Raw genomic sequence first — 49063 nt, forward strand, 5'->3', positions numbered from 1 at the left:
TGGCGGAGACGAAGGGATTCGAACCCTCGAGACCCTTTAGAGGTCTGCGCCCTTAGCAGGGGCGTGCCTTCGACCACTCGGCCACGTCTCCGCCTGCCCGTTTATCGGGGCGGCGGGATGGGGGCAAGGGGAAAGGTGGCAGATCAGGGGAACAATGGTTCCAAGCGCAAACCGACCTTGCACAGTGGGTCATGTCTCTCTCCGCCATGCGGGTGGCCTCAGCAAGGACTGGCTGCCAGCGGGCGCCACAGGTTGGTCGCCGCGGGAAAGGCCAAGCGCGCCCCTCGGCCCGCGACAGACCCGACCGGTTCAGGAATCAGGGCATGCGACGCTTTCAGGGGTTGCCTCAGGCCGCCTCGTCGGTCGCCTCAAGCCGTTCGATCAGCTTCAGGATCGGCGCCGGGTCGAAGATCACCGGGGCGGTCTGGTTCGGATCGGGCATCGAGAGAATGATCTCGTCAAGGGCCATGGCCTCAGCCACCGCGAGCTTCGCCAAGCCCAGGTCCGCACTGCGTGCGAGCAGGTCCAACTCGCCCCGCGCCACCATCAACTGCGCCCAGGCGGTTTGGTAGGCTTTCGCGTCGGTCTTGCCCGAGGCGTCGATCAGGCCCGCGGACCCTTTCGCAAGCTCAACCACCGCCAGCGTCGCATCCTCGCCCGAGGGATTGAGCATGCTGCGTGCCTTCAGCAGAGCCTTCTCCGCCTCAAGATAGTTCTTCCGGACGACATCCTTGCCGCCCCCGGCCTTCAGGGCCTGCAACGCGGGACCCAGGTCCGGCACGCCCGCCGCCAGCAACCCCTCGGCGATGCCCGGAAAGATTTCCGTCAGCGGATGGCTGAAATGCGCCTCTGCCGACGGTTCGCCCAGCACCAGCATTCCCAATTGCAGGTCGGCCCTTATGCGCCCCAGCCCGACCAGAAGCCGCACGGTTTCGGGATTCGATGCAAGTGCCTCGACCTCGATCAGTACCGGCATCGCGCGAGTCCCCAGCCGGAAAGTCTGTCCCGACGCTCCGGCGGTCCATCCGAGCGTGGCCGCCAATGCCCATATCCCGAACCGGGCGAAACCGGAAACCCCTGCGTGACCCAGCATCATCTCGATCCTCTGTCGTCGGCCAGCCCGTCCAGGTTGGCGAATTGCGGACATCCCTTGCGATCCCATCGGCAGGGAGTCATTCTTCGTGCCGCCCTCCTCACCACAGAATATGGCGGCATTTGGGTCAGTATTGGGCATAGGTGGTACAAATTCATCTTCCAGTTGAAGATGCCGCAAGGGTCTGGATCGATGGCGTCACCGGCTTGCAGAGCCTTACCGCCGGACCGGCGGTCGAGCTTGGCACAGTGCGGGAATCAATGTCGCGCACCATGGACGGGTTGCAACGCCGTCGCCTGGTCGAGTTGTCCTGGCTGGCTCTCTGGCTGGATGGTCTGGGCAGCGGCGCTCGTTGGTGTCATCATGCCGGGCGCTGCCATACTGGGCTTCTGTCCGCCCTGCCACCTTGCAGGGATCAACACCCGCAATATCTGAGGAACCCATGGAAACAACTTTCACTCCCTGGTCCTCACTTGGCGGAGGCGTGCTGATCGGCCTCGCCGCCGTTCTTCTGATGGCCCTGCACGGTCGGATCCTGGGCGCCACCGGCATCTTGGGAGGGCTTCTGCGCTTCGACGATCCGGTGGACTGGCGACTGCGCGCGGCGCTGGTCGTCGGCATGGCCGCCGGGCCGCTGGTCTACCTGCTGGCAACCGGGCAGATGCCCATCATCGACCTTCCGATTTCCAACCTGGCGGTGGCCGTCGGCGGGCTGATCGTCGGGGTCGGCGTCAGCTATGGCGGCGGCTGCACCTCGGGCCACGGGGTCTGCGGCAATGCCCGTTTCTCGCGCCGGTCGATGGTGGCGACCCTGTGCTTCATGGCCACCGCCTTTGCCACCGTCTTCCTTCTGCGGCATGTGGTGGGGGGCTGAGATGCGTCTTGTCACCGCCCTTCTCGTCGGCCTGATCTTCGGCCTCGGCATCTCGGTCTCGGGCATGGCCAACCCGGCCAAGGTGCTGAATTTCTTCGATCTTGCTGGCACCTGGGACCCGAGCCTCGCCTTCGTGATGGCGGGTGCGCTTGCCGTCGCGATCCCCGGATACCGTCTGGTGCTGGCCCGCCCCGCCCCGGCGTTCGAGGACCGCTTCCAGTTGCCCGACACCCGCGTCATCGACCGCCGCCTGATCCTCGGCTCGGCCACCTTCGGTATCGGCTGGGGCATCGCCGGTTTCTGCCCCGGAGGGGCGCTTCCGGCCATCGGCACGGGCGATCCCGCGGTCTTCCTGTTCCTCGCCGCCCTGATCGGCGGCCTCCTCGGCGCGCGGGTGCTGCAAGCCCGCGCACCCGCTCGCAAGCCCGCCTGATCCCGGAGGTTCCCATGACCCCAACCGTCGACCTGTCCGTCAAGCCCGAAGTCACCGGCTTTTTCGATCCCGCGACCAATACCATCAGCTATGTGGTGAAGGACCCGGCCTCACCTGCCTGCGCCATCGTCGATTCCGTGATGGACATCGACTATGCTGCAGGGCGGATCACCTATACCCACGCCGACGAGATCATCGCCTTCGTCCGCGCCCACGGCCTGCAACTGGACTGGCTGATCGAGACCCATGTCCACGCCGACCACCTTTCTGCGGCTCCCTATATCCAGCGGCAGCTCGGCGGCAGGATCGGCATCGGCCGCAACATCACCATGGTGCAGGACACCTTCGGCAAGATCTTCAACGAAGGCACCGAGTTCCAGCGCGACGGGTCGCAGTTCGACCGGCTGTTCGACGACGGGGACACCTACCAGGTGGGCGACATGACCTGCATCGCGCTGCACACTCCCGGCCACACCCCCGCCTGCATGACGCATGTGATGGGGGACGCGGCCTTCGTCGGCGACACGCTCTTCATGCCCGACGGCGGCTCGGCCCGCGCCGATTTTCCCGGCGGCGATGCCGGGCAGCTTTACGACAGCATCCAGAAGGTCCTGTCCCTGCCCGACGCGACGCGGCTTTTCATGTGCCACGACTATGGCCCGAACGGGCGCGACATCCGCTGGGAGACCACGGTGGGCGAGGAGAAGGCCCACAACATCCACATCGCGGGCAAGTCGCGCGACGAGTTCGTTGCGCTTCGCACGGCGCGGGACGCGACGCTGGCGATGCCCAAGCTGATCATCCCTTCGTTGCAGGTGAACATGCGCGGCGGCGACCTGCCCCCGGCAGACGAAAGCGGCAAGCGTTTCCTCAAGGTGCCGATCAACGGGATCTAGAAAAGAAAAGACCTGGCCGCCGGTTCCGGCGACCAGGCCCCTTAACGAGTTTTGGCGGCCGAGCTTACTGGCTGACCAAGGTGGTGCCGGTGGTCGCATCGTCGTCGTTGCCGCAGGCAATCGCGCAGAGAACGACCAGGCCGACGACGACCGGAACGATCCAGCCCGAGCGCGGCGATTCAGCCACGACTTCCGGCTGGCCTTCTTCCTCGATGACAACCGGGCCGCCAGCAAAGGCAGCGGTCGAGCCGAGCGCCAGCGACAGGGTGAGCAGAGTGGGGACGACTTTGGTCATGATGACATTCCTTACACATGCATGGACGGGCGGTATCCGCCTTGTCGTCACCCTGTGCCCGACTGCGGCACAAGTTCAAGCCAGCTCACGGCGTTAGCGCAAAGGAAAATGCTGCTTGTGCCACAGCTGCATCAAGTTCCGGCTCCCCCTCCCACTCCCCCGGCAGCCATGGGCGCAGAAGACCAATCGATTCTCTCGCAAGATTTGGTCAAAAAGAAAACGGCAGCGCGCTTTGCGCTGCCGTTCCTTTCCAGGCCCGGCCGGGAAAACCGATGTCAGCTGCCGGTGAGCGTGGTGCCGGTGGTCGCATCGTCGTCGTTGCCGCAGGCGATCGCGCAGAGAACGACCAGGCCGACGACGACCGGAACGATCCAGCCCGAGCGCGGCGATTCAGCCACGACTTCCGGCTGGCCTTCTTCCTCGACGACAACCGGGCCACCAGCAAAGGCAGCGGTCGAGCCGAGCGCCAGCGACAGCGTGAGCAGGGTGGGGACGACTTTGGTCATTATGACATTCCTTACACATGCATGAACGGGCGGTATCCGCCTTGCCGACACCCTGTATCCGGCTGCGAGGCAAGTTCAACCCAGTTCACGCGGCCAGGGCGAAGGGAAATGCGCCTTGTGCCACAGCTGCATCAAATTCCGGCTCCCGCCACATCGATTCTCGCGCAACGATTGGCCAAAATCAAAACGGCAGCGCAAGGCGCGCTGCCGTTTCCTTCAAGGCTGAGCCAGGAAGACTGATCAGGGGACGGTGGTGCCGGTGGTGCCGGTGGTCGCATCGTCGTCATTGCCGCAAGCGATCGCGCAAAGCACGACCAGGCCGACGACGACCGGAACGATCCAGCCCGAGCGCGGCGATTCAGCCACGACTTCCGGCTGGCTTTCTTCCTCGATGACAATCGGGCCGCCAGCAAAGGCAGCGGTCGAGCCGAGCGCCAGCGACAGGGTGAGCAGAGTGGGGACGACTTTGGTCATGATGACATTCCTTACAGATGCATGAACGGGCGGTATCCGCCTTGCCGACACCCTGTGCCCGGCTGCGGAACAAGTTCAAGCCAGCTCACGGTGTTAGCGCAAAGGAAAATGCTGCTTGTGCCAAAGGTGCATCAAATTCCCGCTCCCCCTCCCACTCCGCCGACAGCCATGGGCGCAGAAGACCAATCGATTCTCTCGCAAGATTTGGTCAAAATCAAAACGACAGCGCAGGGCGCGCTGCCGTTTCCTTCAAGGCTGAGCCAGGAAGACTGATCAGGAGACGGCGAAGCCGGTGGTCCCGGTGGTCGCATCGTCGTCGTTGCCGCAGGCGATCGCGCAAAGCACGACCAGGCCAACGACGACCGGCACGATCCAGCCCGAGCGCGGCGATTCAGCGACGACTTCCGGCTGACCTTCCTCCTCGATGACAACCGGGCCACCAGCAAAGGCAGCGGTCGAGCCGAGCGCCAGCGACAGCGTGAGCAGAGTGGGGACAACTTTGGTCATTATGACATTCCTTACACATGCATTTCCGGACGGTATCCGCCTTGCCGACACCCTGTATCCGGTTGCGGGGAACAAGTTCAACCCAGTTCACGCGGCCAGAGCAAGGGGAAAGCGCCTTGTGCCAAACATGCATCAAATGTCGCAATCTTCCGGCAGCCATGGGGTGCGGACGACCAGGCGCCGCTCCCGCCGCGATTGGCAAAATGAAAGCGGCAGCGCAAGATGCGCTGCCGCTTCCTTCAAGGCCAAGCCAGGAAGACCGATATCAGCCGGGGGTGGTGGTCCCGGTGGTGCCGGTGGTCGCATCGTCGTCGTTGCCGCAGGCGATCGCGCACAGCACGACCAGGCCGACGACGACCGGAACGATCCAGCCCGAACGGGGCGCAGCGGCCTCGACAACCGGCTCTTCTTCCACGACAACCGGGCCACCCGCGAACGCGGCAGAAGCGGTCAGCGCAAGCGCCAGCATCGGCGAAATGATTTCTTTCATGGCAGTTCCTCTCTCTATTCCGGATCATCCGGGCACATGCCACTCGACGCTAGGGGCAGGGCCCAACTGACACAACGGATTCGTTACCCGGGAAGCCGAATCCTCAACAGGTTTGGCTTATTTGCAACATCTTGAAGGCGCCGAAATAGCAACTCAGACGCCCGGCAGCGGGGTGGATCGCACTGAAACATGACCCGGTACGCCGGACATGCGCCAGATGGACTCGCGTTTTTGCGAGATGGCCGCCGCCGCCCTCCTGGTCACCGTTCGGACTTTGCCCGTCAGCTTTCGATCAGACGAAAGCATCCAGGCCTGCCAGGGTTCACTTCGGATCGGGATCCGGCGTGGTCGGCGCCGGATCGTCGTCGCCACCGCCACAGGCCACGAGGCAAACCAGAACCAGCGCCCCGAGGATTGGCAGGATGCCGATCTTGCTGCCGGGCTCCGCCGCAATGAGCGCGTCGTTGCCTTCCTCCTCGATGATCACCGGACCGCCGGCATGTGCCACCGATGCCGACAGGACAGTCGCGGCAACCATTGCCGACTTCACGAAATCCCTCATTTCCGTCTCCCCAACAGACCGGACAGGCGGCCCGATTGCCGCAATCCGTCAAAATTGCTTAGCTAGCGAATGACACCTCGGCAATCGCCGCGGTCGGATAGAAAGATTTTCTCCACAAGAAAGAAACCGAACGAAATCGCCTACAGGTTGTGCTTCAGAACATCCCCGGCACAACCTGGTCGGGCGGACGATGGCCATCGGCGAAGGTCTTGATGTTGATGATCACCTTCTCGCCCATCTCGACCCGCCCCTCGACGGTCGCCGAACCCATATGCGGCAACAGCACCACGTTCGGCAGTTCCAGAAGCCGCGGGTTGATGTCGGTGCCATGCTCGTAGACGTCGAGCCCCGCCCCCGCCAGCTCTTCCGCGCGCAGGGCGCGGGTCAGCGCGTTCTGGTCGATCACCTCGCCGCGCGAGGTGTTCACCACCACCGCAGAGGGTTTCATCAGCTTCAGCCGCCGCGCATTCAAGAGATGGAAGGTCGACGGCGTATGCGGGCAGTTGACCGAGACGATGTCCATCCGCGCCAGCATCTGATCCAGGCTTTCCCAGTATGTCGCCTCCAGCTCGCTCTCGACTTCCGGGCGCAGGCGCTTGCGGTTGTGGTAGTGGACCTGAAGCCCGAAAGCCCGCGCCCGCCTGGCCACCGCCGAGCCGATCCGCCCCATCCCCAGGATGCCCAGCCGCCGACCGCCCAGCCGCCCGCCCAGGTTTGCCATCGGCGACCAGCCGGTCCAGCTTCCGGACTGCATCATCTGCAACCCCTGCGGAATCCGCCGCGTGACCGCCAGAATCAGCGCCATCACCATGTCGGCGGTATCCTCGGTCACGACGCCGGGCGTGTTCGAGACCAGGATGCCGCGCTGCCGCGCCGTCGCGACGTCGATATGGTCGAACCCCGAGCCGTAGTTGGCGATCAGCTTCAGCTTCTCGCCCGCCTGCGCCAACACCCCGGCATCAATCACATCGGTGATCGTCGGCACCAGCACATCCGCCCGCCGGATCGCTTCGGCAAGCTCCTCGCGGGTCATCGCCACGTCCGGGTCGCGCAGTTCGACGTTGAACAACTCCTTCATCCGCGTTTCCACAGGCTCGGGAAGGCGTCGCGTCACGATCACGGTCAGTTGGCTGGCAGGCATGCGTGATCTCCCCGAGACTTCCAAATCCGGCGTCCTTGGGGCAAGGTGCCGCCAAGCGGGGCGATGCACAAGACCCGGTGAGCGGTAACGGTGGGCGGTGTCGCGAAAAGCGATCTCCGGTGAGGCAGCGGCATGAAGCGGTTGACGGTGGTTCTGGCGGTTCTGGGCGCGCTTTGCGGCGCGATGGCGCTTGCGCAGGAAGCCGATGCGCCGGTCAAGACCGACAAGCCGCCCGAAAAGCAATGTCAGCCCGACATAGGTTGCGTGACCAACCTGCCCCTCCCCCGCTTCGTCTCGCTGAAAGGCTCGGAAGGGAACGCCCGCCGTGGTCCCGGCCTGACGCACCGGATCGACTGGGTCTTCACCCGCGCCGGGATGCCGCTGAAGATCACCGCCGAATACGAGAACTGGCGCCGGGTCGAGGACTCCGAAGGCGCGGGCGGCTGGGTCCACTATTCGCTCCTCTCCGGTGTCCGCACCCTCCTCGTCACGCTCGACATGGCCGAATTGCGCGACGGACCGTCCGATACCGCCGTTGTGTTGGCCCAGGCCGAGATGGGCGTCGTCGGCCGTATCCTGGAATGCATTCCGGACTGGTGCCGCGTCTCGCTCGACGGCACACGCGGCTGGATCCGGACCAGCGCGGTCTGGGGCGTGAAGGAGGGTGAGATTGTCGAATGATTCCTTACCGCCCGGCATCCGGCTGACCCTCTCAGCCGGTATCGCCTCCGTCCTCGTCGCCGGCATCCTGGTCGCGCTGAAACTCTGGGCATTGGCCGAGACCGGAGCGCTTTCCATCGCCGCCTCGCTGGCCGATTCGGCGCTCGACCTGATGATGTCTCTCGGGGCCGCCGCCGCCATCGTCTACGCCGCCCGCCCGGCGGATGAGGACCATGCCTTCGGCCACACTTCGGCCGAGGACCTTGCCGCGCTTGCGCAATCCGCCTTCATCCTGGCCTCCTCGTGCGTGATCGGCTGGTCCGCCATTCGCCGACTGATGGCCGAGACGCCGCCTCAACTGGCCTCCGAGGGACGCGGTCTGGTGATCATGGTCGTCTCGATCCTGCTGACTCTGGGGCTGGTCTGGTGGCAAGGTCGCGTCGCACGACGCACCGGCAGCAAGGTCGTGGCCGCCGATCGGCTGCACTATCTGGGCGATCTCCTCCCCAGTCTTGGCGCGATTGCCGCGCTCTGGATTTCCAGCCGCTACCGGATTGGTTCCATCGACGCCGTGGTCGCGCTTGCGGCGGCCGCCGTGATGATGATCGGCGCGCTCCGTATCGGCAAGAATGCCTGGGACGCGCTGATGGACCGCGCGGCCGACCCGGCTATCATCGAGGGAATCGGCCGGATCGCCGAAGCTTGGCCCGGCGTGCGTGGCTATCACGACCTGAAGACCCGCACCGCCGGCAGCCGCGTTTTCGTGAACCTGCACATCGAGCTCGACGGCGACCAGAGCCTGCGTCAGGCGCATGACATCGGCGCGGCGCTCCGCCGTGCGATCCTTGCCGCCTATCCGCAGACAGACGTGATCATCCACAAGGACGTCCACGGCAGCTCTTAGGCCTTATCCTGTTGACCGGACCGGCCTTTGCGACGATTATACGAGCGTGTAACAGATCGCGTGCCATGCAACCAGCCCGCCGCCTCTACCGTCGCGAAAGCGAAGAGACCCGTCGTTCGGCTCTGATCGCCGCGACGCAGGACCTCGTGGCCGAAGGTGGCCCCGAGGCTGCGACCGTCCGCGCCATCGCCGAACGCGCGGGCGTCACGCCGGGCCTGATCCGGCACTACTTCCAGTCCAAGGACGAACTTTCCCGCGCTGCCTACCGCGCACTGATGGATGGGATGACGGCAAAGGGGGCCGACGCCATCGAAGCCGTCGGTGCCAAGCCCGAGGAGCGCCTCGCCGCCTTCATCGCCGCCTCGTTGCGCCCGCCGGTGCTGGACGCGGGCGCCGTTGTGCTGTGGGCAGGCTACATGCACAAGGTCCGCAGCGACCCCGACCTGATGGCCGTGCACGAAGCCAGCTACCTTGCCTATCGCGACACCCTGCAAAAGCTGATCGAGACCCTGCCCCGCACCCTCCTCCCGGGCCAGACCCGGGCCGAAGCCATCGCCTGCAACGCGCTGATCGACGGGCTCTGGGTCGAGGGATCTCTGCTGCCCGCCACCTTCGCGCCGGGCGAGGTGATCACCATCGGCCTCGCCTCGGTCGGGGCCATCCTGGGCGTCGACCTCCTTGCCCATACCGCCATGCTGCCCGAATTCGGAAAGACCCTGCCATGAGATACGCCTCCGTCACCGACCGCCTCTCCGGGCTTGCCGGGGCGAAATGGGCACTGCATGCCCGCGCCCGTGCCATGAAGGCGGCGGGCGAGGACATCATCGAGCTGACCATCGGTGAACCCGATGTGCCCACCCCCTCCCGCTTCATCGAGGCCGCCGCCCGCTCGATGAGCGCGGGCCGCACCGGCTATTCCAACGGTCGGGGCGAACCCGGCGTCGTCGCTGCACTCGCCGCCCGCTACACTGCCCGACGCGGGCGCGCGATCGCCCCCGACCAGATCATGTGCCTGCCCGGCACCCAGACCGTGCTCTACGCCGTGCTCCGCGCGCTGGTCGAAGCCGGGGACGAGGTGCTGATCGGCGACCCGATGTATGCCACCTACGAGGGGCTGATCGCCCAGACGGGCGCGACCGCCGTCCCGGTGCCGCTGAAACCCGAGCACGGTTTCCGCATGCAGGCAGCCGACGTGGCGGCCCGGATCACCCCGCGCTCCCGCGTCCTCTTCCTCAACTCGCCGCACAACCCCACCGGCGCCGTCCTGCGCCCAGCGGACATCCGCGCCCTGGGAGATCTCGCCCGCGCGCATGATCTCTGGATTCTCGCCGACGAAGTCTACGAAGACCTGGTCTTCCCGAACGTTCCCTTCGCCTCACCGCTCGACGTCCCGGAACTCGCCGGTCGCACCATCGTCGCCTCCTCGATTTCCAAGTCCCATGCCGCCCCCGGGTTCCGCTCCGGCTGGTGTGTGGGGCCCGCGGAATTCTGCGCGCGTCTCTTGCCACTTTCAGAAACCATGCTTTTCGGCAGCCAACCCTTCATCGCCGACCTGACAGAACTTGCAGTTTCCGAACCTTCGCCTGTCGCCGATAGCATGGCCGACCGCTTCGCGCGGCGCGCCGGGATCATCGCCCGCGCTCTGGACGGCGTCGGCGGTTTGCGCGTCCACCGGCCCGAGGCGGGGATGTTCGCCCTGGTCGACGTCCGCGCCACCGGCCTCTCGGGCGAGGATTTTGCCGCCTCGCTTCTCGATCGACAGAAGGTCGCCGTCATGCCCGGCGAAAGTTTCGGCGCCGGGCTCTCCGGCTGGCTCCGGCTGTCGCTCACCCAACCTGACGACCGCACGGTCGAGGCCGCCAACCGCATCGCCGTCCATGCGGCCAGCATCCTGGGGAACGCAGCATGACCACCGTCGGCATTCGTCTGGTCGAGGGCCTGATCGCCCGTGGGATCGACACCGTCTTCGGCATCCCCGGCGTCCACACGATCGAGCTGTACCGCGGCCTCGCCGCCGCAGGGGAACGCATCCGCCACGTCACCCCCCGCCACGAACAGGGCGCGGGCTTCATGGCCGACGGCTACGCCCGCGTCTCGGGCAAGCCCGCCGCCGCCTTCGTGATCACTGGCCCGGGCCTTACCAACACGCTTACCGCGATGGCCCAGGCCAAGGCCGACAGCGTCCCCATGCTGGTCATCTCCGGCCTTGGCCGCAGCGACACGCTCGGCAAGGGCCTCGGTCGCCTTCACGAGCTTCCCGACCAGGGTGCGATGGTCGCCACCCTCTGCCATACCGAGACGGTGACCGACCCGAAGAAGCTGGGCGATGTGCTTGATCGCGCCTTCGCCGCGATGACCTCGGGCCGGCCCGGCCCCGCGCATATCCAGATCTCCACCAACATGATGGCCCAGCCCTGCCCCGAACTGCCGCCCCCCGTGGTCGCCGGCAGCACCGTGCCGCTGCCGCTCGGCCGCATCCGCAGCATCGCCGCCGCCCTGAACGCCGCCGAACGGGTGGTGATCCTGGCCGGGGGCGGCATCCGCGGGTCGGAGATCCATTTACAGAAACTGGCGGAATCGCTCGACGCGCCGGTCATCCAGACGGTGAACGCGCGCGGCGCGATGTTCCGGCACCGACTGTCGGTTCCCGCCTCGCCCAGCCTGACCCCGGTCCGCCAGTTTATCGCCGACGCCGACCAGATCCTCGCCATCGGCACCGAGTTGGGGCCGACCGACTATGACATGTATGCCAATGGCCGGGTACCGAACCTGTCGGACATGATCCGCATCGACATCTGCGCCGACCAGCTGGCCCGCCATCCCGCGAAGATGCCGGTCAAGGCCGAGGCCGGGGCCATGATGGCCGCGCTTCTGCCCATGACCATCCGCGCCAACCGCGAGGGTCCGGAACGCGCCGAGGCCCTGCGCCAGGCCGCGCGGGCCGAGCTTGCCAACCTCTATGAACCGATGCCCGCCCAGCTCGACATGGTCGAGGCGATCCGCGATGCCATGCCGAACTCGATCATCGTCGGCGACAGCACACAGCCGATCTATGCCGCGAACCTCTATTACGACCACGACCGCCCGCGCGGCTGGTTCAACGCCGCCACCGGCTATGGCGCGCTTGGCTATGGCCCCGGCGCGGCTGTCGGCGCCGCGATTGCCGCCCCCGGCGTGCCGGTCGTCTGCCTGATCGGTGACGGCGGGTTGCAATTCTCGCCCGGCGAGCTGCGCACCGCCGTCGATGAAAAGCTGCCGATCACCTATGTCGTCTGGAACAACGCCGGTTTCCGCGAAATCGCCGAGGCGCTGCGTCAGGCAAAGATCGAGCCGATCCTCGGCTGCGATCCCTCACCCTTGGACATGGAGCATTTTGCGATGGCCTGCGACATGCTCTATGCCTGCGTGCCGCAAGACCCTGATGAGCTGGCGGACATGCTGGCGACGCCGCAGGACGGGCCGCGCCTCCTGGAAATTCAGGTCCGCTGACGCGCCAGCACAGGGGCCAGCACGAAGACCATGCCGACAAGGCAGGCGGCATAGACGAAAGCCGCCCGCAGCCCGAAAGTGCCCGCGATCAGGCCCAGAAGCGGCGGGCCGACGAAATAGCCGAAATACCCCAGCAACGTCGCCCGCGCGACTGCCCTTGCCCGCGCCTCCGGTGCGCTCAACTGCCCAACCAGCGAAAAGGCCGTCGGCGCCAGGACCGAGGCGCCGATCCCCATCACGAAGAACCCAAGGTAGGCGAGGCCCGGCCCCGGCGCCTTTGCCACCACCAAGGCACCCAGCGAGGCGATCACCGCCCCCACCCGCAGCAGCGTGTAGGGGTTCACCCGGCCCGCCAGCCATTGCCCGCCCAACCGCGCGAAACCCATCGTCAGCGCCAGCATCGCCGGTCCCAGCGCGCCTTCCTCGGGGCTGCCGCCCAGCGTTTTCTCGATATGCAGCGCCGACCAGTTCTCGGCCGCATTTTCCGTCATGAAGGCGATCAGCACGATCCCGCCGCCGATCACCGGCACCCAGCCCAAGGCACCGCCCAAGCCATCCTTCGGCTTCCGCAGGCCCTCGATCCGCCCGTCCCGCTCCAGCGTCAGCGCGGCACAGGCCACCCCCACCGCCGCCATCGTGCCCATGACCCAGCCCGGCCCCCAGCCCGCCCCGCGCAAGGCGCCTGTCAGCACCGCCCCCCCGGCATAGCCGAAGGAATAGGCGGCATGGGCGAGGTTCATCAGATGCAGCCCGCGGCTGGTCTCCATCGCCGCCACCCGCGCGTTCATCAGCACATCCGTCAGCCCCGTCGCCGCCCCCGCAAAACCCATGGCCAGCGGGAAAAGCCACCAGACCGATGCCTGCCCCGGCAGCGCGAAAGCTAACGCCATCAGCGCCACCGACAGCGGCAGCGCATGCCGCCCCACCGTCGCCCCGAACCCCGGCGCCGCCAGCATCGCACTGATTGCCGCGATCGGCGTGCAGAAGATTAGAAGGCCCAGCTGCCGCTCGTCCACCCCCAGCATCGCCTTCAGGTCCGGCAGCACCGCCGCAAAGGTCCCCCACAGCACGCCCATCGCCGCAAAGGCCGCAATCGCGGGCCGGGCATGGGACAGGTTGGCAAGGGAAATCATCGCGCGGCGCTCCGGGCAGGAACCCGACAGCTAGCCCGCCCCACCGCGCCTATCCAGCCTGCCCGCGACGCCCCCGACTGCCGAAAGCGACATGGGGCATATGGCCCTTCCCTTCCCGCCGATTCGTCGCTATAGCCCCCCGGTCGCGCCATGCACCCTTGGAGGATGGCGGACTATCATATGGAGAGAACCAATGGCACGCGAGATCGTCGATCTTAAGGCCGAGGTACGGACGGGGACAGGCAAGGGGGCCGCCCGTCAAGCCCGCCGCGAAGGCAACGTACCCGGCATCGTCTATGGCGACGGGGCAGAAGCCCAGCCGATCAAGATGAACTACAACTACCTCCTGACCAAGCTGCGGCAGGGTCGCTTCCTGCAAACGCTCTTCAACCTCAAGGTCGAAGGCCAGCCGGACGTGCATGTCATCTGCCGCTCGGTGCAGCGCGACGTGGTCAAGGACCTGCCGACGCATGTCGACTTCATGCGCATCCACGATGAAAGCCGGATCGAGCTGTTCATCCACGTCGACTTCATCAACCACGACGCGGCCCCTGGGCTCAAGCGCGGCGGCACGCTGACCGTTGTCCGTCACGAAGTCGAGCTGGAAGTCACCGCCGGTGACATTCCCGATCACATCACGGTCGACCTGACCGGCAAGACGATCGGCGACGTCATCCACATCGGCGACGTGGAGTTGCCCGCAGGCGCCAAGCCGACCATCGCGCGGAACTTCGTCATCGCCAACATCGCGGCCCCCTCGGGCCTGGTGGCGGAAGAGACGACCGAAGCCAGCGCCTGATCGCGCCGGTTGCATGATTTGCGCGGGGGGCCTTCGGGTCCCCCGACTGCATTTTCGGGGTCACACCCCGATATGCTGCACCGATTCAAACACTTCCAGCTGCGGATGCCCGGCCATCACGCCCTGATGCCCGCCCGCCCCCGAATGCGCCGAGCGAAAGGCTTCGGACTTCGTCCAGTCCTTGAACGCCTGCTCGCTCTTCCACATCGTATGCGAGGCATAAAGCCGGATGCCGTCAGCCTCGGGCCCCTTGAACAGGTGAAAGCTGACGAATCCCGGCACCTGCGGCAGATGGCTTTCCCGCCCGGTCCAGATCGTTTCGAAAGCCGCCTCCTGCCCCGCATTCACCTTGAAGCGGTTCATTGTCAGATACATCCCGTGTCTCCTGTCATGGCTGTGATGGCTGGAGCACGTCCGGAACGCGGGAAGAGAAAGCGAACGGGCCGTCGGTCTGGCTGGGGCCGCAAGGTCGGGTAAAGACCGCCCGGCGTCAACCCGCAGCTGGCCCCGGTGCGGCGGCATCCGGGCAACGCCCGAAGACCAGCGTATCCGCCTTCGCCCCCTCGACCCTTGCGAAACCCTGCGCCGCCAGCCCCGTCGCGATCCGCTCCACCCCCGCCGCGCCATAGACCTGCGGATGGGTTTCGACCACCACCAGCCGCACCCCCCGCAGGGGCTCGGCCAGCAACTCCAGCTCACCCCCCTCGATGTCGCAGCAGATCGCCGTGGGCCGGAACCGTTCCAGCAGCCTGCCGATGGGTCGAGCCGGAACCCGGATGACCTCGGCATTCTCCGGCCAACCCTCCGGCCCTTTCAAGGCACTCGCCCAGAAGGCGGGCCGCTGTCCGAACTCCACCTCGCCCTCGCCCGTCTCCACCACCGCGCCCCGAACGATCTTCACCCCTGCAAACCCGTTCGCCGCCAGGTTTCTCCGCGCCAGCTTCACCGTTTCCGGCCCCGCCTCGACCCCGAAAACCGCCGCTTCCCCCAGCACCCGCGCCGCCAGCGCACAGATGAACCCCAGCCCCGCCCCCAGGTCCAGCAGCCGGTCCCCCGGTCGCAGATGCATCAGCAGAGCATCCGCCTCATGATGCTCGTAGCGGCCCGAGGACAAGGCCCGCTCCAGGTTCCCCTTCAGCGCCGCCTCCGGCAGGGAAAGCGTCAGGCCGCGAAGGGTGAAGCTGCGCATCTGGTCCCGTCCGGTTGTCTCAAGCCCCTGTCCCCGCTATATCCCACCCGGTGCGCGGAACGGGAGAGCAAAGGTGAAACTCTGGGTCGGCCTCGGCAATCCCGGCGCGAAATATGCGATGAACCGGCACAACATCGGCTTCATGGCCGTCGACCGCATTGCCGCCGACCACGGCTTCACCCCCTGGCGCAAGGCCTTTCAGGGGCTGGTCAGCGAAGGCCGCCTTGGGGCGGAAAAGGTCGCGCTCCTGAAGCCAGAAACCTTCATGAATCTCTCCGGCCAGTCGATCCAGGCCGCCGTCGCCTTCTGGAAACTGCCGATGGCCGACCTCACCGTCTTCCACGACGAGCTTGACCTCGCCCCCGGCAAACTGCGCCTGAAACAGGACGGCGGCCATGCCGGCCACAACGGCCTCCGCTCGATCCACGCCCATCTCGGCGACGCCTACGCCCGTGTGCGCCTCGGCATCGGCCACCCCGGCCACAAGGACGCGGTGGCGGCCTACGTCCTGCACGACTTCGCCAAGGCCGATGCCGACTGGCTGGAAGACCTCCTCCGCGGCATCTCCGACGGCGCAGAAGCGCTGGCGGCGGGCGACGCCCAGAAATTCCTGAACGCCGTCAGCTTGCGCACCGCTCCCCCACGCTCTTCGACGACGAAGGACAAGCCCGAGACCCCCGCTCCCGCCCCGAAGGCCGAGGAAGACAGGCGCAGCCCGATGCAGAAGCTGCTGGACAGGTTCCGGTAATCCGTCACGCGAACAAGCCCTTTCACCTGGCTCCAAATATCCTCGGGGGGTTTGGGGGGCGAAGCGCCCCCAACGTCCGAGCCGGTTGCGCGTCCTTCACGCGCAGAGGCGAGACAAAAGGCTTGCGCGGAACGCGCTCAATTCAATAAGCGCCCTACGACCCCCGCGCCACCAGCCCCGCCAGCGCCCGCTTGACCAGCGAGGACACCGCCGGGCGCTCCAGCGCGACGAAGGGCAAGGGCCGGCTCAGTTCCATCGCCGCCAGTCCAACCCGCGCGGTCAGCGCGCCGTTCACCACCCCCTCGCCGAACCGGCGCGACAGCTTGGACAGGACGCCGCCCCCCGCGACCGAGCCGATCATGTCGTCGGTCAGCGCCAGCGCCCCCGCCGCCAGCAACGAGCCGAAGACCCGGCGCAGCAGTTTCAGGCTGCCGAAACTGCCCGACCGCCCGCCGTAGATTTCCGCAATCCGCCGGATCATCCGCAGGTTTGCCACCGCCGCCGTCGCCACATCGGCCAAGGCCAGCGGTACCAGCGCCGTCACCGTCGCCACCTGCCGCGCCGCGCCCTCGATGACCAGACGCGCCTCGGCATCCAGCGTGGCCAGCAACTCCCGCTCGGCAAGCGACAGAAGCGCATCGGCGTCCATCACCTCGCCCTCGCGCTCGGCCAGCCGCGCCCGGCCCCAGGCGGTGTCGCCCCGCGCCGCGTAGAGTCCGGTCATGCCCGCCACCACCCGCCGCGCCGCCTTCAGGTCCGCCGCAGAACGAGCCGCCAGCGCCCCTTCGCGCAAACCGTCCAGCCGCTTCAGCCGCAGGAAGGCGCCCCATTCGCGCAAAGCGACGAAGAGGCCGCCCAGCACCGCAAGCGCCACAAGGGCAAAGGCGACCCAGCCCAGCACGACATTCCGCACCAGAAGCCCGGTCACGAAGTCATAGGCCGCGACCGAGAGCGCAAAGCTGAAGAGCGCCCCGAAGGCCCAGACAGCAAACCGCGTCAGCGCCGACCCCCGGGCCTGCGCCAGCGCCGCAACGGCCTGCATCGCCTGCCCCTCGGGCAGCGCATCCGGCACCGGCGGGGCGAGCGAGGGATCGGCGCCTTCCTCCATCTCCTCCAGGAACGGCCTTGGCGGACGGCTCACAGCTGGTCTCCGATCAGGAATTCCACCGCCCGGTCCAGGCGGATGTGCGGCGGCCCCTCCCCCGGCTTCAGGCTCAACCGCGCCGGGGCAAATGTCATGAGACTGTAGTCCGCGTCCAGCCACGCCTCCGCCCCCTCGCGCGCCGGGGACAGCAGGCGTGCAGGGTCGGACGGTAGCGCGCCCGGATACATCAGCGCGGGCTTGCCGGTGGACAGAAGCGTCCCCCGCACCGCCGGAACCTCCACCCCGTCGCGCGTCACGATTTCCTCGACCGTCGCCCGCAGGGAGGCCAGCGACAGCGCCTCGGTCCGCGCGCCAGAGAAGTCGGCCCGCGATTTCGCGTCCGACAGCAGCGCCGCCGTGATCGCCGTCAGCGCCTGGTGCTGTTCGTGGTGCAGGTGGTCGGCCTTGGTCGCGGCGAACAGGATGCGTTCGACCCGATGCGTCCCGAACAGCGAGGACAGCCAGGAATTCCGCCCCGGACGGAAGGCCTCCAGCACCTCGGCCATGGTCCGGCGCAGGTCCTCCACCGCGCGCGGGCCCTGGTGAATCGCCTCCAAGAGGTCGACCAGCACGACCTGCCGGTCGATCTTAAGGAAATGATCGCGGAAGAAGGGGCGGACGACGCGGGACTTGTAGGCCTCATACCGCCGCTCCATCTCGCGCCAGAGGCTGCTGCGCGGGGTCAGGGCAGGCTTCGGCAGGGGGGCGAAGGTCAGAACCGGCGAGCCCGCCAGATCGCCCGGCAACAGGAAGCGGCCCGGCGTCACATCGACCCGGCCCTTGTCGCGGGCGGCGGTCAGGTAGGCGGTGAAGTCCGCCGCCAGCCGCCGCGCCTTGTCCTCGTCCAGCCGCAGCGCGCCGTCCTCGGCCCGGGCCAGCGCCAGGTAGGCCGACGCCTCGGGCCGCCTTTCCAGCCGGGAGAGCGTGCCCTCGGACCACTCTTCGTAGCTCTGGTCGAGAAGTGCGAGGTCGAGGAGCCACTCACCGGGGTAATCGACGATGTCGAGATGCAGCGTGTGCGGCCCCCGCCACGAGGAGAAGAACCCGGCGGGCTGGACCCGGAACGACAGCCGCAGTTCCGAGATCGCGCGGGTCGAGGTGGGCCAGCGCGGGCTGTCGCCGGTCAGCGCGGCCAGATGGGCCTCGTAGTCGAAGCGGGGCAGGGTCAGGTCGGGCTGGGGTTGCAGGTAGACCGCCTGGATGCGGCCCTGCGCTGCCGCCTTGAGCTGCGGCATCCGGCCCCGGTTCAGAAGGTTCGCGACCAGCGCAGTGATGAAGACGGTCTTCCCGGCGCGGGAAAGGCCGGTCACGCCGAGGCGGAGGGTGGTATCGAAGAAGGTCTCGGAAAGCGATGCCCCCGCCCCCTCGATCCCGCGGGAAATTCCGTCCGTCAGCCCGGAAAACACCCTTGCCGCCCCTTCTTGCCTGCCCGGCCCAAGATAGGCAGGGGCGGGCAGGATTGGTAGGGGCAAGACAGCACGGTCGGGCCTGTCCGTGCCGCACCAGAAGTGTCCACGGTGGACAAATCTGGAATATTTCATCTTTACAATACCTTACTTGCGTGCGTTAAGGATTTTGCAAGGATTGCGCGACCGCCCTTTTCCGGGTTAGGGAACAAGCCATGCCCCGCTATGCCCTGCAGATCGAATACCACGGCGGCCCGTTTGCGGGCTGGCAGCGGCAGGCGCAGGGGCTGCCTTCGGTGCAGGAGGCGGTGGAACGGGCGCTCGGCAAGCTGGAGCCCGGCCCCCATACCATCGCCGCCGCGGGCCGCACCGATGCGGGGGTTCATGCGACCGCGCAGGTGGCGCATGTGGACCTGACGCGCGACTGGGACCCGTTCAAGCTCGCCTCAGCACTGAACGCCCATCTGCGCCCGGACCCGGTGGCGATCCTCGCTTGCGCAAAGGTCCCGGACGACTTCCACGCTCGCTTCTCGGCGACTGGCAGGCGCTATACCTTCCGCCTCGTGGCCCGCCGCGCCCCCGTGACGCATGACAAGGGCCTCGTCTGGCAGGTGCTGAACCGGCTGGACCTCGGCGCGATGCGGGCGGGCGCGGCGATGTTGATCGGAAGCCACGACTTCACCACCTTCCGCTCCACCCTCTGTCAGGCGAAGAGCCCGGTGAAGACGCTGGACCGGATCGAGATCGCCGAACACCCCTATCCCGGCGGGGTGGAATACCGCTTCGATCTTGCCGCCCGGAGCTTCCTGCACAATCAGGTCCGCTCTATCGTCGGCACGCTGGAGCGGGTGGGCACGGGGTCCTGGGTGCCCGAAGACGTGCGGGCGGCGCTGGAGGCGAGGGACCGGGCGGCCTGCGGGCCCGTCTCGCCGCCGCAGGGGTTGTATCTGGTTTGGGTGAGCTACCCGGACGATCCGTTCGCCGGATGACAGCTCGTCTTCTCCGTCGTCGCTCCTTTCAAGGGCGGCTGACCGACGAGAAGACGAAGTCGCACGAGGAGGCGACGTTTACCCCGCCAGCAGGCGCCGCACCTCGGCCCGCAGATCCTTCAGCTCGAAGGGCTTGGAGATGAAGCCGTCGGCGCCCAGTTCGATCCCGCGCCTGCGCTCCTGCGCCGAGCCGCGGGCGGTCATCATCAGCACCTTCACCGCCACCAGCGCCGGGTCGGTGCGGATGCCCGCGCAGATGTCGTAGCCCGAGACCTCGGGCAGCATCACGTCCAAGAGCACAAGGTCCGGTCGCGTCGCCCGGATGCGCGGCAGCGCCTCCGACCCCGAGGCCACCCGGTCATGGGCATAGCCCTCGCGGGTGATCAGGAATTCCAGCGCGGCGGCGATATTGTCCTCGTCCTCGACCACCAGGACACGTGGTCCAGAGGCGGGGGGACCTGCGGCAAGGGCACTCATCGCCCGCCCCCAGGGACGCGGGGGCTTGTGCGGGCGGCCGGGATCGGGAAACTGGCGGAAAAGGGAGGACGACCCGTGATCGAGCTTATCGAGGCGCAGCTTCTGGACCCGTTCCGCATCGGCCTGATCGTGGCCCTGGTCATCACGATGTACCGCACGCAGGCCGTGACCGGGACGTTCCTGCCGCTGGCGGCGGGCGTGGTCTTCGTCGCAGCGGTCCTGCCCTCGACGCAAGGCAACGGCGCGGAGGACCTGACCCGGGCGGTCACGGCGGGGATCGTCTCGAACCTGATCATCCTCGGCATCGTGCTTGCCCTTGCAATGATCGTGCGGCGGCTGCGCGGCTGACGCGGAAAAAGCGGCGGACCTTCGGCAAAGACCGCCAGTCTGCGCCCAGAGAAACCGGCGGGCCGGCTTGTCGGGAAGCAGCAGGGAAATCCGGGCCGAGGCGATGCGCCCCGGCCCGGTTTCAGACTCTTACCGATTGTCGTCGGCGAAGATGTCCTTCTTGTGGGTCCCGTTCGGCACGAAGAGCGTGCCGATCACCACGGTCATCAGCGCAACCACGATCGCATACCACAGGCCCGCATAGATGTTGCCGGACTGGGCCGAGATCGCGAAGGCGGTCGCGGGCAGAAGGCCCCCGAACCAGCCGTTGCCGATGTGGTAGGGCAGCGACAGGCCGGAGTAGCGGATACGGGTCGGGTAAAGCTCGACCAGCTGCGCCGCGATCGGGCCATAGACCATTGTCACCAGAAGGATCAGATAGGTCAGGATCAGGATGATCGTGATCTTCTGGCCGGTGAAGATGTCAAGGAAGTGCGCCGCCTTCGCCACCGAGGTGTTCTCGGCCGCATTGATCGGATAGCCGGCCGCGGTCAGCGCCGCGTTCAGCTCGCCGTCGAAACGCTTCTTCTCGTCCGCGGCATTCTCGGCGGTGCCGGAATAGCCGTTGATCACGGTCTCGCCCACCTTGACCGTGGCGATGGAGCCAGCGGCCCCATCGACGGTTTCGGAGTTGGCCGAGCGCGAGGTCAGACCTGCCTTGATGATGTCGCAGGAGTTGGTGAACTTCGCGGTGCCGACCGGGTTGAACTGGAACGAGCAGTCGGCCGGATCGGCGGTCACGGTGATCGGCGTTTCATGCGCCTTGGCCAGCACCGGGTTGGCGGTCTTGGTCAGGAACGGGAAGACCCACATGTAGGTCACCGCCGCAAGCAGGCAGCCGGCCAGGATGATCGGCTTGCGGCCGATCTTGTCGGACAGGCTGCCGAAGAAGATGAAGCCCCAGGTGCCAAGGATCAGCGACCAGGCCACGAAGACGTTGGCCGAGAAGGCGTCGACCTTGATCACGTTCTGCACGAAGAACAGCGCGTAGAACTGGCCGGAATACCAGACCACGGCTTGCCCGGCGGTCAGACCCAGAAGGGCGATCAGGGCGATCTTGCCGTTCTTCCAGTTGCCGAAGGCTTCACGCAGCGGCGCTTTCGAGGCCGAACCCTCTTCCTTCATCTTCCGGAAGGCGGGGGATTCGTTCATCTGCAGCCGGATGTAGAGCGAAACCGCAAGCAGCAGGATCGAGCCGAGGAACGGGATCCGCCAGCCCCAGGCCTGGAAGGCCGTCCACATTTCCGGCGTGCCGTCGGCGAGCATCTTCGGTTGGCCCGCCGCGTCGAGCGCGGGGGTCGGATCCCAGTTGCCGTTCACATAGCCCTGCACGAGAAGGATCACGACCAGCGACAGGAGAAGCCCCAGCGTGGCGGTGGTCTGGATGAACGAGGTGAAATAGCCGCGCTGGTTTGCGGGTGCGTGCTCGGCCACATAGACCGCGGCGCCGCCGTATTCGCCGCCAAGTGCCAGGCCCTGCAGCATGCGGAGTGCGATCAGGATGATCGGAGCGGCCATGCCCCAGGAATAGTAGCTGGGCAGAAGGCCGACGATGAAGGTCGACAGGCCCATGATCAGGATGGTCATCAGGAAGGTGTACTTGCGGCCGATGAGGTCGCCCAGCATCCCGAAGACCAGCGCGCCGAACGGGCGCACGATGAAGCCCGCCGCGAAGGCCAGAAGCGCGAAGACGTTGCGCGTGGCTTCGGGATAGGGGCTGAAGAAGTGCAGGCCGATGGTCGCGGCCAGCGAGCCGTAGAGATAGAAGTCATACCATTCGAAGATGGTTCCCGCCGAGGAGGCGAGAATGACTTTCTTCTCCTCCCCGGTCATGGGGCGCGAGCGATCGCGCACGTTGGTTGATGCCGTAGCCATGCAATACCTCCTTGTGGCCTGACTCGGGTGAATCAGGCGGTCCCCGTCTGTTTCTGGCGTCTGGCCCGCCCGTCCCGGCGAACCTTTGCTGTCATCCACCCCTCCGGGGATGGCGTTGTCTGAAGGATCACGCCACGAGCGGCGCTCCCCTCCCCGTCCGGCCCCGCCCGCCCCTCCTCATGGCGAGGGCGAGAGCCAATCTCATGCCGCGACGCGCCCGACGATCTCGGCCAGCCGGGTGCGGATGCCGGTGATGGAGCCCATCGCCGGAACCCGTTCCAGGACCGATTGCCGGTCGTAATGCGCGATCAGCGGGGCCGTCTGGGCGTGATAGGCCTGCAGCCTCTCGCGCACCGTCTCGGCATTGTCGTCGGCCCGGCGCTTGAAATCCGTGCCGCCGCACTTGTCGCAAACGCCCGCCTTGGCGGGTTGCTTGAACTCGTCATGATACCCCTCGCCGCAGGCGGCGCAGGTGGTGCGGCCCGAAACCCGGGCGACCATTGCTTCGTCCTCGACCTCCAGGCTGATGGCCGCCGTCACCTTCTGCCCGGCTTCCGCCAGCAGCGTGTCCAGTGCCGCGGCCTGTCCCGCCGTGCGGGGAAAGCCGTCGAGGATGATGCCCTTCTGCACATCCGGCGCAGCCATCCGGTCCCTCAGGATCGCCAGCACGATCTCGTCGGACACAAGCTGCCCCGCTTCCATCACCGCCTTGGCGCGCTTGCCCGCTTCGGTCCCCGCCGCAACGGCAGCGCGCAAGAGGTCGCCGGTCGAAAGCTGGATCAGACCGAAGTCTTCCTCCAGCATCCGGGCCTGCGTGCCCTTGCCTGCGCCGGGGGGGCCGAGAAGGATCAGGACAGGACCCATGCCTCAGCCCTTGTTCATGCGGTTGGCGATCAGGTCGTCGACAACCGAGGGGTCGGCCAGCGTCGAGGTATCGCCCAAGGCGCCGAAGTCGTTCTCGGCGATCTTGCGCAGGATGCGGCGCATGATCTTGCCCGAGCGCGTCTTCGGCAGGCCCGGCGCCCACTGGATCAGGTCGGGCTTGGCGATCGGCCCGATCTCGTTCCTGACCCAGGCTTCCAGCTTCTTGCGCAGGTCCTCGGTCGGCTCGACACCCTTCATCAGGGTGACATAGGCATAGATGCCCTGGCCCTTGATGTCGTGCGGATAGCCCACCACGGCCGCCTCGGCCACCGCCTCATGCGCCACCAGCGCGGATTCCACTTCGGCCGTGCCCATCCGGTGACCCGAGACATTGATCACGTCATCCACGCGACCGGTGATCCAGTAATAGCCATCCGCATCGCGGCGGCAGCCGTCGCCAGTGAAGTAATAGCCCTTGTACTGGCTGAAATAGGTTTCCTCGAACCGCTTGTGATCGCCCCAGACGGTGCGCATCTGCCCCGGCCAGCTGTCGGCGAAGCACAGGACACCCTCGGTCTCGGTCTCGGACTGCACCTTGCCGGTCGCGGCATCCAGCACCTCGGGCTTCACCCCGAAGAACGGCTTCGTCGCCGAACCGGGCTTGGTCGGGATCGCGCCGGGCAAGGGCGTCAGCATGTGGCCGCCGGTTTCGGTCTGCCAGAAGGTGTCGACGATCGGCAGCTTGCCCTTGCCGACATGGGTGTCATACCAGGCCCAGGCCTCCGGGTTGATCGGCTCGCCCACAGACCCCAGCACCTTCAGCGACGACAGGTCGTGCTTTTCCACCCATTCCGGCCCAAGGCCCATCAGCGACCGGATCGCGGTCGGCGCGGTGTAGAACTGCGTGACCTTGTGCTTGGCACAGACTTCCCAGAAGCGGCCCGCATCCGGGAAGGTGGGCACGCCCTCGAACATCACCGTGGTCGCGCCATTCGCCAGCGGGCCATAGACGATGTAGCTGTGCCCGGTGACCCAGCCCACATCCGCCGTGCACCAGAACACGTCGCCGTCGTGGTAGTCGAAGGTCAGCTGTTGCGTCATCGCGGCATAGACCAGATAGCCGCCCGTCGTATGCACCACTCCCTTCGGCTTCCCCGTCGAGCCCGAGGTGTAGAGGATGAACATCGGGTCTTCCGCGCCGACCTCGACATAGGGGCAGTAGGGCCGTGCCTCGGCCATTTCCGCCGTCAGGTCGAAGTCGCGGCCCTGCACCCAGCTGGTCTGGTCGCTGGTGCGCTTGACCACCAGCACCTTCACATCATCCGAACAATGCAGAAGCGCCTTGTCCGTGTTGTCCTTCAACCCGGTCTTCTTGCCCGCGCGCGGCGCCCAGTCGGCGGTGATCACCACCTTTGCGTCGCTGTCGTTGATCCGGTTCGCCAGCGCATCGGGCGAGAAGCCGCCGAAGACGATGGAATGGATCGCCCCGATCCGCGTGCAGGCCAGCATCGCATAGGCGGCCTCGGGGATCATCGGCATGTAGAGCACGACCCGGTCGCCCTTCTGCACGCCATGCGCCTTCAGCACGTTGGCCAGGCGGCAGGTCTGTTCCAGAAGCTCGCGATAGGTGATCAGCTTCGTCGGCGTCTTCGGATCATCCGGCTCCCAGATGATCGCGGTCTGGTCGGCGCGGGTCAGCATGTGGCGGTCGATGCAGTTGGCCGAGACGTTCAGGTGCCCGTCCTCGAACCATTTGATCGAGACGCCGCCCATCTGGAACGAGGTGTTCTTGACCTTGGTATAGGGCTTGATCCAGTCCAGCCGCAGCCCTTCCTCAGCCCAGAATGCCTCCGGGTCGGCGACCGAGGCGGCATAGCGCTTGGCATAGGTTTCCGCATCGACATGCGCGGCAGCGGCGAACGCCGCAGAGGGCGGATGGATCGACTTGGCGGCTTCGCTCATTCTCTTCTCCCCTCGGAAGGCGGCAGCCTTCCACGACTGACAGTGACTGGCCAGGAACCCTCTTTCCCAAGGCCAGACTAGCATCTCGTAAAGATTTCTGTAACCCCCTATTTTTCATCAATAATTCTGTAAATTTCTTCACTCGCTATAAGTCAATTCTGAAAATGTGTGAAAATTGTGGCGCCCAAGTGCTTGCTTTCGCGGGCCGTTACCGCTCACACCCGCGTGAACGGGGCTTCTGGCGGACGCGGCAGGGGCCGGGTCGGTCGCGCGGCGCGGCTCAGCGTGATTCGCCGCCGGGTTGTGCGTCCAGAACCGCATCGACGGCGGCGAGATCGGCGAGGAATTGCACTTCCGGCTCCTCCAGCCCCTGCGCCTGAAGCTGGCGCCGGAGCGAGGGTCGCAGCCCTACGAGGTAGAGCCGCCCGCCCCGCTTCGCCGCCCGCGCCGCCAGTCGGTGAAACCCCCGCGCGCCGGAGCTGTCGATCAAGGGCACCCCCGACATCTCTAACACCAGCGCGCGCGGCGTCTCGGCGATGCGGTCGAGCACACCCCCCAGTTGCGCGGCGGCACCGAAGAAATACGGGCCTTCCAGGTGATAGACCACGCGGTCCGCCCGCGGCGTTTCGATATGCTCCTCGCGCGGCCGCATCGCCGCGCTTTCCGACATGCGCTTGATGAAGACGAGACCGGCGAGCGCGAAGCCCACCACGATCCCTTCGGTCAGGTCGCGGAAGACCACCAGCAGGAAAGTGACGGAAACCACCAGCGCATCGCCGCGCGTGGACCGCAGGAGCGCCGCGAACTCATGCCGCTCCGCCATGCCCCAGGCGACGACGCCCAGCACGCCCGCCAGCGCGGCAAGCGGGATATAAGCGGCCAGGGGTGCTGCAACCATCAGGAAGGCCAGCAGGAACAGCGCATGCAACATGCCCGAGACCGGCCCCTTGCTGCCCGCCCGCACGTTGGTGGCCGTGCGCGCGATGGTCCCGGTCACGCAAAACCCGCCGAAGAGGCCCGAGCCGATGTTCGCCAACCCCTGCGCGACCAGTTCGGCGTTCGAGCGGTGCCTTGCGCCCGACATCCCGTCGGCCACCACGGCGGAGAGAAGCGATTCGATCGCGCCCAGCAGCGCGAAGCTTGCCGCCCAGGGCAGCGCCTGCCGCCACATCGACAGATCCGGCAGGGCAGGCGCGGGCAGCAAGTTGGGCAAGTCTCCGAACCGGGTGCCGATGGTGGCGACCGGCAGCCCCATCACCGCCACCACGACCGAGGTCAGCGCCACCGCGATCAGCATCCCCGGCCAGTGCGGCCTGACCCGCCGCAGCGCCAGGATCACCCCCGCCGTCAGCGCCGTCACCCCGACCGCGCCCCATGTCACCGTCCCCCGCGCGGCCCACAAGGCCTCGACCTTGGCGATGATCTCGCCCGGCTCCGCGCCCGGCAGGGTCAGCCCGAACATCTCGTGCAGCTGGCTGGCGAAGATGATCACCGCGATCCCGGCGGTGAAGCCCACCGTCACCGGATAGGGAATGTAGCGGATATAGGTCCCCAAGCGCAGCGCCCCCGCCCCGATCAGGATCACCCCGGACAGGATGGTCGCCAGGATCAGCCCCTCTACCCCCGTCGCCGTGACGCAGGCCGCGACCAGCACGATGAACGCCCCGGCAGGCCCGCCGATCTGATAGCGCGACCCGCCCAGCGCCGACACAAGGAACCCGCCGACGATGGCGGTGAAGAGGCCCCGCTCCGGCCCCACCCCGCTGGCAATGGCGATGGCCATCGACAGCGGCAGCGCCACGATGGCGACGGTCAGCCCGGCCAGCGCATCGGCGCGCAGGTCTGCAAGTCCATAGCCCTCGCGCCAGACGGTCAGAAGCTTCGGCAGGAAGTCGGTCGGGCCATTGTGGCCGCGGGCACTGTCGGTCATGATGGCGTCCAAGCCAGGGAACACGGCCAGTAATCGCTGGCAGGTCGGCACGAATGCCGCCAGATGACGCCCGAGCCATCCCCCTGTCAACTGCTTCCGGTGTGCCATGTCCGACCGTTCCACCCGCCCCGATCCCGTCCAGCCCGCCAATGACGACGCGCTGGCGACCGTCCGCCAGCTCCTGTCGCTCGGACATGCAGCCCTCGCCTGGACCGACCCCGACACCGGCACGCCCGGCATCAGCCGCATCGCCTTCGCCCGCGACCCCGAGGCCGGGCTCCTCACGCTCGTCTCCGGCCTCGCCCCTCACTTCCGCGCGCTCCGCGACAAGCCCGACTGCGCGCTGATGCTGGGCGAGGTCGCAGGCAAGGGCGATCCGATGACCCACCCCCGCCTGATGATCCGCGCGCGCGCCAGCTTCATCGCCGCCGACGACCCCGCACGCCCCGCCATCCGCAGCCGCTGGCTCGAACGCAACCCCAAGGCAACCGTCTACATCGACCTGCCCGACTTCGCCTTCGTCCGCCTCGATCCGCAGTCGGCGCTGCTGAACGGCGGCTTCGCCCGCGCCTTCCACATCCAGCCCGGGGACCTGTGAAAAAGGGCGGCCCCGAAGGACCGCCCCCAAACCCCTCCCGAGACACGATCCGTCAGGCCGGTACATCCATCCGCATCGTGACCAGCGCCTTACCCTTCACCGCCTCACCCCAGCGCACCTGCGCCTCGTTACCCCCCGCCCCGGTGCCCGGCAGCGAATAGGGGAACACATAGCGCGCCGCATTTGCCGCCGTGCTGATCATCCCCTCCGGCGCCACCGCCTCGACCATCCGGATGCGCCCGCCAAAGGGCACGAACCCGCCCGCGCTGACGTTCCAGGTCTCGGCTGCCGTGTTCTGCGTGTGCATCACCTGCACCGGGTTGATGATCCACTGGCCGACGTTGTTGAAGCTGTTTCCCTCGACCCGCACGTTGCGCGACTTGGTGAAATCCAGCGTCGCGAAACTGGTATCCACCATGTCCACCCGGTCGATCACGGTCCCGAAACAGCGGAAACTGTTCCCGGTGATCGACAACCCGCTGAGGAAGTGCCCCGACCCGTAGGGCTTGACCACGATCCAGCGGAACGCGGTCGAAGTGTCCGAGGCGATGAACACGTTGCCGACGATATTCAGCCCCCCGAACGAGAACTCGCCGTTCTCCTGCGGCTCGCTGTCGTGCTCGTTGCCCCATTCGATGAAGCAGTTGTCGATGTAGTTGCCCGTCACCACGGTCGAGACGTTGGTCTGCGTGAACACCAGCCCCGCGCGCCGCACCCCCGCCGTCACGCTGTCGCCCTGGAAGAAGTGGTTGGCGTGGATCAGGTGGCCGGTGCCGTTCATCACCGCGAAATGCGCAAAGCGCACGATCCGGTTGTTGCGCAGCTTGGTGTCGTTCGCCTGCACGTTCATCGCGATGGTGGTGCGGTCGACCGCCGGGACCGACTGCTCGTTCGACAGGAACTGGCACATGTCGACGAACATGCCCTGACACCCTGACCCGGCCGAGCTGATCGCCCTGTCGAGCGGCCGGTTGAAGGTGCAGGACACAAAACGCTGGGTGCTGCCCGCCATCGGCAGCAGCACACCCGAGCCGACGCCAAGGCAGTTGAACTCCACATCCTCGATCTCGAACCGCGAAAGAAGGCTGAAGCCCGAGAAATCCAGCATGTATCTGAACCGCCGGAAGGTGTAGGTCCGCACCCCCACCGCCGCATACAAGGGCTGGCTGATCGTCACCGTCCCCGCGCCCACATTCGTCGCGGTGACATAGACCTCGCGGCCCACCCCCGTGCCGATCACCAGCGAGCCGACCGTGATGTTGGCCACGTTCGCCACCCCGGTCAGCGTGGTGTTCTGCGCCGCCGAATAGGTCGCGACGGAGGTCACATCCTCGGTCGTCCAGCCCGGCCCCGCCACCGCGTTCAGCGACCCGTTGCGGATGCCCCGGCGGCTGGAAAAGCTCGTCAGCCCGGCCAGCGCCGCCACGTCGATGGGCGCCGTGATGTCCACCCGGCGGCCCGACAGGTCCAACGTCACATAGTCGGTGAAGTAGAACAGCGCCTGCAGCGCCCGCTTGAACCCCTCCAGCTCCGACCCGAAGGCCTGGCCATAGGTGTTCAGGTCATAGTTCCGCGTCAGAACCAGCCGCCGGTTCGCGGGCATCGACACCGTCCCCTCGAACCGGATGCGGCTGTTGATGGTGACGTCGCTGGCCAGCCGGAACACGCCCGAGGGCACCAGGATCTCGCGCCCCTGCGCATCGGCATCCGCCGCCAGAAACGCCGCCGCATCATTGGTCGAGCCATTGCCCAGCGCGCCATAGTCGCGCACGTCGACCCAGTCCATCAGCTTGCGGATGAAGACCTCGGTCACATCCTCGACCACGATGTCGTCGATCCTGACCACGCCGCCGTTCGCGCCGGTCAGGTCCAGCCCGACATGCGCGTAGACCGATTGCAAGGACCAGGGCAGGTCCACCCCCATGCGGCTGGCGGGCGAGATGATCGCGCTCACCGTAACCACCTGCCCGTAAGAGGTGATCTGCACCGACGGGCCGGTCTGCGGCAGGCCCGCCACGTTTGCCCCACTCACGTCCCCCGCCCAGGCCGCGATGCGGACCGAGGGCAGGTTCCCCGACACCGCCTTCACTCGCGCCGTGACCCGGAGGTACAGCCCCGGCTGGACCGGCGTCTGCGCGAAACTGCGCAGCTTCTGTGTGGCTTCCGTCTTCTGCAGTTCCAGACAGCCCGCGAAGTCCTGGTCATTCGTCACCAGCGCCGCATTCGGCTGGCCCTGATACGACCCCGACCCCGGCGTCCCGTCCTCGCGCGACCAGAGGTTCAGCCCTGCCGAGAACGGCGGCGGCATCAGGACCAGCCCGTCGGTGATAGCCTTGTTCATCTTCGATTTCCTTCGCCTCGCTTCGCGCCACTGCCACGGGGGTACGCCGGGAAACCCGACGAACCGCGCCGCCATGGGGCAAAGGGGGTAGCAAGCAAGGTTTAACCCGGGCTCAGGGCGCCGTGCGCCAGACCGGCCGCTGGCGCAACGGATGCGTCTGCCCGCAACCCCGCCGAAGACCCAGAACCGGGCGCAGCGCAGCCACGGGCGGCCCCGCATCACCCCGGGAGAGGGTCGTGAGGAAAGGGAGAGGGTCCGGGCGCCTGCCCGTGACACACAGCCCACGACCGGAGAACGAAAACAGCGTCACTCCGGGCGCCCTACCCCTGTAAGAGAGAGCATCAAAGACGGGTTCGGCATCACTCGCTCAAGGGATCAGATCCAGCCTCGACGCAACCGCTCGCTTCCCCTCTCCCGCCGGGGGAGGGGGTCAGGGCGAGGGGTTCGCGCTGTCTGCAATCCTTTCCAAATCCCTAACGCCCGCGTACAACACTTTGAAAACATGGGTATCCAAACTTCTGTCCACTGTGGACACTCACCCCCGCTTCCCCGCAAAGAACCCCTTCAGAAGCGCCTCCGCCTCCCCCGCCCCGATCCCGTCATAGACCTCGGGAACGTGGTGGCACTGCGGGTGGCTGAAGACCCGCGCCCCGACCGCGACCCCGCCCGACTTCGGGTCCGCCGCCCCGTAGTAAAGCCGCCCCACCCGCGCCGCCGAGATCGCCGCGGCGCACATCGGGCAGGGCTCCAGCGTCACATAGAGATCGCAGCCCACCAGCCGCTCCGATCCCAGAACCCGGCAGGCCTCGCGGATCGCCAGCATCTCGGCGTGCGCCGTCGGATCGGCCAGCTCCCGCGTCCGGTTCCCGGCCCGCGCCAGCACCCGTCCGCCCGAGACGACCACCGCCCCCACCGGCACCTCGCCCCGCGCCCCCGCCGCCCGCGCCTCCTCCAGCGCGGCGGCCATGAACGACCGGAACCCTTCGCGTTGCTCTTTCATGCCCGCTTCGATACCCTGCCACCCCGGCCACGCAGGCCCGAAGGATGATGGCCATGCCCGGAAAAGAAAAGCCCCCCGCAAAGGCGACCGAAACCCCCGAAGGCGAGCGTATCGCCAAGGTCCTGTCCCGCGCCGGCATCGCCTCGCGCCGGGAAGCGGAACGGCTGATCGAACTGGGCGAGGTCAAGGTCAACGGCAAGGTCATCACCTCCCCCGCCCTGAACGTGACCGCCAAGGACAAGATCACCGTCCGGGGCGAACCGGTGGGCCAGCCCGAACCGCCCCGCCTCTGGCTTTACTACAAGCCCGAGGGGTTGGTCACGTCAGCCGCCGACGAAAAGGGCCGCGACACCGTCTTCGACCACCTGCCCGAGGATATGCCGCGGGTAATGTCCGTGGGCCGCCTCGACCTCAACTCCGAGGGCCTCCTCCTCCTTACCAACGACGGCGAACTCAAGCGGCGGCTGGAGCTGCCCTCGACCGGCTGGCTGCGGAAATACCGGGTGCGAGTGAAGGGCAACCCGACTGACCCCGATCTGGAGCCGCTGCGGAAGGGCATCACCATCGAAGGCGAGAAATTCCAGCCGATGGAGGTGAAGCTCGACCGCCACCAGGGCGCGAACGCCTGGCTGACGGTGGGTATCCGTGAGGGGAAGAACCGCGAGATCCGGCGAGCGATGAGCCATGTCGGGCTGACGGTGAACCGGCTGATCCGCACCTCCTACGGGCCGTTCCGGCTGAACGAGTTGCAGCCCGGCGAGGTGGAGGAGGTGAAGCCCCGCATCCTGCGCGACCAGTTGGGTTTGGGCAAGGAGGATGAGGGGACAGGAAAACCGAAGCCCTCGTCCAAATCGGTGGCCAAGGCCAGCGCAAAAGCTGGCCCGAAGATCGCTGCGGAAGGGGCAAAACCTGCCCGCAAGACACTCAAGCCCGGCGAAGGGCTGAAGACGCTCTCCGAGGCCTGGAAGAAGGCGGCCCGACCCCCGGCGCGCGGCGGTGAGGACCGGCCACCCGCCGACCGCCCGAAACCCGCACGTGGCACCGGCCCCCGACCGGGACCTCGCCCGAAAGGCCCGCGGCAGGGCTGACCGGAGGGGAACATTGCCGCCTATTCCCCCCGCTGGCGGCTGGCAAGGGCGCGGGGCATCGGCTAAGGTCGATCGCAAGGCAACGCGAGAGGGACCATGTCTGGAACCGGATTGAGGAACCTGTCGCTGGCCCTGCTGGTTGCCCTGGTGGCCTATGTGGCCTGGTCGGGGGGCATCTGATGGCCGAACGCTTCGGCGGACCCTATTCTCCGCAGGGTGGCCGTCCGGCTGGCGAAAGCACTGCCGCACCCCCCATGCTGATCGCCCCGAAGGCAAGGGGGCTGTGGCGGGCGACGATCCTGTTCCTCTCGGCCTTCCTGTTCCTGTTCCCTGCCTTCGGCGATGATCCCGCCGACATGCTGCTGGGTCTGGCCGCCGGGGGCTGTCTGGTCCTTTCGGCCTGGCTGACCCGCGAGGGACTGAAGGCCGAGGCCGCCTTCAACGCCCGCAGGCTGGCCCGCCGCCCTGCCCTGCCCCGCAAGGCCCTGGGCGCGGTGCTGACCGGGGCCGCGCTGGCCCTTGGTGGGGTGATCGCGGATCAGGGACTGGTTTATCCCGTGCTTTACGCGCTGGTCGGGGCCGCGCTGCATATGGGGGCGTTCGGACCGGACCCCTTGGCCGACAAGGGGGCGGAGGGGATCGACGCCTTTCAGACCGGGCGCGTGGCGCATGCCGTCGAGGAGGGCGAGAAGTACTTGGCGAGCATGCAAGACGCGATCCTGCGGGCGCGGGACCGCAGCCTGGAGCGCCGCGTCGACCAGTTCGCCGCCGCTGCCCGCAGCCTGTTCCGCACGGTCGAGGCCGATCCGGGCGACCTGACGGCGGCGCGGAAATACCTGTCGGTCTATCTGATGGGCGCCCGCGACGCGACGGTGAAGTTCGCCGACCACTATGCCCAGACCCGTGACGCCGGGGCGCGTGCCGATTACGAGGGCCTGCTGGCCGACCTGGAAACCACCTTCGCGCAGAAGACCACCGCGTTTCTCACGAACAACCGCACCGACCTGGATGTGGAGATCGCCGTCCTGCGCGACCGTCTGAAGCTTGATCATTGAACCCCAAGGGGAGTGCCCATGTCCGAGACCGTCCAAGCCAATGCCACCGCCCTTCTGACCGAGGTCGAGAAGGTCAATGCCGTGATCCTGCCGGAACCGATGGCCGAGGTCGTGGCCCTGGAAGCCGCGCCGGCCGCTCAAGCGGAGGCGATCCGCAAACGGATGGCCGAGGTCGATCTGGGCAACACCCAGTCGATCATCAGCTTCGGCTCTGCCGCCCAGGCGGAATTGCAGGTGATCAGCCAGGCGATGTTGCAGGATGTAAAGAACAAGGACGTGGGCCCGGCGGGCGACTCGCTTCGCAACATCGTCACCACGATCCGCGGCTTTGCGGTCAGCGAGCTGGACCTGCGGCGCGAGGCAAGCTGGTGGGAGCGGCTTCTGGGCCGGGCCGCGCCCTTTGCCAAGTTCGTCGCCAAGTATGAGGATGTGCAGGGCCAGATCGACAAGATCACCGGCGACCTGCTGACGCATGAGCACACGCTTCTGAAGGACATCAAGAGCCTGGACGTGCTGTATGAAAAGACGCTGACCTTCTACAACGAGCTGGCGCTCTACATCGCGGCGGGCGAAGCCAAGCTGGCCGAGGTCGATAGCAAGACCATCCCGGCGAAGGAGGCCGAGGTGGCCAAGGCGCCCGAGGCCGATCAGGTGATGAAGGCGCAGGAGCTGCGCGACTTGCGTGCCGCCCGCGACGATCTGGAACGCCGGGTGCACGACCTGCGGCTGACCCGGCAGGTGACGATGCAGTCGCTGCCCTCGATCCGGCTGGTGCAGGAAAACGACAAGTCGCTGGTCACGAAGATCAACTCGACGCTGGTCAACACCGTGCCCCTTTGGGAGACGCAGCTGGCGCAGGCGGTGACGATCCAGCGGTCGAAGGAAGCGGCCGAGGCGGTGCGCGGCGCCAACGACCTGACCAATGAGCTGCTGAAGTCCAACGCCGAGAACCTGCAACAGGCCAACAAGGTGGTGCGCGAGGAGATGGAGCGCGGGGTCTTCGACATCGAGACCGTGAAGGCCGCGAATGCCACGCTGATCGCGACGATCAACGAAAGCCTGGCCATCGCCGACGAGGGCAAGGCCAAGCGCGCGGCAGCCGAGGCGGAGCTCGTGAAGATGGAAGCCGAGTTGCGCGACACACTGGCCTCGGCCAGGGCGCGGCAAACCGCGCCAGTGACCTGAAAGGCAAGCGGGACGGGCATGGCAGCCGCAGGAACAGTCCGGTCGCTGGTGGCGCTGGCCGCCTGCCTTGTGCTTGCCGCCTGTCTGGGCACGGGCACGGTGCTGCCCCCCTCGGCACCGGTGCCCGTCGTCCCGACCGAGCCGACGGCGAAGAGTGCGGCCGCCGCGATCTATTATGCGCAGGTTCAGCAGGTGTTGCTCGCCCAAGGGATGCTGCGGACGGACGGCGGCGAGGGGATCCCGGTCAGCACCCGGACCCTGACCGACAACTTCATGCGCATCGCGCTTTACGACGAATACCGCCGCGGCTCGGGCGGGTTCGTGCGCGAGGAAACCGAAAGCCGTCTTCGTCGCTGGGAGGTTCCGGTCCGCGTCGGCATCCGCTTCGGCCCAAGCGTGCCGCCCGACCGACAGGCCACCGACCGCGCCCGGATCGGCAGTTTCGTGGCGCGGCTGGCGCAGATCACCGGGCATCCGATGGCGGTGGACGACCGCAACCCCAACTTCTTCGTCTATGTCGTGTCGGAGGACGAACGCGAGGCGCTGGGGCCGGTGGTCCATGCCGCCCTGCCCGGCCTGTCCCCGTCGGACGTCGCCGGGATCACCCAGATGCCCAGGTCGACCTACTGCCTGGTCTATGCGATGGCCGAGGGCAATTCCGGCGCCTACACCCGCGCCTTCGCGGTGATCCGGTCCGAGCACCCCGACCTCTTGCGCCTGTCCTGCCTGCACGAGGAAATGACGCAAGGCCTTGGCCTGCCGAACGATTCCCCGCGCGCGAGGCCCTCGATCTTCAACGACGACGAGGAATTCGCGTTGCTGACAGATCAGGACGAGATGCTTCTGCGCATCCTTTACAGCCGCGAGTTGCGCCCCGGCATGACGGCGGCCGAAGCGCAACCCATCGTCGAATCCCTTGCACGCCGGATGACCGGCGGCGACAGTTGAACCCAAACGGAGGGTGCCATGGTCTTCGATTTCCTCAAGGGCGAATTCATCGACGTCATTTCCTGGCTCGATGACACGCGCGACACGATGGTCTGGCGTTTCGACCGGCGCGGGCAGGCGATCAAGTATGGCGCGAAGCTGACAGTGCGCGAAGGCCAGGCGGCGGTCTTCATCCATGAGGGGCAACTTGCGGACGTGTTCAGCCCCGGTCTCTACATGCTGGAGACGAACAACATGCCGGTGCTGACCACGCTGCAGCACTGGGACCACGGCTTCCAGTCGCCGTTCAAGTCCGAGGTCTATTTCGTCAACACCACCCGGTTCAACGACCAGAAATGGGGCACCAAGAACCCGATCATGGCCCGCGACCCGGAATTCGGCCCGGTCCGCCTGCGCGCCTTCGGGACCTATTCGATGCGCGTCTCCGATCCCGGCAAGTTCATCACCGAGATCGTTGGTACCGATGGTGAGTTCACCGCGGACGAGATCAGCTTCCAGATCCGCAACATCATCGTGCAGGAAGCCTCGCAGGTGCTGGCGAAGTCCGGCATCCCGGTACTGGACATGGCGGGGAACCTCTCGGACCTGGGCAAGATCATCGCCAATGCGATTGCGCCGAAAGTGGCGGAGTACGGCCTTTCCATCCCGGAATTCTACATCGAGAACATCAGCCTGCCGGAAGAGGTGGAGAAGGCCCTGGACAAGCGCACTTCCATGGGCGTGGTGGGCGACCTGAACCGCTACATGCAGTACAATGCCGCCGAGAGCCTGTCGCAACCGGGCGGCGCCATGGGGTCCGCCATGGGGGCCGGGATGGGCATGGGCATGGGCGCGAGCATGGCTCAGAACATGGGGCCATGGGGCACGCAGCCCGGAGCTGCCGCAGCGCCTCCGCCCCCTCCGCCACCACCTGCGGGCAGGCAATGGCACCTGGCGGTGGACGGTGCAACCTCGGGGCCGTTCGGCGAGGGGGATCTGGTGAAGGCCGCCGCCGAGGGCCGCCTGACCCGCGCGACGATGGTCTGGAGTCCCGGCCAGGACGGCTGGAAGATGGCCGCCGAGACCGAGCTTGCCCGGCTTCTGGACCAGGTTCCGCCGCCCCCGCCACCGAAACCCTGAGTCATGCCGCAGGACGAATTCCGTTGGCCCTGCGCCCAGTGCGGCGCGCAACTGCGCTATGCGCCGGGCCAGACCCATCTGGTTTGCGACCATTGCGGACACGAGCAGGAGATCCCGGCCGAGGCCCCGCGCACCCGCGCGCGCGCCCTGCAAGAGCTTGATCTGGCAAAAGGATTGCGCGACGACCTGCCCAGCGGCGACATGGTCGAGGTGCGCACAAGCTCTTGCCCGAACTGCGGGGCGAAGGTGGAAATCGGGGGGGCGACCCATGCCACCGCCTGCCCGTTCTGCGACACGCCCGTGGTCCTCGACACCGGCAGCGAGCGTCATATCAAGCCGCAGGCGCTGGTACCCTTCGTCCTGTCCGAAGCCGAGGCCCGCAAGGCGATGGTGGCCTGGATGGGCAGCCTGTGGTTCGCGCCGGGAACCCTGCTGGAATACGCCCGCAAGGGTCGCGCGCTGAATGGGGTCTACGTCCCGTTCTGGACTTTCGACGCCGCGACCTCCAGCCGCTATTCGGGCGAGCGGGGCGAATATTACTATGAGACGCGGACGGTCAGCGTCCGGGTCAACGGGCGGACGGAGCAACGGCAGGAGCAGGTGCGCCGCACGCGCTGGTATTCGACATCGGGCCGGGTCGCGCGGGATTTCGATGACGTGCTTGTCATGGCCTCGCGCAGTTTGCCGACAAGGCTGGGCAACGAGCTGACGCCCTGGGACCTGAGTGCGCTGACCCCCTACAACCCTGAATTTCTTGCCGGATTCCAGGCCGAGGGTTACACGGTCAACCTTGCCGCTGGCCATGACGAGGCGCAGGACCGGATGTCGGCCGTGATCCTGCAGGACGTCCGCCACGACATCGGCGGGGACGAGCAGCGGGTTCATGACGTCGATACCGACTGGTCGGACGAGACCTTCAAGCACATCCTCTTGCCGGTCTGGATGGCGGCCTACAGATACGGCGGAAAAAGCTATCGCTTTCTGGTCAACGGCCAGACCGGCGAGGTGCAGGGCGAGCGGCCGTGGTCGGTCTGGAAGATCGCCAGTGCGGCAATTCTCGTGGTTCTTCTTGTGCTTGGCGCCATCTACCTTGCGGACCTCGAAGCCGTGGGGCTGTCAGAGCCGGACTGGATGAACTAGCGCCCGCGCTGGAAGAACAGCATCCAGCCGGCATAGACTCCGGCGGCCAGGAACAGGAGGCCCCAGAAGGGCGAGCCTATCCAGAGAAACTCGGCCAGGCCCCAGCCGATCGGCAGCAGCGCGGTCACCCAGCGCACCCAGGCGTGGCGGAAAAACGGGTCGTTCGGATCGAGAAACTTCATGCCTTCGGCCCCCGTTCGTGGCATCCTGCCCGCAAAGAGGGAGGCCCACATGCCCAAGATTGTCAAGGATTTCCAAGGACAAACCGTCATTACTACCTTCGAGACCACCCCCGCCATGGCGTTTGACCTGGTCGAGGCGCTGGAAGATGCCTACCGCGACTGCATCAGCCGCCAGCCGGGCTTCGTCGCGGCGGGGCTGCACATGAATGACGCCAGGACGCGGGTGTGCAACTACTCGCAGTGGAAGCGGCGCGAAGACTATCAGGCGATGCTGCGGACGCCCGAGATGCGGGAGCGGAACCGGCGCATCAACGAGCTGTGCCGGGGGTTCGAGCCGGTGATGTACGAGGTGCTGGGGGTGTTCTGACGGCGGGCAATCGCAGGACGCGCGGTCGCGCCGCTCGGGATTTTCGCATGAAGCGGGACCTTGCGCGCTTTGGACGCTATGACTGAAGCGCGTTGCGACCCGATGACCCCGCCCCTCCCGGACCGCAGTTCTGCGGCAAGAGCCAGGGGCCGGAGGACGGCACCCGGTCCAGGATGACCGCGCATCCATAGGCCCGTTCCAGCAAGGGCTCGGTCATCACATCCTCTGGCGGGCCGAGAGCGGCAAGCTGGCCATCGACCAGGAACGCCATGCGCTCCGCGAACATCGCCGAGAGGTTCAGGTCGTGCATGATCGCCAGCACGCCCCCCCCCGCATCGGCGAAACTGCGGGCCAGTTGCATCACCTTCAGCTGGTGGCCGAGGTCGAGGCTGGCGACGGGTTCGTCCAGCATCAGCCAGCGCGGGCCATCTGGGCCGACCGGCTCCCACACTTGCGCAAGCGCGCGGGCGAGATGGCCGCGCTGGCGTTCGCCGCCGGAGAGGGTGCGGAAGTCATCGCCCTCGCGGCCCTGGAGGCCCACGGCGGAAAGGGCAAGGTGGTCGACCTCGGGGCGGGCGGCGAAATCCCCGGCCTCGCGGCCCATGGCAACGACCTCGGCCAGCGTGAAGGAAAAGGCGACGTCGGTATCCTGCGGCAGAACGGCGCGCTGCCGGGCAAGGGCTTGCGGGCGTCCCCCGCCGATCTCGTGGCCGTTCAGGCTGAGGGTGCCCCGCGCCGGGACTTCCTCGAGCACGGCTTTCAGCAGCGTGCTTTTTCCCGCGCCGTTCGCACCGCAGATCGCCAGCAACTCGCCCGGACGCGCGCTGAGCGTCACGTTCTCCAGCACGGTGCGCCGTCCGAGACGGACGGAGAGGTTGCGGATCACCAGCATCCTAGCGCCCGCGCAAAAGGCTGTTGTGCAGAAGCATCCACAGGAAGACCGGCGCACCAAAGAGCGCGGTCAGGATGCCGATGGGCAGTTCCGCCGGGGCGACGATGGTGCGCGAGACGACATCGGCGAGGACAAGGAGACCCGCGCCGAGAAGTGCTGCATGGGGGATCAGGCGGCGGTGGTCCGGCCCCTGCGCCTGGCGGAGGAGATGCGGAACGACGAGGCCGACGAAGCCGATGCCGCCCGACACCGCCACGGCGGCCCCGGTTCCGGCAGCGGCGCAAAGGATGGCGAGACGCTTCAGGCGCTGCACATCGACGCCCATATGGGCGGCCTGTGCCTCGCCCAGCGCCAGCGCATTCAGCCCGCGCGCAAGGCGCGGGGCGACGGCCAGCGTGACCCCGATCAGCGGCAGGGTGACGGCAAGCTTGGTCCAGGTGGCCCCGGCCAGCGAGCCCATGCTCCAGAAGGTCAGGTCGCGCAGCTGGCGGTCGTCGGCGACATAGGTCAGCACCCCGGTCGCGGCCCCGGCAAGGGCGGACAGCGCGATCCCGGCCAAGAGCATCAGCGCGACATCGGTCCGCTTGCCGCTGGTGGCGATGCGGTAGAGGAGAAGGGTGGCGATCCAGCCGCCGAAGCCCGCCGCAAGCGAGACCAGCGAGGGACCGAGGCCACTGGCGATCCCGATGGGAAGCAGGCCGCCGAGGACGATGGCCAGGACCGCTCCTAGCCCCGCGCCCGCACTGACGCCAACAATGCCGGGATCGGCCAGCGGGTTGCGGAAGAGGCCTTGCAGCAGAGTGCCGCAGACCGCCAGCGCCGCGCCGACCGCAAGGCCAAGCGCGAGACGCGGCAGGCGGATGTCGTAAAGCACCACCTGGTCGCGAGGGGAAAGGCCTTCGCCAAGGAACGCTGCAAGGAGGTCGGTGAGCCCGAGGCCCGCCGCGCCGCTGGTCAGCGAGATGAGCGAGGCGGCGAAGACGAAGAGGGTCAGCACCAGGCTGACCATCGCCCGGCTGGGGCGGCGGTCGGGGACAAGGGGGCGGGTGAGCGAGAGCATGACCTAGCCTTGGCTGCCATAGAGCGCGGCATGGAGCGCGTCGGCGGCTTCCGGCGTGCGGGGGCCGAAGCCCAGAAGCAGCATCCCGTCCATGCGGATGATCGTGCCGGTCTGGGCCGCCGGGGTCTGCGAGAGAGCAGGTTGCGACAGGATGTCGGCGTCGGCGATGGAGAGATCGCCCTCACGGTCCATCATCAGGATCGCGTCGGGTTTGGCGGCGAGGACGGCCTCGTCGGTCATCGGCTTGTAGCCCTGGAACCCGGTCGCGGCGTTGACGCCCCCGGCGAGGCGGATGATGCCTTCGGCCTCGGTCCCCTCGCCCCCGGCCATCACCCCGCCGCCCTGGAGCGAGAGGATGAAGAGAACGCGCTTCGGCGTTTCGATGGTGGCGGCGCGGGCCTCGGTGGCCGCAAGCTTCGTTTCGACCTCGGCGGAGAGCGCCTTGCCTTCGGCGGGCAGGTCGAGTGCAGCGGCGACGGCCTCGATCTTGGCGGCGATCCCGGCGGGGTCGGTGGCCTCGGGGACGAGGATGAAGGGGATGCCGGCGGCCTTCAGCACCTCCACCGCCTCGGGCGGGCCTGCGTCGCCTTCGGCGATGATCAGCGCCGGGTCAAGCGCCAGCACGTTCTCGGGCGACAGGGCGCGGATATAGCCGACATCGGGCAGCGCCTGCACGCTCTCCGGCCCGGTCGAGGTGGTGTCGCGGGCGATCAACCGGTCTTCCGCACCCAAGGCAACGGCGATCTCGGTGACGGAACCGCCGAGAGTGATGACCCTGCTCGCGTCCTGCGCGGTGGCGGCGGAGACGAAGCAGAGGGTGACGGCAAGGGCGCGGATCATGCCAGCGCCTCTTCCAGCCGGGGCAGCGCGCGGACCAGCGCGTTCCAGGGCTCGGCGGGGGTGTCCTTGCGGTAGCCGAAGATCTGCAGGATCAGCTCGCCATCCGCCGCGAAACCCTCGACGCTGAACACGTCGCCGGTGCGGGTGGGCTTCCAGACGGCGTAGACCTCGGCCAGATGGTCGGCGCGCAGGTGCAGGTTGAAGCGGGGATCCATGACGTTGATCCAAGGGCCCATCGGGACGATCTTCTCAATGGCGCCGCCGTGGATCTGGATGCAGCCAAGGTTGCCGACGAAGATCATCACCGCGATCTTCGCCTCGGCGGCGCGGGTGAGGGTATGGGTCACGGCCTCGGGCTGGAGCCGTTCGGCATAGGGTGAACCCGCGACGCGATAGGAGCCGAGGCGATTCATCCCCTGGTCCTTGGTCATGCCGATGAACTGGTGGGTGTCGGTCATCCGGTCCCAGGCGGTGCGGAGCGCGGAGGCGCCGGCGCTGTCGCCCTTGGCCGGGTCTACCGGGCGGCGCGGGGACAGGTCCAGCGCGGCGGCTTGGTCGGCCAGGCGCATGTTGGCGATCAGGTCGGGCCAGAGCGCATGGTTCGACTTCGGCTTCAAGTGGATCTTGTGGACCGCGTCGCCCGCCGCGTCGAAGACCTGAAGGCTGCGCTTCGGCCCCTCTTCGCCCGGCTCCTCGACCGCGAAGGCATGGACCCAGTGCTTGCCGAAGATGCGCAGGTCGATCTCGGGGCCAAGGATCATCGCGGCGAAGGCGCCGGTGCGGTAGTCGAGGTAGCTGCCCACCCGTTCATGCACGCAGGATTCGTTGCGGGTCAGCGCCATGACCTCGCCCAGGCGCACCGCCCAGGGCATCAGCCGGTCGGGATCGGCCACGATGGCAGTGGCGGTCTGACCGACGAAGGCGGCGACGAGGTCGGCCTCGGTGATGCCGTGCTGGGCGGCGAAATCGCGGGCGCGGGCTTTGGGGTTTTCGGTGCGCAAAGCGCGAATCTGATCGGGGCCGGGCTTGGCCATGGGCATCCATCCTGTCGGTTCGGGGACGCGCATCTCTGGCGGGAAGCTGGGGCGCGGGGCATCTCTCCGGACGCACGAAATCGCGCGGCGGATACTTGACAAAAACACTCTGCGATCTTTAGAAGCCAATTCCTGACAGATCAAGTCAGAATCTTCTGCCGCCAGCCCGCCGGACCCGGCATGGCCAGCCCTTCAGCAGACAAAACCCGAAGGGACACCATGTCGATCCGCTGCTTGCTCGGCCCCCGCGCCTGCCTTCTGACCACCGCCACCGCCCTTGCCCTGTGCGCCGCCCCGGCTGTCGCGCAGGAGGCAGACGAGACCGTATTCCAGATGCTGGGGCGGATCATCTTTGGCACCGGTACCGCAAAGGTCGCCATCGACACCCCCCAGGCCGTGACGGCGCTGGAACAGGAGGACCTCGACCGCAAGCAGGCCGGCAACATCGGCGAGATGCTGAAAGGCGTGCCAGGGGTGCAGGCGGCAGGCGCCTCGGCCCGGCCGATGGGGATGGCGTTCAACATCCGCGGCATCGGCAACAGCGAGCAGACCGCCTCGGAAGAGCGGATCAAGGTCGTCGTGGACGGCGCACCGAAGTTCTTCGAGCAATACCGGATGGGCAGCTTCTTCGGCGATCTGGAACTGTTCAAGCGGGTGGAAATCCTGCGCGGCCCGGCCTCATCGACGTTGTATGGCTCGGGCACCATCGGCGGCGCGGTGGTCTTCACCACCAAGGACGCAGCGGACTACCTGGGCGAGGGCGAGACCAGCGCCCTGCGGTTCAAGCTGGGTTATGAAAGCAATGGCGATGTGGTGAAACCCGGCGTGATCTACGCCCATCGCGCGGGCAATGCCGATTTCCTGCTGGCGCTGAATTCCAGCCATGGCGGAGAAAAGAAGGACGGAGCTGGTGACGTTCTGGCGGGCACCGAGCATGACTCGATTTCGGGCCTGGCCAAAGGCACGTTGACCTTCGGCAACGATGGCGACCAGAGCCTGACGCTGGCGATCTCGCGCACGGACACCGACCTTGACCAGGCAGCGGTGGCGCAGTCCGGCGGAGCCACGAACATCCCGGTCTTCGGCTTTGCCGACATCCATGCCGTCGACGACACCGCGACGCTGACCTGGCGGAACCGTTTTTCCGCAAATGACCTTCTCGACCTGACGGTGCAGCTGTCCTACACCGACACCAATGTCGAGAAGAGCAACTTCTCGAACGGAGCCTTCTGTTCGCCCGGCACCTTCCAGGTGCTGTGCGAGGGCGAGTTCGGCTATGCCACCACAACGCTGAAGGTCGAGAACACCGCCGATCTTTCGAGCGGCGACTGGGACAACTTCCTGACCTTCGGCGTCCAGCTTTCGGAACAGAAGCGGAGCGCGACCTCCTCGCTCGGAGCGCTGGCCTTCCACCCGGAGGGCACCGACCGCAAGCTTGGCGTCTATGCCCAGGGCGAGTTCGTCTGGAACGACCGGCTGACGCTGATCCCCGGCCTGCGGGTGGACTTCGGCGACCGGACGCCCTCGACGGCCACCATCGCCGCAGGCGGCGCGGCGGCTTCGGACGAGGCGATCTCGCCCAAGCTGTCGGCGCTTTACAAGCTGAACGACAACTGGGGTGTCTTCGGCACCATCGCCCGCACCGAGCGGATGCCGACGCTGGACGAGCTGTATTCGACCGATGGCGGGCGCCTGCCCAGTCTGAACCTCGAGAAGGAATCGGCGGATTCCTTTGAACTGGGCGTAACCTATCAACGCGAGGGCTTGTTCGCAGAAGATGACACGCTGCAACTGAAGGCGACCGCCTTCCACAGCGACCTGTCCAACCTGATCGTGACCAACAGTGCCACGGGGGCGGTGCCACGCTATCTGAACGTTCGCTCGGCGGAAATCTGGGGCGGAGAGCTGGAAGCGAGCTATGACGCTGAACGCTGGTTCGCGAGCCTCGGCTACAGCAACGTGAAGTCGGCGTACCGCGACATGCCGAACCCGGCGGCGAACGGGCTGACCGTTGCGGATACCCCGGCCGAGAACGTGTCCCTGACCGTGGGAACCAAATTCCCCGACCGCGGCCTGATCGTTGGCTGGACGGCGTACTACTATGACGCGATCACCACCAATTCGGTGGCGACCACTGCGGCCGGTACGATCACGGCGACCCACACCCCCCACTACGACACCCACGATCTCTTCGTGACCTGGAAGCCGGAAACCGGCGCGCTGCCCGGGATGGACGTGACCTTGACCGTCGAGAACGCCTTCGACGCGGACTACAAGAACAACCTTTCGCTCGACCGGGCGCAGGGGATGAATGCGAAACTCACAATCGGCAAGAACTTCACATGGTAAGACATTTCGTCTCGGCTCTCTTTTTCCTCTTGGCCGGGACGGCCATGGCACAGGAGGGCGCAAGCCGTCCTGCTGTCACCACTGAGGCCCCCGTTCTGGGTGACGGGGGCACGGCGACCGAGGCTGCCCCGGTGCTGCCCGAAGCCACCGAGCCTGCTGCCCTAGCTCCCCCCGCAGCAGAGGCGGCTCCGGTCGCCGACCCAGAGGATCTGTCGGTCGCCGAACCGGAGGTCGATACCGATCTGGTCAACCTCGTCCTGAAGGCACATCCGGTGGTGCAGGCGGTGATGGGGCTCTTGACGCTGGCAGTCGCGGCGGTGCTGACGGTGTTCCTGTTCAAGATCGTCGAATTCGCCCTGGCCTTCGCCAGGCTGCGGCGCGCGCGCGCGGCGCTGGCCGCCGATACCGGATTGGTCGCGCTGGCCGGGCAATGCCCGCTGGCCTTGTCGTCTCAAGCGGCTTGCGACGAGGTGGACGGGCTGTCACCGGGGCTGACGGCGGATCTGCGCGCCTCGTCCAGCGCCCGACTGGAACTGGCGCTGGACCGGATCGAAGCGGGGGCGGTGATGCGGCTGCGCTCAGGGACGGGGCTTCTCGCCTCGATCGGCGCAGTCGGGCCCTTCGTCGGGCTGTTCGGGACGGTGTTCGGGATCATGAACAGCTTCCTCGCCATCGCCGCGACCAAAACCACCAGCCTTGCCGTTGTGGCCCCGGGGATCGCCGAGGCGCTGCTGGCCACCGGGATTGGCCTGGTCGCGGCGGTTCCGGCGGTGCTGCTCTACAACGCGGTGATGCGCCGGATCGGGGCCTACCGTCACACGCTGGCGGACGGACGGGCGGAGCTGCTCGCGCGGTTCAGCCGCGAGATGGACCGGCGGATGGGAGTGTGAACGATGGCGCTGCGGCTGGATGAGGGCGACACGGAACTGAGCGAGATCAACGTCACGCCGTTCATTGACGTGATCTTGGTCCTCTTGATCGTGTTCATGGTCGCGGCCCCCCTGTCGACCGTCGATGTGCCGGTCGACCTGCCCGGCTCCTCGGCCCCGGTAAGCCAGCGCCCGGAAGAGCCCCTGTGGCTGACGCTGACCGTCGACCTCGATCTGATGCTGGACGACAGCGCGGTGGCGCGCGAGGCGCTCGGCGCCGCGCTGGATGCGAAGACCGGCGGCAAGCGCGACACGCCGGTCTTCCTGCGCGCGGACCGCAAGGTCGACTACGGTGCACTGATGCAGGCGCTGAACCGGCTGCGGGACGCGGGCTACCTGAAGGTTGCTCTGGTGGGCCTGGAGGATGCGCCGTGACCGCCCGCGGCCCCGACACCCGCACTGTGGGATGGGTTCTGGCCGGGGCGGCCGCGGCGGCACTGTTGTGCGGCGCCGCGGCGATGGCGCTGGCCGCCGAACGGCAGGTACCGGTCCTGTTCCTCGACCTTGGCGCCTTGCCTCCGGCGGCCCCCGCCGTCGCCGCCGTGGCGGAAGCCGCACCACAGGTGGTGGACGAGGCACCCGTCGCCCCGGACGAGCCTGCCCCGACCGAAGCCGTGCCCGACCTGCCCGAGGCCGATGTAGCGCCGGAACTGGCGGTGGCCTCGCCCGTTGCCCTGCCCGTCCCGGAAGTGCCGGTAGAGGCAGACCTCGCTTTGCCGCCGCCGCCGGAGAAGCCCCATCCCAAGGTCGAGGCGAAGCCGGTCGAGAAACCGAAGCCCAAGCCGGAACCGGAAAAGAAGAAGGTGAAGGAGAAGGCGGCGGAGAAGCCGAAGGAAACCGAGGCGGAAGCGAAGCCGAAGGAGACCAAGAAGGAAAAGGCGGCTTCCGCGGCCTCGGCCAGCGCTGCGACGTCGGGGGCAAAGGAGAAGAAGGGCGGGGCGGTGTCTCCGGCGGCCTATGGCAAGTCGGTGATGAAGAAGATCCGCTCGACCAAGAAGAAATCGGCCGGCCAGAAGGGGATTGTCGAAATTTCCTTTACCATCGCAGCCGACGGCAGTCTGGCGGGAGCCAAGGTATCGAAAAGCTCGGGCAATCCGGAATTGGACAAGATCGCTCTGGACCATATCCGCCGCGCCGCGCCTTTCCCGGCCCCGCCCGAGGGTGCAGATCGAACCTATTCCACCGAATTCGTCGGCAAGTGAGCCGCGCCGAGACCGGAGGTGACGCTCCCGCTGCGCCCTCCGCATCCTGCGACCGGGGTGCCCTGGGAAAAAACCTTTGCGCAATCCGGCCTTCTGACTGGGCCGCGGCTCCCTTGGTGGAGCGAAGCAATCCCGGCGCAACCCGGCCGCACTCCACCGCGAAGGCAGAACGGTCCGTTGCGCGATTTCAGGTATTTAAGTGGTGCACCTTACCGTAGAAAGCTCGAACCGAGTCTTCTCCACTTTTATCGCATGGGAGCCAGTCCTTCGCGCGATACTAGAGCCCACCGAACACAAGACTAGCGACTAAGGTATCATCTCGGACCGCGACCAAGGCCCTGTATCCCTACAGGGCCTTTCCTATTTTCATCGTTCGCCAGAAAGCGCGAGGGAGTAGAGCAGTGGATTCTACATCCACGTGTCCCTTTTTGAGTACGACCCACGCAAGCACTCAGGCCAATTGAATCAATAGGTTGACCCAACAGCAGAGCAGCGGATTCCACATCCTATTGTCTGAGAATGACAGCAGCGGACTGCGTAAACTGATGAAAGACGCACGGGGAAGGTGGGTGAATGACGCCTACGAACTTGACACTCTTCAGCAGCGAACATTAGGGGGAATTGGCCGCGTGCTAAGAACCAAAGGCGGACGAGGGCCAACGCGAACGGATCTAGGTCTGCCGTCACGACGCCAGAAGGCCAAACTAGATTTCATTACTCGAAGCGCGTCGCCAAGCTTAAGCTGTGGTGCCTTACATCGATCTGACGGTAAATGCGAGGCATGAAGGCCTCAAACCATCAAGTGGCCGAGTACTCATGGTCCCAACAGATGAAGGTCGTGGCCAACTACGCACAGTACACGTCCAGTAAACGCTATGCCCGGAATAGCGAGCATCGAGAATCCCACTGCATAGAGTACTAGGACCGCGTAAACTGCAGCACGAAGGGTATGCCTGTCCTGAACACTATAAAAGCTTCGCAAGACATCGATTTTGATTTGGTTGTCGTCCTTCTTAAGCGCATCGGAGGCTGTCTTAAGACTACTCGCTCTGTCTAACCAAGGTGCTCGTTGGATGAAAGTCGGCGCGATCTGTGGCCTGCGTGACTGTATCGTCGCGTACATTGAGCTTAGATTGCGGGCGGATACGTTATCGATTGAACCGACTACGTACTCATTTATGTCGCGCGCACTCTTCACGATGCTCGGCGCACACACCTTGTACAGAAGGGTGCCAACGCCAAGAAGCAAGAGGCCAAGGTAGACTAGGTTGAGACGCATAGAGAAGCTAATCCATGGCATACACAAGCCGGGCTTCGCCTGCCTTTCGAGCAACCCCCCTAAACCACCCAGATAATTTTCGATCTGTGCGTGGTAGAGAATAATGTAACCGACGAACGGCATGCTCATCGTGATCGCGGCAGGTACGCTCTGGCCAAAGCCCCTCAAGAGATGCCAGTTCAGTCTCCTGAAGCGCCAAGCTTCTGGCTGCCAGCTACTCTCGCCACCTGACGAATTCTCAGTCACTGGACCTCACTAAGCGTTAGAGATGCGCAACGTTCGGTTTTCATGGGTATAAAAATCGCCAACAGTTATCTCAGGAACGTCAAGCTCAGGTGCAATCATCGATGTAGCAATGATCATCTGGTTCGTAGGGTCAGGACTCGTTCTCGCATCATAACCAGAACATGACCGTTGCGGCGAGGGCGACAGCGGAGAGGAAGACCTTCGGGCATCTGTCGTAGCGTGTTGCGATCCGCCGCCAGTCCTTGAGCCGCCCGAACATGATCTCGATCCGGTTTCGGCGTTTGTAGCGGCGCTTGTCATGCTTGATGGGCTTGCCGCGCGACTTGCGGCCCGGGATGCATGGCTTTATCCCCTTGTCTTTCAACGCATCTCGGAGCCAGTCGGCGTCATAACCGCGGTCGGCCAGCAACCACTCCGCCTTTGGCAAGCTGCCCAGCAGGGCTGCCGCACCTGTGTAGTCGCTGACCTGGCCTGCGGTCATGAAGAAGCGGAGCGGGCGTCCATCGGCGTCGGTGACGGCATGCAGCTTGGTGTTCATGCCGCCCTTTGTGCGGCCGATCAGGCGGCCCCTCTGGTCGTCTGGCCCCCCTTTTTCGACCGCAGGCTGGTCGCCGTGCGGTGCGCCTTCAGGTAGGTCGCGTCGATCATCACCGTCTTCGGAACGGCGGCCTCGGCAGCCAGACCATCCATCATCCGGGCGAAGACCCCTTTGTCGCTCCATCGTTTCCAACGGTTGTAGAGGGTCTTGGGCGGACCATACTCCCGTGGCGCATCGCACCACCGCAAGCCATTGCGATTGATGAAGATTATGCCGCTCAACACCCGCCGATCATCGACGCGGGGCTTGCCATGGCTCTTGGGAAAGAAGGGTTGCAGCCGCGCCATCTGCGCTTCGGTCAGCCAGAAAAGGTTGCTCATCGGTCAGTCTCCTCGCAGAGCCTGAATCACGCCGAAAGTGGAAGATCAATGGGTCCTGACCCTA

50 protein-coding genes and 1 tRNA gene are annotated in these 49063 nt (G+C 66.5%); 24 read left to right on the plus strand and 27 right to left on the minus strand.

The window, feature by feature from the left end; genetic code table 11:
• A tRNA-Ser gene (locus tag JNJ68_RS15165) sits at positions 1-91 on the minus strand.
• 255 nt (positions 92-346) lie between these two features.
• Positions 347-976: a hypothetical protein gene (locus JNJ68_RS15170; protein ID WP_294983343.1), complete on the minus strand. Its 630-nt coding sequence runs from the start codon at positions 974-976 to the stop codon at positions 347-349.
• Positions 977-1535: 559 nt separating this feature from the next.
• On the opposite strand from JNJ68_RS15170, the gene JNJ68_RS15175 reads away from it, so the two are divergent.
• Genes JNJ68_RS15175 through JNJ68_RS15185 form a run of 3 tightly spaced genes read left to right on the plus strand, consistent with a single transcriptional unit; the run spans position 1536 to position 3296 of the window.
• Positions 1536-1967 carry a YeeE/YedE thiosulfate transporter family protein gene (locus JNJ68_RS15175; RefSeq protein ID WP_294983345.1) on the plus strand — a complete coding sequence of 144 codons (432 nt, stop codon included), beginning with the start codon at positions 1536-1538 and terminating at the stop codon, positions 1965-1967.
• Between the two features lies 1 nt (position 1968).
• Positions 1969-2400 carry a DUF6691 family protein gene (locus JNJ68_RS15180; protein WP_294983347.1) on the plus strand — a complete coding sequence of 144 codons (432 nt, stop codon included), beginning with the start codon at positions 1969-1971 and terminating at the stop codon, positions 2398-2400.
• A gap of 14 nt (positions 2401-2414) precedes the next feature.
• Entirely contained in the window at positions 2415-3296 is an 882-nt protein-coding gene (locus JNJ68_RS15185; RefSeq protein WP_294983349.1) for an MBL fold metallo-hydrolase, read from the plus strand.
• A gap of 64 nt (positions 3297-3360) precedes the next feature.
• Here the strand turns inward: JNJ68_RS15185 and JNJ68_RS15190 are convergent, their stop codons facing one another.
• The 7 genes from JNJ68_RS15190 to JNJ68_RS15220 form a co-directional block, all read right to left on the minus strand.
• Positions 3361-3591 (minus strand): hypothetical protein, encoded by a 231-nt coding sequence (locus tag JNJ68_RS15190; protein WP_294983351.1) that lies wholly within the window; start codon positions 3589-3591, stop codon positions 3361-3363.
• A gap of 275 nt (positions 3592-3866) precedes the next feature.
• The gene (locus JNJ68_RS15195; protein ID WP_294983353.1) at positions 3867-4097 is read right to left on the minus strand and encodes a hypothetical protein; all 231 of its coding nucleotides are present in this window, start codon (positions 4095-4097) and stop codon (positions 3867-3869) included.
• Between the two features lie 240 nt (positions 4098-4337).
• A complete protein-coding gene (locus tag JNJ68_RS15200; protein WP_294983355.1) occupies positions 4338-4571 on the minus strand; it encodes a hypothetical protein in 234 nt (77 codons plus the stop codon).
• Positions 4572-4844: 273 nt separating this feature from the next.
• Positions 4845-5078 carry a hypothetical protein gene (locus JNJ68_RS15205; RefSeq protein WP_294983357.1) on the minus strand — a complete coding sequence of 78 codons (234 nt, stop codon included), beginning with the start codon at positions 5076-5078 and terminating at the stop codon, positions 4845-4847.
• Between the two features lie 265 nt (positions 5079-5343).
• Positions 5344-5568, minus strand: a complete 225-nt coding sequence (locus JNJ68_RS15210; RefSeq protein ID WP_294983359.1) for a hypothetical protein — start codon at positions 5566-5568, stop codon at positions 5344-5346.
• A gap of 322 nt (positions 5569-5890) precedes the next feature.
• On the minus strand, positions 5891-6130 hold the full coding sequence (locus tag JNJ68_RS15215; RefSeq protein WP_294983360.1) for a hypothetical protein: 240 nt from the start codon (positions 6128-6130) through the stop codon (positions 5891-5893).
• A 154-nt stretch (positions 6131-6284) separates the two neighbouring features.
• Complete coding sequence (locus tag JNJ68_RS15220) at positions 6285-7271, minus strand: D-glycerate dehydrogenase (RefSeq protein WP_294983362.1); 987 nt, start codon at positions 7269-7271, stop codon at positions 6285-6287.
• A 132-nt stretch (positions 7272-7403) separates the two neighbouring features.
• On the opposite strand from JNJ68_RS15220, the gene JNJ68_RS15225 reads away from it, so the two are divergent.
• The 5 genes from JNJ68_RS15225 (at position 7404) to JNJ68_RS15245 (ending at position 12324) form a co-directional block, all read left to right on the plus strand.
• Positions 7404-7952 (plus strand): SH3 domain-containing protein, encoded by a 549-nt coding sequence (locus tag JNJ68_RS15225; protein ID WP_294983364.1) that lies wholly within the window; start codon positions 7404-7406, stop codon positions 7950-7952.
• Positions 7942-8835, plus strand: coding sequence for a cation diffusion facilitator family transporter (locus tag JNJ68_RS15230; RefSeq protein WP_294983365.1), 894 nt, complete (start codon positions 7942-7944; stop codon positions 8833-8835). The genes JNJ68_RS15225 and JNJ68_RS15230 overlap by 11 nt, the downstream gene beginning before the upstream one ends.
• Before the next feature lie 65 nt (positions 8836-8900).
• Positions 8901-9560, plus strand: a complete 660-nt coding sequence (locus tag JNJ68_RS15235; RefSeq protein ID WP_294983366.1) for a TetR family transcriptional regulator C-terminal domain-containing protein — start codon at positions 8901-8903, stop codon at positions 9558-9560.
• Positions 9557-10744, plus strand: a complete 1188-nt coding sequence (locus JNJ68_RS15240) for a pyridoxal phosphate-dependent aminotransferase (protein ID WP_294983367.1) — start codon at positions 9557-9559, stop codon at positions 10742-10744. Before JNJ68_RS15235 ends, JNJ68_RS15240 begins: the two co-directional genes overlap by 4 nt.
• Positions 10741-12324: a 5-guanidino-2-oxopentanoate decarboxylase gene (locus JNJ68_RS15245; RefSeq protein ID WP_294983370.1), complete on the plus strand. Its 1584-nt coding sequence runs from the start codon at positions 10741-10743 to the stop codon at positions 12322-12324. The genes JNJ68_RS15240 and JNJ68_RS15245 overlap by 4 nt, the downstream gene beginning before the upstream one ends.
• On the opposite strand, the gene JNJ68_RS15250 is transcribed toward JNJ68_RS15245, so the two are convergent.
• A complete protein-coding gene (locus JNJ68_RS15250) occupies positions 12312-13457 on the minus strand; it encodes an MFS transporter (RefSeq protein ID WP_294983372.1) in 1146 nt (381 codons plus the stop codon). The two genes, JNJ68_RS15245 and JNJ68_RS15250, sit on opposite strands and share 13 nt — an antisense overlap.
• Before the next feature lie 193 nt (positions 13458-13650).
• On the opposite strand from JNJ68_RS15250, the gene JNJ68_RS15255 reads away from it, so the two are divergent.
• A complete protein-coding gene (locus JNJ68_RS15255; RefSeq protein WP_294983373.1) occupies positions 13651-14256 on the plus strand; it encodes a 50S ribosomal protein L25/general stress protein Ctc in 606 nt (201 codons plus the stop codon).
• Between the two features lie 60 nt (positions 14257-14316).
• On the opposite strand, the gene JNJ68_RS15260 is transcribed toward JNJ68_RS15255, so the two are convergent.
• Positions 14317-14631, minus strand: coding sequence for an antibiotic biosynthesis monooxygenase (locus JNJ68_RS15260; RefSeq protein WP_294983375.1), 315 nt, complete (start codon positions 14629-14631; stop codon positions 14317-14319).
• A gap of 115 nt (positions 14632-14746) precedes the next feature.
• Positions 14747-15445 carry an FkbM family methyltransferase gene (locus JNJ68_RS15265; protein WP_294983377.1) on the minus strand — a complete coding sequence of 233 codons (699 nt, stop codon included), beginning with the start codon at positions 15443-15445 and terminating at the stop codon, positions 14747-14749.
• 73 nt (positions 15446-15518) lie between these two features.
• On the opposite strand from JNJ68_RS15265, the gene pth reads away from it, so the two are divergent.
• Positions 15519-16193, plus strand: a complete 675-nt coding sequence (pth, locus tag JNJ68_RS15270) for an aminoacyl-tRNA hydrolase (RefSeq protein ID WP_294983378.1) — start codon at positions 15519-15521, stop codon at positions 16191-16193.
• Between the two features lie 154 nt (positions 16194-16347).
• Here pth and JNJ68_RS15275 read toward each other — a convergent pair whose 3' ends face one another.
• Positions 16348-17301 (minus strand): TIGR01620 family protein, encoded by a 954-nt coding sequence (locus JNJ68_RS15275; protein ID WP_294983427.1) that lies wholly within the window; start codon positions 17299-17301, stop codon positions 16348-16350.
• 29 nt (positions 17302-17330) lie between these two features.
• The gene (locus JNJ68_RS15280) at positions 17331-18743 is read right to left on the minus strand and encodes a YcjX family protein (RefSeq protein ID WP_294983380.1); all 1413 of its coding nucleotides are present in this window, start codon (positions 18741-18743) and stop codon (positions 17331-17333) included.
• Positions 18744-18958: 215 nt separating this feature from the next.
• Between JNJ68_RS15280 and truA the strand changes: the two genes are divergently transcribed.
• Positions 18959-19732, plus strand: coding sequence for a tRNA pseudouridine(38-40) synthase TruA (truA, locus tag JNJ68_RS15285; RefSeq protein ID WP_294983381.1), 774 nt, complete (start codon positions 18959-18961; stop codon positions 19730-19732).
• Between the two features lie 78 nt (positions 19733-19810).
• On the opposite strand, the gene JNJ68_RS15290 is transcribed toward truA, so the two are convergent.
• Entirely contained in the window at positions 19811-20209 is a 399-nt protein-coding gene (locus JNJ68_RS15290; protein WP_294983383.1) for a response regulator, read from the minus strand.
• Positions 20210-20284: 75 nt separating this feature from the next.
• Here JNJ68_RS15290 and JNJ68_RS15295 point away from each other — a divergent pair, with 75 nt between their 5' ends.
• The gene (locus JNJ68_RS15295; protein WP_294983384.1) at positions 20285-20557 is read left to right on the plus strand and encodes a hypothetical protein; all 273 of its coding nucleotides are present in this window, start codon (positions 20285-20287) and stop codon (positions 20555-20557) included.
• Between the two features lie 129 nt (positions 20558-20686).
• Here the strand turns inward: JNJ68_RS15295 and JNJ68_RS15300 are convergent, their stop codons facing one another.
• The 4 genes from JNJ68_RS15300 to JNJ68_RS15315 all read right to left on the minus strand — a co-directional run bounded on the left by JNJ68_RS15300 (position 20687) and on the right by JNJ68_RS15315 (position 27227).
• Positions 20687-22471 (minus strand): MFS transporter, encoded by a 1785-nt coding sequence (locus JNJ68_RS15300; protein WP_294983385.1) that lies wholly within the window; start codon positions 22469-22471, stop codon positions 20687-20689.
• A 201-nt stretch (positions 22472-22672) separates the two neighbouring features.
• The gene (locus JNJ68_RS15305) at positions 22673-23335 is read right to left on the minus strand and encodes an adenylate kinase (RefSeq protein ID WP_294983387.1); all 663 of its coding nucleotides are present in this window, start codon (positions 23333-23335) and stop codon (positions 22673-22675) included.
• Between the two features lie 3 nt (positions 23336-23338).
• On the minus strand, positions 23339-25297 hold the full coding sequence (gene acs, locus JNJ68_RS15310; protein WP_294983389.1) for an acetate--CoA ligase: 1959 nt from the start codon (positions 25295-25297) through the stop codon (positions 23339-23341).
• A 280-nt stretch (positions 25298-25577) separates the two neighbouring features.
• Positions 25578-27227 (minus strand): SulP family inorganic anion transporter, encoded by a 1650-nt coding sequence (locus JNJ68_RS15315; protein WP_294983392.1) that lies wholly within the window; start codon positions 27225-27227, stop codon positions 25578-25580.
• A gap of 106 nt (positions 27228-27333) precedes the next feature.
• Here JNJ68_RS15315 and JNJ68_RS15320 point away from each other — a divergent pair, with 106 nt between their 5' ends.
• Positions 27334-27825 (plus strand): pyridoxamine 5-phosphate oxidase, encoded by a 492-nt coding sequence (locus JNJ68_RS15320; RefSeq protein ID WP_294983394.1) that lies wholly within the window; start codon positions 27334-27336, stop codon positions 27823-27825.
• 52 nt (positions 27826-27877) lie between these two features.
• Here the strand turns inward: JNJ68_RS15320 and JNJ68_RS15325 are convergent, their stop codons facing one another.
• Together JNJ68_RS15325 and JNJ68_RS15330 are read right to left on the minus strand one after the other, a co-directional pair.
• A complete protein-coding gene (locus JNJ68_RS15325; protein WP_294983396.1) occupies positions 27878-30166 on the minus strand; it encodes a glycosyl hydrolase family 28-related protein in 2289 nt (762 codons plus the stop codon).
• Positions 30167-30701: 535 nt separating this feature from the next.
• Complete coding sequence (locus JNJ68_RS15330) at positions 30702-31166, minus strand: nucleoside deaminase (protein WP_294983398.1); 465 nt, start codon at positions 31164-31166, stop codon at positions 30702-30704.
• Between the two features lie 53 nt (positions 31167-31219).
• On the opposite strand from JNJ68_RS15330, the gene JNJ68_RS15335 reads away from it, so the two are divergent.
• From JNJ68_RS15335 to JNJ68_RS15360, 6 genes are all read left to right on the plus strand, one after another.
• The gene (locus JNJ68_RS15335) at positions 31220-32254 is read left to right on the plus strand and encodes a pseudouridine synthase (RefSeq protein ID WP_294983400.1); all 1035 of its coding nucleotides are present in this window, start codon (positions 31220-31222) and stop codon (positions 32252-32254) included.
• 179 nt (positions 32255-32433) lie between these two features.
• Positions 32434-33309 carry a 5-bromo-4-chloroindolyl phosphate hydrolysis family protein gene (locus tag JNJ68_RS15340; protein ID WP_294983401.1) on the plus strand — a complete coding sequence of 292 codons (876 nt, stop codon included), beginning with the start codon at positions 32434-32436 and terminating at the stop codon, positions 33307-33309.
• Positions 33310-33327: 18 nt separating this feature from the next.
• Positions 33328-34494 carry a toxic anion resistance protein gene (locus JNJ68_RS15345; protein WP_294983402.1) on the plus strand — a complete coding sequence of 389 codons (1167 nt, stop codon included), beginning with the start codon at positions 33328-33330 and terminating at the stop codon, positions 34492-34494.
• A gap of 18 nt (positions 34495-34512) precedes the next feature.
• The gene (locus JNJ68_RS15350) at positions 34513-35442 is read left to right on the plus strand and encodes a DUF2927 domain-containing protein (RefSeq protein WP_294983404.1); all 930 of its coding nucleotides are present in this window, start codon (positions 34513-34515) and stop codon (positions 35440-35442) included.
• An 18-nt stretch (positions 35443-35460) separates the two neighbouring features.
• Positions 35461-36561 (plus strand): SPFH domain-containing protein, encoded by a 1101-nt coding sequence (locus JNJ68_RS15355; RefSeq protein WP_294983406.1) that lies wholly within the window; start codon positions 35461-35463, stop codon positions 36559-36561.
• Positions 36562-36564: 3 nt separating this feature from the next.
• Positions 36565-37701: a primosomal protein N' (replication factor Y) - superfamily II helicase gene (locus tag JNJ68_RS15360; protein WP_294983408.1), complete on the plus strand. Its 1137-nt coding sequence runs from the start codon at positions 36565-36567 to the stop codon at positions 37699-37701.
• Here the strand turns inward: JNJ68_RS15360 and JNJ68_RS15365 are convergent.
• The gene (locus JNJ68_RS15365) at positions 37698-37883 is read right to left on the minus strand and encodes a hypothetical protein (protein ID WP_294983410.1); all 186 of its coding nucleotides are present in this window, start codon (positions 37881-37883) and stop codon (positions 37698-37700) included. The two genes, JNJ68_RS15360 and JNJ68_RS15365, sit on opposite strands and share 4 nt — an antisense overlap.
• Positions 37884-37932: 49 nt before the next feature.
• On the opposite strand from JNJ68_RS15365, the gene JNJ68_RS15370 reads away from it, so the two are divergent.
• Positions 37933-38250: an antibiotic biosynthesis monooxygenase gene (locus JNJ68_RS15370; protein WP_294983412.1), complete on the plus strand. Its 318-nt coding sequence runs from the start codon at positions 37933-37935 to the stop codon at positions 38248-38250.
• Between the two features lie 76 nt (positions 38251-38326).
• On the opposite strand, the gene JNJ68_RS15375 is transcribed toward JNJ68_RS15370, so the two are convergent.
• Genes JNJ68_RS15375 through JNJ68_RS15390 form a run of 4 tightly spaced genes read right to left on the minus strand, consistent with a single transcriptional unit; the run spans position 38327 to position 42076 of the window.
• Positions 38327-39142 carry a heme ABC transporter ATP-binding protein gene (locus JNJ68_RS15375; RefSeq protein ID WP_294983413.1) on the minus strand — a complete coding sequence of 272 codons (816 nt, stop codon included), beginning with the start codon at positions 39140-39142 and terminating at the stop codon, positions 38327-38329.
• A gap of 1 nt (position 39143) precedes the next feature.
• Entirely contained in the window at positions 39144-40151 is a 1008-nt protein-coding gene (locus tag JNJ68_RS15380; protein ID WP_294983429.1) for an iron ABC transporter permease, read from the minus strand.
• A 54-nt stretch (positions 40152-40205) separates the two neighbouring features.
• Complete coding sequence (locus JNJ68_RS15385) at positions 40206-41042, minus strand: ABC transporter substrate-binding protein (RefSeq protein ID WP_294983415.1); 837 nt, start codon at positions 41040-41042, stop codon at positions 40206-40208.
• Positions 41039-42076 carry a ChuX/HutX family heme-like substrate-binding protein gene (locus tag JNJ68_RS15390; protein WP_363166036.1) on the minus strand — a complete coding sequence of 346 codons (1038 nt, stop codon included), beginning with the start codon at positions 42074-42076 and terminating at the stop codon, positions 41039-41041. The genes JNJ68_RS15385 and JNJ68_RS15390 overlap by 4 nt, the downstream gene beginning before the upstream one ends.
• Before the next feature lie 219 nt (positions 42077-42295).
• On the opposite strand from JNJ68_RS15390, the gene JNJ68_RS15395 reads away from it, so the two are divergent.
• Genes JNJ68_RS15395 through JNJ68_RS15410 form a run of 4 tightly spaced genes read left to right on the plus strand, consistent with a single transcriptional unit; the run spans position 42296 to position 46556 of the window.
• Positions 42296-44425, plus strand: a complete 2130-nt coding sequence (locus tag JNJ68_RS15395) for a TonB-dependent receptor (protein WP_294983419.1) — start codon at positions 42296-42298, stop codon at positions 44423-44425.
• Positions 44419-45315 carry a MotA/TolQ/ExbB proton channel family protein gene (locus JNJ68_RS15400; protein ID WP_294983421.1) on the plus strand — a complete coding sequence of 299 codons (897 nt, stop codon included), beginning with the start codon at positions 44419-44421 and terminating at the stop codon, positions 45313-45315. The genes JNJ68_RS15395 and JNJ68_RS15400 overlap by 7 nt, the downstream gene beginning before the upstream one ends.
• A 3-nt stretch (positions 45316-45318) precedes the next feature.
• Positions 45319-45729, plus strand: coding sequence for a TonB system transport protein ExbD (gene exbD / locus JNJ68_RS15405; RefSeq protein ID WP_294983422.1), 411 nt, complete (start codon positions 45319-45321; stop codon positions 45727-45729).
• Positions 45726-46556 (plus strand): energy transducer TonB, encoded by an 831-nt coding sequence (locus tag JNJ68_RS15410; RefSeq protein WP_294983424.1) that lies wholly within the window; start codon positions 45726-45728, stop codon positions 46554-46556. Before exbD ends, JNJ68_RS15410 begins: the two co-directional genes overlap by 4 nt.
• 1673 nt (positions 46557-48229) lie before the next feature.
• On the opposite strand, the gene JNJ68_RS15415 is transcribed toward JNJ68_RS15410, so the two are convergent.
• Positions 48230-48999, minus strand: a protein-coding gene (locus JNJ68_RS15415; RefSeq protein WP_294983425.1) for an IS5 family transposase whose coding sequence is annotated in 2 segments (ribosomal slippage) — positions 48230-48663 and positions 48663-48999 — 771 coding nt in all. Because the reading frame shifts where the segments join, the coding sequence is not laid out codon by codon here.
• Positions 49000-49063 lie beyond the last annotated feature (64 nt).

This window comes from Tabrizicola sp. (genome assembly GCF_016793705.1).
Taxonomy (GTDB): domain Bacteria; phylum Pseudomonadota; class Alphaproteobacteria; order Rhodobacterales; family Rhodobacteraceae; genus Tabrizicola.

Bases quoted from the DNA above. Each gene is read 5' to 3' on its own strand.
- JNJ68_RS15170 (WP_294983343.1), bottom strand. From the start codon at position 976: ATGCCGGTACTGATCGAGGTCGAGGCACTTGCATCGAATCCCGAAACC.
- JNJ68_RS15175 (WP_294983345.1), top strand. From the start codon at position 1,536: ATGGAAACAACTTTCACTCCCTGGTCCTCACTTGGCGGAGGCGTGCTG.
- JNJ68_RS15180 (WP_294983347.1), top strand. From the start codon at position 1,969: ATGCGTCTTGTCACCGCCCTTCTCGTCGGCCTGATCTTCGGCCTCGGC.
- JNJ68_RS15185 (WP_294983349.1), top strand. From the start codon at position 2,415: ATGACCCCAACCGTCGACCTGTCCGTCAAGCCCGAAGTCACCGGCTTT.
- JNJ68_RS15190 (WP_294983351.1), bottom strand. From the start codon at position 3,591: ATGACCAAAGTCGTCCCCACTCTGCTCACCCTGTCGCTGGCGCTCGGC.
- JNJ68_RS15195 (WP_294983353.1), bottom strand. From the start codon at position 4,097: ATGACCAAAGTCGTCCCCACCCTGCTCACGCTGTCGCTGGCGCTCGGC.
- JNJ68_RS15200 (WP_294983355.1), bottom strand. From the start codon at position 4,571: ATGACCAAAGTCGTCCCCACTCTGCTCACCCTGTCGCTGGCGCTCGGC.
- JNJ68_RS15205 (WP_294983357.1), bottom strand. From the start codon at position 5,078: ATGACCAAAGTTGTCCCCACTCTGCTCACGCTGTCGCTGGCGCTCGGC.
- JNJ68_RS15210 (WP_294983359.1), bottom strand. From the start codon at position 5,568: ATGAAAGAAATCATTTCGCCGATGCTGGCGCTTGCGCTGACCGCTTCT.
- JNJ68_RS15215 (WP_294983360.1), bottom strand. From the start codon at position 6,130: ATGAGGGATTTCGTGAAGTCGGCAATGGTTGCCGCGACTGTCCTGTCG.
- JNJ68_RS15220 (WP_294983362.1), bottom strand. From the start codon at position 7,271: ATGCCTGCCAGCCAACTGACCGTGATCGTGACGCGACGCCTTCCCGAG.
- JNJ68_RS15225 (WP_294983364.1), top strand. From the start codon at position 7,404: ATGAAGCGGTTGACGGTGGTTCTGGCGGTTCTGGGCGCGCTTTGCGGC.
- JNJ68_RS15235 (WP_294983366.1), top strand. From the start codon at position 8,901: ATGCAACCAGCCCGCCGCCTCTACCGTCGCGAAAGCGAAGAGACCCGT.
- JNJ68_RS15240 (WP_294983367.1), top strand. From the start codon at position 9,557: ATGAGATACGCCTCCGTCACCGACCGCCTCTCCGGGCTTGCCGGGGCG.
- JNJ68_RS15245 (WP_294983370.1), top strand. From the start codon at position 10,741: ATGACCACCGTCGGCATTCGTCTGGTCGAGGGCCTGATCGCCCGTGGG.
- JNJ68_RS15250 (WP_294983372.1), bottom strand. From the start codon at position 13,457: ATGATTTCCCTTGCCAACCTGTCCCATGCCCGGCCCGCGATTGCGGCC.
- JNJ68_RS15255 (WP_294983373.1), top strand. From the start codon at position 13,651: ATGGCACGCGAGATCGTCGATCTTAAGGCCGAGGTACGGACGGGGACA.
- JNJ68_RS15260 (WP_294983375.1), bottom strand. From the start codon at position 14,631: ATGTATCTGACAATGAACCGCTTCAAGGTGAATGCGGGGCAGGAGGCG.
- JNJ68_RS15265 (WP_294983377.1), bottom strand. From the start codon at position 15,445: ATGCGCAGCTTCACCCTTCGCGGCCTGACGCTTTCCCTGCCGGAGGCG.
- JNJ68_RS15275 (WP_294983427.1), bottom strand. From the start codon at position 17,301: ATGGAGGAAGGCGCCGATCCCTCGCTCGCCCCGCCGGTGCCGGATGCG.
- truA (WP_294983381.1), top strand. From the start codon at position 18,959: ATGCCCCGCTATGCCCTGCAGATCGAATACCACGGCGGCCCGTTTGCG.
- JNJ68_RS15290 (WP_294983383.1), bottom strand. From the start codon at position 20,209: ATGAGTGCCCTTGCCGCAGGTCCCCCCGCCTCTGGACCACGTGTCCTG.
- JNJ68_RS15300 (WP_294983385.1), bottom strand. From the start codon at position 22,471: ATGGCTACGGCATCAACCAACGTGCGCGATCGCTCGCGCCCCATGACC.
- JNJ68_RS15305 (WP_294983387.1), bottom strand. From the start codon at position 23,335: ATGGGTCCTGTCCTGATCCTTCTCGGCCCCCCCGGCGCAGGCAAGGGC.
- acs (WP_294983389.1), bottom strand. From the start codon at position 25,297: ATGAGCGAAGCCGCCAAGTCGATCCATCCGCCCTCTGCGGCGTTCGCC.
- JNJ68_RS15315 (WP_294983392.1), bottom strand. From the start codon at position 27,227: ATGACCGACAGTGCCCGCGGCCACAATGGCCCGACCGACTTCCTGCCG.
- JNJ68_RS15320 (WP_294983394.1), top strand. From the start codon at position 27,334: ATGTCCGACCGTTCCACCCGCCCCGATCCCGTCCAGCCCGCCAATGAC.
- JNJ68_RS15325 (WP_294983396.1), bottom strand. From the start codon at position 30,166: ATGAACAAGGCTATCACCGACGGGCTGGTCCTGATGCCGCCGCCGTTC.
- JNJ68_RS15330 (WP_294983398.1), bottom strand. From the start codon at position 31,166: ATGAAAGAGCAACGCGAAGGGTTCCGGTCGTTCATGGCCGCCGCGCTG.
- JNJ68_RS15335 (WP_294983400.1), top strand. From the start codon at position 31,220: ATGCCCGGAAAAGAAAAGCCCCCCGCAAAGGCGACCGAAACCCCCGAA.
- JNJ68_RS15340 (WP_294983401.1), top strand. From the start codon at position 32,434: ATGGCCGAACGCTTCGGCGGACCCTATTCTCCGCAGGGTGGCCGTCCG.
- JNJ68_RS15345 (WP_294983402.1), top strand. From the start codon at position 33,328: ATGTCCGAGACCGTCCAAGCCAATGCCACCGCCCTTCTGACCGAGGTC.
- JNJ68_RS15350 (WP_294983404.1), top strand. From the start codon at position 34,513: ATGGCAGCCGCAGGAACAGTCCGGTCGCTGGTGGCGCTGGCCGCCTGC.
- JNJ68_RS15355 (WP_294983406.1), top strand. From the start codon at position 35,461: ATGGTCTTCGATTTCCTCAAGGGCGAATTCATCGACGTCATTTCCTGG.
- JNJ68_RS15360 (WP_294983408.1), top strand. From the start codon at position 36,565: ATGCCGCAGGACGAATTCCGTTGGCCCTGCGCCCAGTGCGGCGCGCAA.
- JNJ68_RS15365 (WP_294983410.1), bottom strand. From the start codon at position 37,883: ATGAAGTTTCTCGATCCGAACGACCCGTTTTTCCGCCACGCCTGGGTG.
- JNJ68_RS15370 (WP_294983412.1), top strand. From the start codon at position 37,933: ATGCCCAAGATTGTCAAGGATTTCCAAGGACAAACCGTCATTACTACC.
- JNJ68_RS15375 (WP_294983413.1), bottom strand. From the start codon at position 39,142: ATGCTGGTGATCCGCAACCTCTCCGTCCGTCTCGGACGGCGCACCGTG.
- JNJ68_RS15380 (WP_294983429.1), bottom strand. From the start codon at position 40,151: ATGGTCAGCCTGGTGCTGACCCTCTTCGTCTTCGCCGCCTCGCTCATC.
- JNJ68_RS15385 (WP_294983415.1), bottom strand. From the start codon at position 41,042: ATGATCCGCGCCCTTGCCGTCACCCTCTGCTTCGTCTCCGCCGCCACC.
- JNJ68_RS15390 (WP_363166036.1), bottom strand. From the start codon at position 42,076: ATGGCCAAGCCCGGCCCCGATCAGATTCGCGCTTTGCGCACCGAAAAC.
- JNJ68_RS15395 (WP_294983419.1), top strand. From the start codon at position 42,296: ATGTCGATCCGCTGCTTGCTCGGCCCCCGCGCCTGCCTTCTGACCACC.
- JNJ68_RS15400 (WP_294983421.1), top strand. From the start codon at position 44,419: ATGGTAAGACATTTCGTCTCGGCTCTCTTTTTCCTCTTGGCCGGGACG.
- exbD (WP_294983422.1), top strand. From the start codon at position 45,319: ATGGCGCTGCGGCTGGATGAGGGCGACACGGAACTGAGCGAGATCAAC.